Source organism: Photobacterium damselae subsp. damselae (assembly GCF_038086725.1).
GTDB lineage: Bacteria > Pseudomonadota > Gammaproteobacteria > Enterobacterales > Vibrionaceae > Photobacterium > Photobacterium damselae.
The window spans coordinates 980,418-1,038,088 of the sequence record NZ_CP146970.1; the positions used below are offsets into that span (position 1 = coordinate 980,418).

Below are 57,671 nucleotides of genomic sequence, written 5' to 3' on the forward strand. Positions count from 1 at the left end.
TGATGTTGTATGCCCTAAATCAAAATATGGATCTGTTCTATACTCCAACTGAATTAGTTAACGGTAAACCAGATGGTACTAAACCAGAAGTGGGTCAACGTTTACGCATTGGTGGTATGGTGGTGAAAGGGTCTCTTAAACGCGATCCTGAGTCATTAAAAGTCAGCTTTGAAGTGGAAGATGTTGGTCCAAAAGTAACGGTTATCTATGATGGTATCTTGCCTGATCTTTTCCGTGAAGGGCAGGGTATTGTGGCTCAAGGTGTGTTAGTTAACCCTACAACCGTGCAAGCAAGTGAAGTACTGGCTAAACACGATGAAAACTACATGCCACCTGAAGTTGCTGATGCAATGAAGAAGAATCACACACGTCTTCAATACACCGAAGAACAACTACAAGGTAAGTAATACATGATCCCTGAATTAGGGCTGTTTGCTCTTATCGCTGCACTAGGGTTATCCGCCCTAGTCAGCATTTACCCACTCTATGGTGCCTCTGTCGGTAACCAAGCAATGATGCGCATGGCTCGTCCTTTGACCTATGGCGTATTTTTGATGCTGCTCGGCTCCTTTGTTTCACTGTGCTGGTCATTTTATAGCAATGACTTTACTGTAACCTATGTTGCAAGTAACTCAACCAGTTTACTGCCATGGTATTACCGTATTACTGCAGTATGGGGCTCCCATGAAGGCTCTTTACTGTTATGGGTATTTATCCAATCAGCATGGGCGGCTGCGGTTGCTCGTTTAAGTAAAGGTATGCCGTTAGAGTCGGTATCTCGTGTACTTGCTGTTATGGGTATGATTTCTGTAGGTTTCCTACTGTTTATCATCCTAACTTCAAACCCATTTTTACGTACACTGCCTTTCTTCCCTGTTCAAGGCCGCGATCTTAACCCTCTGCTTCAAGACCCAGGTTTGATTATCCACCCACCTATGTTGTATATGGGTTATGTTGGCTTCTCTGTTGCTTTTGCTTTTGCTATTGCTTCACTGATGACAGGTCGCTTGGATACGGCATGGGCTCGCTGGTCTCGTCCTTGGACTATTGCTGCATGGTCATTCTTAACTCTTGGTATCGCACTTGGTTCTTGGTGGGCATACTACGAACTAGGTTGGGGCGGCTGGTGGTTCTGGGATCCAGTAGAAAATGCCTCTTTCATGCCTTGGTTGGCAGGTACCGCACTAATGCACTCACTGTCGGTAACAGAAAAGCGCGGCACATTTAAAGCGTGGACAGTTCTGCTTGCTATTGCTGCATTCTCTTTAAGCTTACTAGGTACTTTCCTTGTTCGTTCTGGCGTTTTGGTTTCTGTGCACGCATTTGCCTCAGATCCTTCTCGCGGCATGTTTATTCTTGGCTTCCTTGTTGTGGTTATCGGTGGTTCATTACTACTGTATGCTCTACGTGGCGCACAAATTCGTTCGCGTGGTAACTATAGTCTGTTCTCTCGTGAAAATATGCTATTTGCCAACAACATCCTATTAGTTACTGGTTTACTTGTGGTTCTTATCGGTACTTTGCTACCGCTAGTACATAAGCAGTTGGGTCTAGGTTCTGTTTCGATTGGTGAACCGTTCTTCAATACGTTGTTTACATGGTTGATGGTGCCATTTGCTTTTGTTCTGGGTATTGGGCCTCTGGTTCGCTGGAAACGTGACAATATTTCTAAGATCAAAAAGCAACTTATTATCTCTGCGATTGCATCTGTTATTTTTGCCTTTGGTTCAATTTATCTGTTTGCAAGCACAGTTGAGCCGCTAGCGGTACTGGGCATGTGGATGGCTGCTTGGATTGTGATTTTGCATGGTTTTGAATTGTATGAGCGTGCAACTCACCGTCATAGCTTAGTTGAAGGTTTAGGTAAACTAGGTCGTAGCCACTGGGCAATGGTCTTTGGTCATATTGGTCTAGCGGTTTCGATTATCGGTATTACACTGGTTTCAAATTACGATTTAGAACGTGATGTTCGTCTAGCACCAGGTCAAAGCGTGAATGTGAAGGGTTATGATTTCTACTTTGCAGGTCTTCGTGATGCAGATGGTCCTAACTATGATGGTTATGTTGCTGACTTTAAGATCAGTAAAAACAATATCATGGTAACAACGCTTCATGCAGAAAAGCGCATCTACACGGTTGCAGGTTCTATGATGACAGAAGCGGCAATTGATAGTGGCATTACTCGTGACCTCTATGTCGCGATGGGTGAAAAACTAGGTGATGGTGCTTGGGCCGTTCGTATTTACTACAAGCCATTTGTAAACTGGATGTGGTTTGGCGCATTACTAATGGCAATTGGCGGTGTCTTTGCGATCAGTGATAAGCGTTACCGTTTTCGCAAAAAAGCACAAATTACTGAATCTAAGCGCTAGGAGATGGCCGAATGAATAAGAAGTTTTTATTTATCCCACTTGTTATCTTTTTAGCTTTAGTGGCGATGTTTATGGTGCAGCTACTGCGCAATGCCGATGGTGATGATCCAACAAAATTGGAGTCAGTCCTTGTCGGTAAGCCAGTGCCTACCTTTAAGCTAGAAGATATCTTTGAGCCGGGTAAAGAGTACGAGCAGACTATCTTTAAAGGTCAGCCGTTGTTGCTCAATGTTTGGGCGACATGGTGTCCTACCTGTTATGCCGAACACCAATATCTAAATCAGCTTGCTAAGCAAGGGGTTAAAATTATTGGTCTTAACTATAAAGATGATCGAGCAAAAGCCATTGATTGGTTAACCCAATTAGGTAATCCATACGTTCATACACTTTATGATAATACCGGTATGTTAGGCATGGATTTGGGGGTATATGGTGCACCTGAAACCTTCCTAATTGATGGTAACGGCATTATCCGCTATCGCCACGTTGGTGATGTTAATGCGACTAACTGGAATGAGACCCTCAAGCCAATCTATGACAAGATGAAAGAGGAAGCTAAAGGATGATAAAACGTGGATGGAAAGTGCTGCTTAGTGCTGTTATGGCATTAACTATTGCACTTCCGGCTTTAGCCTCTATCGATGTGTATGACTTTAAAAACAATGAGCAAGAAAAGCAGTTTCAAGAGCTGACTTCAACGCTACGTTGCCCGAAATGTCAAAACAACGATATTGCAGACTCAAATGCAACGCTTGCTCAAGATATGCGTCGTAAAGTGTACGAAATGCTACAACAGGGTAAAAGCGAGAAAGAGATCATTGATTATATGATTGCTCGTTATGGTAATTTTGTAACCTATGATCCACCTGTAATGGCATCAACCATCATTTTATGGGCAGGTCCTTTACTGTTCGTAATTATTGGCTTTACTGTTCTAGTGATTCGATCTCGTAAAAATAGCAAACTGGCTACTGAGAATAGCGACACACTAGATGCGGAAGAAGAAGCGCGTTTGAAGGCGATTTTAAGTGATATGGATCAGCCATCAGATACAGATAAGAACAATAATACTAAGGTGAACAAATGATACTGTTTTGGCTATTAACCGCGGTAATTGTTCTATTCTGTGGTGCTATTTTCGTTTACCCAATGTTATCACACAAAGAAATTGATGATGTTGCTAACCGTGATGAGCTCAATAAAGCGTTTTATAAAGAGCGTGTTGATGAACTGGCTCATGAAGCGGAAGAGGGCTTGGTTGAAGATCAGCAAGAACTTGTGGCTGAGCTTCAGCAATCACTTTTAGATGATATTCCAGCTCAAGAAGAAGAGAAAAAGAGCAAAGTTAGCTTAGCCATGTTGCTACCAGGTTTTATCTTGCTGGTCGGTATTAGCTACGGTATGTACTTTGCGTTAGGTGGCATTCAAAAAGTAGAAGCATGGCATAAAACGATTGATCGTTTACCTGAGCTAACACAGCGTTTGATGTCTGAGCAAGCAGGTGAGCCATTATCTGATCAAGATATGTCGGATCTAACTTTGGGTCTTCGTACTCGTCTTCATGATCATCCAAATGATGCCCAAGGCTGGTATTTACTGGGTCGTATTGCAATGTCTAATCGTGATGCCGATACGGCAAAATCAGCGATGAAACGTGCTTATGACTTGGATCCAAATAATACTGAATATCAACTGGGTTATGCGCAAACATTAATGCTGATCGATAATGGCAATCCGGCATCAGTTGATTATGCTCGTCAGCTTCTACGCCATGTTATTAAGCAAGATCATACTAATATGACCGCAATGTCACTATTGGCGTTTGATGCTTTTGAACATAAAGAGTATGAACAAGCGATTTCTTATTGGTCTATGATGAAGGCTCTTTCTGGTTCTGATGAATCTCGTGTCGCCATGCTAGATCGCAGTATTGCTCGTGCACAAGCTATGCTTAATAAAGCGGCTGTTGCTCCAACAACAACGGTTGCTAAAGAAGAAGCACAAGCTAAGAAAAATGATGTTGCAGCAGATAAAAGTGTGCGTGTGACCATTAATCTTGGTCCAAACGTAAAAATGCCAAAGCAAGGCATGATTATGGTTTCTGTACATAATGCATCAGGTGCCCCAATGCCAATTGCTGCCCGTCGTTTACCGTTAGATACTAAGTTTCCTCTAACATTAACACTGGACGATAAGGATAATATGATGCCAACTTCGAAGCTTTCGGATTTGCCAGATATGATCATTAAAGCACGTATCGACAGTGATGGTGATGTGATGAGTAAGCAAGGTGACTACTATGGTGAAAGTGTTTTAGTCCCTCTTGGTGGCTCGACTGAAATGACTATTGATAAGCAATATTAATATTTCTTATACACACTAGATAAATTAAATAGGCTAAATACTCTGGTATTTGGCCTATTTTTTTATATACTCACGCTGTCTTCTATAATTAATTGTATGATACTTATTGATCAAATAATAAAGGATTGAGTAATTAGTGATTTAATTTATAGATTGCCATAACCACTTATTGCGATATTTGAATAGATAGTTTTTTGAAAAAGTCTTTTTCAAGTGAATGTCTGGAATTGATAGAGCAGGGTGGATATCATTATTTAGTCTGCTTTGTTTATGGATTTTATTTTGAAAAAGACGTTTATTTTCCCAGCTCTGGTTGTTGTTGGTCTTAGTGGGTGTGCAGATACACCAGACCAAACTGATACAGCTGTTTCAACCAATACAATTGATCATATAGAAACGGACACAGCAGCAGAACAAGCAATGGATGTGTATGATCCATTCCAAAGCTTTAACCGTGTTATGTGGGATATCAACTACGACTATTTAGATCCTTATTTAGTGCGTCCAGTTTCTCTTGCTTATGTCGATTATGTTCCAACGCCTATTCGTTCTGGTATTTCCCATTTTCTGGCAAACCTTGATGAACCAGCGAGTATGGTCAACAGTTTATTGATGCAAAATCCAAAAGCGGCTCTTGCTCATTTTAACCGTTTCTGGATTAACAGTATCTTTGGTTTAGCGGGTATTTTTGATATTGCTTCATTAGCAGATATTAATAATCCAGGTGATCGCTCTTTCAGTGATACCACTGGTTATTATGGCTTGGGTAATGGTCCATATTTTATGGTGCCTGGCTATGGCCCAACAACATTACGTGAAACAACGGATCTAGTAGATGATCTATATCCTATGCTGAGCTATTTAAATTTCTGGCAGGGATTAGCGAAATGGGCTTTAGAAGGGATGGAAGATCGTGCAGCTTTAGTGAAACAAGAAGCTCTGCTTAAGAACTCTCCGGATCCTTATATCTTTACTCGTGATGCTTATATTCAATATAAAGACTTCCTCGCATCGGATGGTAAAGCAACCGTTGAGAAAGAAGCGCAATTTGATGATAGCTATTTAGATGAAATTGATAGTGATTAATATCATCTATTAATTAATCAATTTATTGAAAATGAAGTATAAAAAAGGCCGCTATGTATAATTGCGGCCTTTATAATATCTAGGTTCTAACTCTTAGAACTTGTAGCTTGCCTGAACACCTGCTAGCCATACATCACCTGATGTGTTGCCATCAAATGATAGACTTGCACCAGGCATGATGCTACCAATTAGATGATCTAGCTCTGGCTCGTTTTCGTTTAGGTGCGCTTTCTTCGCATGGATGTAAGTTAGACCGGCATCAAATGTTAGGTTTTCAGACCACTTATAACCGGCACCGATACTGTACCAAGTACGATCTGTTTCTGGGATCGTTTGAGTACGGTTAGCATCATTTACTGCTGCTGTATCGTAAGCAATACCAGAACGTAGAGTGACCTTGCTGTTTAGCTGATAAGTAGTACCAATAGCAAAACGGTAGTTATCTTTCCAGTTTTCCTGTTTGATTGGCACTTGGCCGCCTAGACTTGGAATATTTGCTTCTAGTTTTTCAAAAGAGCTCCAATCAGTCCAGTTCACACTCGCATGAATCGCAAGAGCGTCAGTGATTTGGTGGAAACTAGCAATTTCTGCTGAAGCTGGAAGCTCAAGAGGTAGAGATCCTGCGTATGAACCGCCATGTTGACCCGCTTTAAGATCAAACGCAGCACCAGAAGCATGACCTGTTAGATCTAATTTAACCGCGGAGTGATAGCTTACACCGATACGGTTTGCTGGGTTAATCTGCCATGCGGCACCTGCTTGCCAACCCCATGAACTGTCATCACCTTCCATATACTTAAGGTTTTGACCAGCAAGTGGTGAGTACATTGGATTATAAGGTGCAAATGCTTTTGGAAGAGAGCTTGGCAGTGCTGCACCAAAGTGACCTTTACCCATCACGTAACGAACACCAGCACCAACACTGAATTGATCGTTGATCTTGTAAGCTAGGTTCGGATTGATCTCAACAGTGTGTACTTCTGCTTGGTTACCAAACATAGAGCCTGTGAAATTCGTACCAAGGTCTGTACGCATACCAAAATGAGTACCAACAGCTAGACCAAGAGTGAATTTATCGTTCAAAGGGCGAGAGAAGTAGAAATTAGGAACGACAGCACTATTAGCAATATTATTTGCCGAAGTTGAGTCAATGGTATAGCCATTTAATTGCAGATTACCGTTAACATCAATATTTGGAGCAACATAGATAGCACCAGTCGAAAACTGAGTGCCTTCTAGGTAAGTCAACATAGCAGGGTTACGGAACTGAGTACTTGCGTTATCCGCCATTGCCGCTTCACCAGCAAATGCACGACCAAGGCCTGTTGCTGAATATTCTGCTAACTGGAAACCTGCTGCCATTGCATTTGATGTTAAACCAAGAGCAACCGCTGCTGCTAAAGATAATGTGATTTTTTGCTTATTCATGCTTCTTATTTATATTTGTTCGCTCAAATTTATTGCTGTGAATCATACGTATAAGTTCCTGTGCTTTAAGTTTTATTTGTAAAGAAATATGAAAAAAGAATTTAAATCTGGTTTATTTTGGTTTTATGGTTTTATATCTGGTAAATATTAATCAAAACAGTCTGGTCTGATCTGTTTTCAGCGTACACCTGTACCAGAATATGCTGTTTTCGGCGACGATCTGTAAGCCAAGTGAGTGTGATCTAGATCTTGTTTTTTGAGATGGTATAAAAAAGGTGGGTATAAATATATGAAATTTTTGAGCAAATATCGAAAAGGGAGCGAGATGCTCCCTTTGTTAGTTTATCGTAAGTTGTTCGCTGAAATTAGAATGAGCGATTGTACTGAATACCGTATAACCATGCGTTAGCGCGAGTGGTTGCATCAACACCTAGACCAAGAGGATTTGATTCTGTGGCTTTAACATCTTCACCAACAAGGTAAGTTACACCCACATCAATGCTTGATTTTGGATCTAAGTGGTAGCTGAAACCACCAGAGAACCAGTTACGAGCTGAGTCTGGTACTGAAATTGAGGTGCGCTTATCTTGAGCACTTGTATCATGCATATAACCTGCACGTAGTGTCCAAGTGTCGTTTAAGTAGTACGTACCACCGATAGAGTAGTGCCAGCCGTCTTGCCACTCATAGTTATTTAGGTTTACACCACCGCTTGTCTCAAGAACATCAAACTCACTCCAACGGATCCACTGAATACTATAGTGAACAGCGAATTTATCATTTAACTTATTGAAGCCAGAGAATTCTGCCATATCTGGTAGTGGCATTTTAAGCTTATGGTTTGTGATATCGGCAGCTGCATAAGACATATCGCCTTTAGCATCTAGGGTTGGGCTATAACGGTAAGAAAGGCCAAAACGGTTGTCTTCATTAAGCTCGTATACTGTACCTAGATTAAAGCCTAGAGCTACACCATCAGCATCGATATTTAATAGGTCTTTACGTGGAATAGTCACATTTAGACCTGGAACTTTAGTTTCAGGAAGGTAGCGCTCTAGTTTACCGCTACCATAAATAACATCTAAACCACCACCAAGACTCCAATGTTCATTAACACGGAAAGCGGCACTCAATGCTAGGTTGACACTTTTAACATCAGTTAAACCGCCAAAAGCATTGGCTGCATATTTATCGCTAAATTCAGTTTTCGTACCGAAATTAGAGTAAAGGCCCGCACCAACAGTCCATTTCTCATTAAGAGGGTGGATATAGTAGATATTCGGTGCAAAGCTAGTGCCACCAATCGATGCATCATCAATAGGGCGGCCCATGAAGGTTGTATCTTTAACTTTTACATCAGTATCAATCGCAATCACACCAAGAGAAAGTGCTGGCGCATCGAAAAGAGCCATTGACGCTGGGTTTTTTGCCATTGTTGATGCGTTATCTGCAATCACACCGTCACCAGCGAATGCTCGGCCTAGACCAGTTGCTGATTGGGCATTTAGCTGAAAACCTGCTGCCATTGCTTGTTGTGATGCAATCGTTACTGCTGCTGCAACGAGAGTTTTTGTAAACAGACGCTTCTTATTCATTTTTTATATTCCTAATTATTTTTATGCTTATCTATTTTTTGATAAGTCGCAGCGATTTTAGGCTGGGTCTTTAAGTTAACAAATCAGACCAGTATTAAAATCTAATCAATAAGTTAGGAAATGTGAGAACAGTAGATTTTAGAATACTTACTCAGTATTTGTAGAGGGTATTTACGGTGGAATTATCACCATTTTAGAATTTTAACCTATTTGTTTTTATTAAGATAAATTGCATAAAGACAATCTTTTGACCTGTTAAGGTAAATCTATTAGTGATATTTGTACGATAAAATAAAAGCCTAACCACACCTTTGATCGAAAATAGGTATGTATTAGGCTAATTATTAAGAAGTTAATTCCAGTAAGTATTGGTTTTACTTATTTGATATTAAATACTTTGCTGTAAGTCGGCACGAATACTATCGGCAACTGGCATTAAGTTTTGTCCAGTATCACCAACAATCACTAAGCTTGCCTCATGAATTGGCATCACCACCGTTTCAACTTGGCTATTGCTATAGGTTTCAAGTTCAGCAGAAGTATCGGGCACAATAAATACGGTCACTTTACCCACTTCCGTTTGCATCACCATATGTAGAGCATGCATTTTGCCAAATCCGCAATGGTTAACATAATAGATATGGCCAGGTAACGCTTTAAAGGTGTTACCAAAAGGCGATAGTTTTGCGTTAACTTGCTGTAGTGCGACACCTTCATCGACATGTTTAATAAAAGGTGCTTCATTATCCACATGTTCAATGGCTATTTGGGCTAGATTTTCTGCTTGAGCCGGAGCAATAGGGGTTATATCGTAACGACCAATAAATATCCCTACCACTAAAGCAATAGATGCTGCTAATGCTGGATACCATCTGCGACGATCTGGCTTTACAGGTGGTTGTCCTGCTTGTCTAAACAAGATTTTTTCTGCTAGATCGTCAGGTACATCGACATCCATTGCTTGTTTTAGTTGAGCATCCAAGTTGATAAGATCATTGGCAAGCTTCCTATTGGTTACCGAAGCATTTTTGCTTGCTTGTAATTTGGGATCGTCATCATTCGGGTCGGCAAAGAGACGACGTCGAAATTCAAGATCGTCCATTGTTCTGTCCTCTTACTTGGTTGTTATCGTCAAGTTGTTCTTTCAATTGGTTACGAGCTCGAAATAAACGAGTCATAACCGTATTTTTATTGAGCCCCAGAATTTCCGCAATTTCTTCTCCACTAAAACCAGACATAACCTGTAAAACTAAAGGTTCGCGGTATTCAGGCGCTAGATTCATAATCATTGAATGTAACTGTTGTTGTTGATAATCACCATCACTGTTGTTTCGTTCATCAGCAATATGATGATCGTCAATATCAACGGTTTCAAATTGCTTACGTTCAAAGCGGCGTGCGTTTTCACGACGAAGAATGGTGATGAGCCATGACTTCGCTGCATTATCATCTTGAAGGCTATCAAGGGATCGCCATGCTCGTAAACAGGTCTCTTGTACTAGATCTTCGGCAATATGAGGATCCTTACACAACCAGTAAGCATAACGATACAGGTCTCGATGCCAGGCTCTAACCAGAGCTTCGTATCGTCTTTGTCTATTCATATCTAAAGAGACCGAGGCATTTGGTTTTTTCTTTCCAAAAAATTTTTTGATCATCATGTTGCCCACTATGATGTCGTTTTTAGCAACAAAATTTGGCTAAAGACATTAGTTATAGACAAAATCTCGAATTATTTGTGCCAAATCTCGATTAATCAGCATTAAAATTGATCTGGTTCAAATTCTGAATTCTCATAAGGGTTATATTAGTCCACGTCATCTGATGGCACTGATTGATAGCAAGACTTTATTGTTTTGTTGTTAGTTATCCGTCTGTTGAGCAAGATGACAACTTCCTTTTGAAGGCTGACTTTACTTTCTCCTATCAGGATTTTCCTGATTTGCAATTGGCTTTACGTTAATTGACTTATTTATCTTACGTAGATTGCTTTCCGCGTAAATTTCTAACCATACCATCGGGTATGGTTTTTTTTTGCCTGTAGTTTGCTATCTCCTCGTTTTTTATATCAAGTAATTCCCTAGGCAAATGTATGGTTATTACAACATTCGGTCAAAATATAAAGTGAATTTTGGTTAAAGTATATATAAGTCGACTAATTTTTGTGATGTGTCGATGGTTTTTGTACTGTTTTTAAACATTTGTTTGAATTAAATAACAAGTTTATTACAATTGTGTCATCCGACCTCTTCTTTTTATGAAGATCGTTTTGGTTATTGAAAGGGATTTTCCCGCATAAGGAGTTGCGATGACACGTCTCCAGAATCTGAAAACAGCTCAAGGTGAACGTATAGCTGTGGTATCCGGATTACGAACCCCCTTTGCCCGTCAATCGACCGCTTTTGCTCAAGTACCCGCAGTGGACTTAGGTAAGTTGGTTGTCAATGAAATGCTACAGCGACTGGACTTTGATCCTAAGCTTATTGATCAGTTGGTTTTTGGTCAGGTTGTACAGATGCCAGAAGCGCCAAACATTGCCCGTGAAATTGTGTTAGGGACAGGGATGAATGTACACACTGATGCTTATAGTGTGACTCGGGCCTGTGCAACCAGCTTTCAAGCTGTCGCTAACGTGACCGAAAGTATTCTCTCAGGTTCTATTGAAATTGGTATCGCAGGCGGTGCGGATTCATCTTCTGTTCTACCTATCAGTGTTTCTAAAAAAATGGCCGCTACACTGCTGGCATTGAGTAAAGCAAAAACAATGGGGCAGAGAGCTAAGTTATTTAGTCAGCTTAGCCTTAAAGATTTGATGCCAGTGCCTCCTGCCGTTGCAGAGTACTCGACGGGTTTGAGTATGGGACAAACTGCTGAACAAATGGCAAAAACCCACCAGATAACACGTCAAGACCAAGACGCTTTAGCCCATCGCTCACACACCTTAGCGGCTCAGGCATGGCGTGATGGGTTAATTCAAGATGAAGTAATGACCGCATTTCCTGAGCCATATCGGGCTTGGATTGATAAAGATAACAATATCCGAGAAGACTCATCCCTTGAATCATACGCTAAATTAAGACCTGCGTTTGACCGTAAATATGGTTCGGTCACTGCGGCTAATGCGACACCGTTAACCGATGGTGCGGCTGCTGTGTTACTGATGTCTGAAGGGCGAGCAAAAGCGTTAGGTTTAACTCCATTAGGTTATATTCGCTCGTATGCTTTTGCTGCGATTGGTGTTGAAAAAGATATGTTGATGGGACCGTCTTATGCAACGCCGCTAGCCCTTGATCGCGCTGGTATTTCCCTATCGGATCTTACTCTTATTGATATGCATGAAGCTTTTGCAGCCCAAACATTGGCTAATGTGAAAATGTTTGGTTCTGCGCAATTTGCTCGTGACAAGCTGGGTCGAGATCACGCCATAGGTGAGGTTGATATGGACAAATTTAACGTCTTAGGTGGCTCGATAGCGTATGGACATCCATTTGCTGCAACAGGAGCGCGGATGATCACCCAAACATTACGCGAGCTGCAACGCCGTGGAGGTGGACTGGCGTTAAATACGGCGTGCGCAGCTGGTGGTTTAGGTGCTGCTATGATTTTGGAGGCTGACTAATGAATAATTCTGCTTTCACATTGACCATTGATGATAACAAATTAGCATGGTTACAGATTGATGTTCCTAATGAAAAAATGAACACGTTGCAAGATTGCTTTGCTACTGAAATATCGCAGGTTTTAGAGCAATTAGAAGCAACCTCTGACATTAAAGGTATGGTTATCTATTCGGGAAAACCAGATAACTTTGTCGCCGGTGCCGATATTAAAATGTTGGCGGCGTGTGAGACTGCTGAACAAGCACAGCAATTAGCAGCAACTGGACAAGCGTTATTTACTCGGTTAGAAAATTTGCCATTTCATGTGGTTGCCGCAATTCATGGTCCATGTTTGGGTGGGGGGCTTGAGTTGGCCCTAGCTTGCCATAGTCGAGTTGCCACACTAGACGATAAAACACGTATTGGTTTACCTGAAGTACAATTAGGTCTATTACCCGGATCTGGTGGCACCCAAAGATTGCCTCGTTTAATTGGGGTAGCTAATGCTCTGGATATGATTTTAACCGGTAAGCAACTGCGTGCGAAAAAAGCCAAAAAAATGGGCGTGGTGGATGCGGTTGTCGATTCTGAAATATTGCTTACTGTTGCCAAAGAGATCGCATTAGAGCACAAACCTAAACGCCAATCTTCTTGGCAAAATTGGGCTATGGGGGGAAATCCGCTGGGGCGCTCAGTGGTTTTCGATCAGGCAAAGAAAAAAACCGAACAAAAAACGCGAGGAAATTATCCGGCAACCACCGCCATTCTTGAAGTGATTAAACATGGATTAGATAAAGGTCTGAGCCAAGGATATGCCCTTGAGGCGCAGCGTTTTGGTGAGCTTGTGATGAGTTCGCAATCACAAGCTCTGCGCCATATTTTCTTTGCAACGACCGCAATGAAAAAAGAGCAAGGGAGCTTAGAGCAAGCACATCCTTTGACGCATATCGGTGTGTTAGGTGGAGGCTTGATGGGGGCTGGGATCAGCCATGTCACAGCAACCAAGGCGGGTTTGCCTGTACGCATTAAAGATGTCCATAACGATGGTGTCCTTAATGCTCTTAACTACAACTATAAGCTGCTTAGTAAAAAGCGCGATCGTAAGATTATTTCGAAAGCTCAGTTGCAAAAACAGATGTCTATGTTGACAGGTGGAACCGATTTTATTGGGTTTAATCAGCTAGATATGGTGGTTGAAGCCGTATTTGAAGATCTAGCCTTAAAACATCAGATGGTAAGAGATATTGAAACTCACTCGAAACCAGATACGATTTTTGCCACCAATACCTCTTCGTTACCTATTCATCAGATAGCTTCTGCTGCGCAACGACCTGAACAAGTGGTTGGACTGCACTATTTCAGCCCAGTAGAGAAAATGCCATTGGTGGAGATCATTCCTCATCAAGGAACCGAACGTGGTGGAGCAACATCGCAGCAAACCATAGAAACGGCAATAACCTTAGCAAAAAAACAGGGGAAAACGCCGATTGTTGTTGCCGATACAGCAGGTTTTTATGTAAATCGAATTCTTGCCCCTTATATGAACGAGGCGGCGCGCTTGTTACTAGAAGGCGAGCCGATTGAGCATATAGATCGTTCTCTGCTGGATTTTGGATTCCCTGTTGGTCCAATCACGCTTCTAGATGAAGTTGGCGTCGATATAGGAGCTAAGATCAGTCCTATTTTATTGGCTGAGTTAGGGGAGCGTTTTCAAGCTCCAGATCTGTTTGATACCTTACTTAATGATGGCCGTAAAGGGCGTAAAAGTGGTAAAGGGTTCTATCTGTATAACGGCAAGAAAAAAGAGGTGGATAAGCAGGTTTATCAATTACTCAACCTTGAGCCAGAGCAGCATTTAGCCGGGCAAGATTTGGCGCTGCGCTGTACATTAATGATGTTAAATGAAGCGGTTCGTTGTTTAGATGAAGGTGTTGTTCAGTCGGCGCGAGATGGTGATATAGGGGCGATTTTTGGTATTGGTTTCCCTCCATTTTTAGGTGGACCATTCCATTATATGGACAGCCTTGGTTTAGACCGCGTATTAGAGATGTTTATCGACTATAGCTACAGGTATGGTGAGCGTTTTGCGCCTTGCGAGGGGATTGTTATGAGGGCGGAAAATAAGCAATCTTTTTACTAAGCGTGAATTATAAATAGTAAAGAAGATAAAAGTCTCAGTTGGTAGTTCAATACCGACTGGGACTTTTTGTTTTAAAAATCAGCATGCTTGATTCGAAAATGTGGTTCAAAAAATACTGGTCGTAAAAAATGGTAACTGATAGATGCAATAGAGATTGCAATAAAAGTATTCGTATGGCCGATAAGAACCAGCGATATAGTTATCAAAGAGATAAAGATAAAACCATAGATAAGGATATCGGTCTCATTGTGAACTAATTTGATTAGGCAATGGGGACAGCGAAAATGATCTTCATATTGATTCATTTTAGGTGGTCGAATAGTTGACTCACAATGTGGGCATTGATGGCACATTTATCATTACTCAGTTCTTAGCGTTCCTCGCTTGTCTCTGTTGTTAAAACAGACTCTCCTGATAACAATCGATTTATTCTATATTGGTGGAGCTTTTTACAAATTCTTTGTGATTATATACTTTTTTGATTTTAGGTGTAGATAAAAAACGCCCACAAATACCTTGTAAGTATTCATGGGCGTTTGATTTGATTATTGCGCTTTTTCTTGTAGCTGGGAAATTGAGGTAATTGGTTCACCTAAGTCTAGCTTGTCAGCTTCATGATGTTGATTACCTTGGCTAAACATCACTAAGCGATGAGCGGTTCTTGGCTTAATTCTATCAACAATAAAGCGAATCATATCAGCTCGAGATAGCTCTGAAATGGCCTTAACGACACGCTGCCTTTGGTTAAAGTCTTCATCTTTGTTGCCAATCGCAACCCAAAAACGTTGAGCTCGTGCTCTTAGGTTGGTATCTGGCTCTGATATTTGTGCAATTAACCCTTGTTTACTGGCTTGCCATTGCGCTTCATTAAGCTCTAACAAAACTAGAGCAAAGGCATTGGTAAAGTCATCAATCGCTTCTGCTAAATGAACTGGGTCTGCAACAGGAGACTGGACATACAAAATTAACCCAGGATGGCGATTAAGCGGTAAATTTGCAGTACCTACCATATAACCAAGTTGTTGTTTGGTTCGCAGCTCATGGAAAAACGTCGTCGACATTAAGTGATTGGCTAAAGTATACAGCGCAATTTTATGTGGCGACGTCTCGCGTGACTGGTAGTACATCAAAATCGCAGAATCGGCATGATCACACTCAAGCTCATAAGTAAGGGTGCCACAATCATCTAAGTGCACCAAAGGTCTTTGAGCTTCACCGTACAGTTGATCGGTTACCCTAAATGCATCCTTGAGTGTTTCAGCTAATGCTAAAGCCTGATCTTTGTGCCAGTTACCGTAGACGAAAGTATCTATATGCAGCTCTGCAAACATATCATCAACAAAACCCGGTAACTCATCGATGGTAATTGACTCTAATGCCTCAATTAATACTGGATAAGGTGGGTTGTTCGGTTGCAATAATCCCGTAAGCTGGTTAAAAAGCTGAGAAATGGGTTTATCTTCGGCGGCATTGCGCCAGTTTCTAAGTAAGAGAGCTTTGATATTATCAAAACGTTCTGGTTTAAACTGACGGTTTTTAAATCGCTCTAAAATTAGGTTGAGCAGGAGCGGTTGCTTTTCACTAAAGCCAGATAGTTGCAGTGTGACTCCACCTTGATGTGCATAGAGATTGTAAGACATACCTGCAATTTCAGCGGGATATGCCGACTCATTGATTGCTTCTAGCAGCATTTCAACACACAAGCGCGTTTTCACAATATTTCGAGGCGAGCTCACCGCATGTGGACTGTCGATAGCCACATAGACAACCCCTTTAGGTACTCGAAAATCGTGCTCTTGTTTAAACCACAAACGAAAGCCAGGTAGCTCTTGAATCAGTTGAGGAGGCAGTTCTGAACCTTCTTGTAGTGGTAACGGATCAAAACGCTCACACAGATACGGGTTAGGTTCTGGTAGCATCAGCTGCTCATTAAGCTCTTTAGTCTGCCAAAGTTCTTGTTGTTGCTGAGTGAATGGCGTTACAGAATATGGTGTGTCATACCATTGAGCCTGTTGATCATAATGCTGATCTTGAGCCACTAAAATCAAACGCATATTATCAGGCGATAAGTAATCTAAAACTTGGCGAATAAGATCTTCATCAAAACCTGCCATCATATAATCACCGTAGATAATATCTTCTGGTGCATAATGGAGTAGATTCATCACCAAATAGCTAACGGTATCAAGGGGACGACTTTTTTCTTGATAGCGAAACGCAAATTCTAGAACTGATTTTTTCTCTTCATAACGCCAGTTATTCAGTCCGCGTTGTTTAATTAGCTCGATATATTGGAAGATGGTTTGGACGATTTCATCTTGATGCTCAATGCCTTGAGGCGTCAAATTCACCGAGACTGTAAATTCACGGAAGTTGGTTCCATTTACACCGCCACCTGCGGCCAGAGAATTGATCCACTCTTTTTCTTTTAAGTATGACATCAAGCTGCCTTCGCCTTCATTACCGAGTAAATGAGCAAGGTAAGAGAGCGGTTTTATGGCGTAATAATGATCCAATGAAGGCATAGCAAAAGAGAGAGACAGACGACGAACCTCTTTGATTGGCTCTATTTGAATATAGTGCTGGTTCTGTGCTTCTGTTACCCAAGGCGCGGTAATTGGGGCTTTCTCTTTACCTGAGTTAGGTATTTGGCTGAAAAAGTCCTGAGTATAAGCTTCTAGTTGGCCTAAAGACTGAGGACCTAATAAGACTAACCCCATAATATTGGCAGAGTAATGCTGGTGGTAGAAGGTGAGAAGATCATCACGTACTAAGTGATTTGGTCTGTCTTCTAAGGTTGTGAGATCGCCCACTGAGAATTTAGAAAATGGGTGCTCAGGGTTAATGGTTTCCTTGTGCACCTGATAAATACGGCGAATATCGTCTTTGATTTTTAACTTATATTCCGAATCAACCGCATTCCGTTCCTTATCTACTGCATCAGCATTAAATAATGGCGCAGTAAAAAACTGACCAAAGCGATCTAATCCCTGCTCAAAACCATGAGGGCTGACTTCAAAAAAGAATGTGGTGTTTTCTGTTCCCGTCCAGGCATTGTTGCTTCCACCATGTTGATTGATAAAGGTTTGAAATTCACCCACCTTTGGGTACTTTTCGGTGCCTAAAAACAGCATGTGTTCGAGAAAGTGTGCCATACCTTGACGATCCATCGGATCATCAAAATGACCAATCTGTACTGAAAGCGCAGCAGCAGAACGTGGAGCCTCAGCGTCATGCACAAGTAAGACTTTTAACTCATTGTCTAACGTGAGGTAGCGATATTGTTTATGATCGTTAGGACTAATATGCACAAGAAACGCCTATTTTTGAGGGAATTAAAATTAATTATGACCTTGCAAGCGCCAACTGGCAAACGGATGATAGGAATTTAGAGCATGAACAACAATTTCGAAAAATAATCTGACAATATCTGCATCTTGGCACTTTAAGGTTTATCTGAAATCTCAACACCGTAATTACCTTAATTGTGGCTAAAACTTTGCTAGATACTGGTTATGACTTTCAATATGACATAAAAAATGGGTGAATAATAACTTCACAGAATAGTCATTATTGAGCGATACATTGTTAGTGATAGTTTGGGCTAAATGGCGATCTCAGAGTGAAAGGCGGGTCACGATTTCACATGTTTTCAAATAATAGTGGTATTCACTCCGACTCAGAGTTGCTAGCATTACCTCTCTTGCTGTTTAGCAAAGCATTAGGCTCTAAAACGGAAAAACAAATATGCGTATTTATATTATGCGTCATGGTGAAGCTGAAAATTTTGCTCCTAGTGATGCCGAGCGACCTCTAACACAGCGTGGTCGCAGTCAATCAGCTCAAGTCGCGACTCAACTGCATGAGCGTTTAAACCAGCAGCCAATTGATTGGGTATGGGTTAGCCCGTATCTACGAGCACAGCAAACTTGGCAAACTCTGGCTGATGTTCTATCTGAGCCTAAACAAATTTCGACCGTTGCCGATATTACTCCATATGGTGAAGCAGAAGAGGTGGCGGCCTATTTAAAAGCAGCCATTGATGTAGAACGACCAGAATCTGTGCTGTTGGTTTCGCATTTACCTTTGGTGGGGTACTTAACCGCAGAATTGGATCCGTCTATTCAACCTCCTATGTTTCGAACCTCAGCGATTGCCGCTCTAGAATACAATCCAGAGACTGGGCGAGCAGAGTTCTTGTGGCAAGATGTGCCGCAATAATTCATAACATAGAGAAAATAGTGTAATGAAGATTAAGATGATAGGGGCAGGGGTGGTGCTATTTGCTCTTGCAGGGTGTGCAGCACAAATGGAGCCGGCTCGAATTCTTGCTAATGGTCAAATCCGTTGGTCTGATGGCATTAAAGAAGGCATGCATGTTTCGCCTACAGGCAGCAAGTTGACCTTTGCTAACTATTCCAACGAAGTTGGTGCCCAACCTGTCACGATCTTTTCTCGAATCGATAGCGCACGTAATGGTGATTGTGAATATTACTTTGATGAAGCGAAAGTTAAACGTCGCCTAGAGGTGTGTAAATCAGGAGAGGTGACCCTATTGAATCAAGGTCGAGTAGTTCGTGTTGGTTTTCTGGCATCTCCGATTATTTAACGGTTATTACCCTATTGATTGATACTATTTTTTAATGTGGCATTGAAATACGAAACGCCCAGTAGGATATATACCTGCTGGGCGTTTTGTTTGGTTATTTTTCTGGTATTTCAATTAAAACCAACAGCGCGCCATCACCGCCAAATTCAAGAGGCGCTTGGTGAAATGCCATTACATCTGGGTGTTGAGCTAGCCATAATGGCGCTTTTTGCTTGAGAATGTGTCGACCAATACCATGCATCACACAGGCACATGACACACTTTCTTTAATGCAGGCTGCAATCATCGCGGCTAATTCGCGTTTGGCTTCTTGTTGTGTCATTCCATGCATATCTAAATACATATCTGGCACATAGACACCACGGCGCAACTTTTTCACTTCATATTTTGAAACATCAGAACGCGCATAGTGCATCGGACCATTTTCATTTAAGTGCGGCTCAAATTCATCAGAGAAATAAAACTCATGATTTTGGGTTTCTTTACCCATCACTTTGCTTTTATCTGCTTTTGTGGTCTGTTTGCGCGGCGCAATTATGGTATCATGGGTAAACTTTTTTATGCCTTTTACCTCGGCTTGGAAGAGAGAGAAATCATCTTCCATGTTCGGGTCTTTATTACTCATAGTGAAATTCCAACAGCTGTATATCAGTATTGTAGCGTTTTTCGGAGGCCATTTTGGATAAGATTTTTGTCGACGAAGCCGTCAACGAACTTCACACACTACAAGATATGTTACGTTGGACGGTAAGCCGTTTTAACGCAGCAAATCTATTTTACGGTCATGGTACAGACAACGCTTGGGATGAAGCTGTTCAGCTTGTATTGCCAACTTTGTATCTTCCACTTGATGTGCCATCAGAAGTGCGTTTTTCGCGCCTAACTTCTAGTGAGCGTCATCGTGTGGTTGAGCGCGTTATTCGTCGTATTAATGAGCGTACACCAGTATCTTATATTACAAATAAAGCATACTTTTGTGGTATGGAGTTCTTTGTTGACGAGCGCGTACTTGTGCCTCGTTCTCCAATCGGTGAACTGATCGAAAACCGCTTTGAACCATTTTTAAAGCAAGAACCAACACGTATCATGGACCTATGTACAGGCAGTGGTTGTATTGGTATTGCGTGTGCTCATATGTTCCCAGAAGCGGAAGTGGATATTGTTGATATCTCAACTGACGCACTGGCTGTGGCTGAACAAAATATTCAAGATCACGGTTTAGAACAACAAGTGACCCCGCTTCGTTCAGATTTGTTGCGTGATGTTCCTAAAGATCTTTATGACCTAATCGTAACTAATCCACCGTATGTGGATCAAGAAGATATGGATAACTTACCAGACGAATTCCGTCACGAGCCAGAGCTAGGTTTAGCTGCGGGCAGCGATGGTCTGAAATTGGTTCGTCGTATCCTATCTAATGCACCTAACTATCTAAAAGAAGATGGTGTATTAATTTGTGAAGTGGGTAACTCAATGGTCCACATGGAAGAGCAATATCCGCATATTCCATTTACTTGGATCGAGTTCGAAAACGGCGGTCACGGTGTATTTATGCTAACTCGTGATCAGCTAGTTGAATTTGCTGACGATTTTGCACTATATCGTGACTAAGACTGCTGTTTAAGTCTGCACAAATAAAATAATAAACCGGCTCTTATTATCAAGAAGCCGGTTTTTTTTATATCGCTAGATGACCGACATTAAGTCCTATCTTTTAGATAGTGGCTAGCGATTTAAAATTAGCGCTCTGCTTGGCCGTGAGCCTGTTTGTCTTGCAGTGATGCCATCACGTTTTCCTTATGCTGAAGATAATCTTCAAGACCTGCGCGACGTAAATCGCAAGACGGACAATCACCACAACCATCGCCAATAATGCCGTTGTAGCAAGTTAGTGTTTTTTCACGAACATAATCTAGCTTGCCGTATTGATCGGCTAGAGCCCAAGTTTCTGCTTTATTTAGCCACATTAGCGGTGTTTCAATACGCAGTGGGCGGTCCATACCCAAAACAAGTGATTGATTGAGTGATTTTACAAACTCATCGCGACAATCTGGGTAGCCAGAAAAATCGGTTTCACAGACACCCGTAATCACAGCCTCAGCACCGATTTGATACGCGTAGATACCAGCCAAAGTTAAAAACAGAATATTACGACCTGGTACAAATGAATTTGGTAGACCATTTTCTTGTAGCTCATGAGAAACCGCAATATTGTCACGAGTTAGTGAGCTAATAGCCAATTCATTTAATAAACCCACATCCATCACTTTATGCGCAGCAACACCTAACTCTTGGGTGATTGCTTGTGCCACTTCAATTTCTAACTTATGGCGCTGACCATAATCAAAAGTAATACAGTGTACTTCATCATAGTGAGCAAGAGCTTGAATCAGACAGGTTGTGGAGTCTTGACCACCACTAAAAACAACAACGGCTTTACGCATAATAATAAGATCCTTTCAATCCGAGCTTTTTACTGTTGGTTGCCAATTTAACAAGTACAGCATTATCAACAGTGGTTACCGAGAAACAGTCGGTTCCAGCACAATATATTAAGTGCTTATGGTACTTCAGCTGGTGAGAAGAGAAAAGAATTACCCGATTAAGACATACGACTTTTCATCAGAGAAAACGATGTTAGCAGGAGGTACAGATAAAAAAATGCCGCAGGCAAGTGCGGCAAAAGCTAATTACTCTGATTAGATTAATCAGTCGACTACATACAGGTAATGAGACCGAGTATTAGCTAACAGACACAAACTGTTGGTATTAGAACAAGCCATCGAAACCAAATAGGCAAAGTACGATAGCCTGTTCTAATAGGGGGATTCTTTAGTGAGACCAGTCTCCGCTTTGTTCTAATTGCTCTAGTTGCGCAAGATAAGGTGAAAGATCGCCGATATTGTCGCGAACCCATTGTTCATCGTAGTAAGTATCGAGATAACGTTCACCGCTGTCACATAGTAAGGTCACGATAGACCCGGTTTCGCCACGCTGCTTCATTTCGCAAGCGAGCTGTAATACACCGTATAAGTTGGTTCCGGTTGAGGCTCCAGCTTTTCGTCCTAACAGTTTTTCTAACCAATGGACGGTAGCCACACTTGCCGTATCAGGAATCGTGCGCATCTCATCAACCACATCTGGGATAAAACTCGGTTCAACACGAGGTCGACCAATCCCCTCAATTCGGCTACCAACGGCTGAGGTTAAACTGCAATCACGACTTTGATAGTAAGGCGCAAAAACAGAATTTTCAGGATCTACCACACACAAACGAGTCGGTTGCATTTGATAGCGAATATAACGACCAATGGTTGCCGATGTTCCACCTGTACCTGGACTCATCACAATCCAGGTTGGAATTGGATGTTGCTCAAACTTCATTTGTTCGAAAATACTGTTAGCGATGTTGTTATTACCACGCCAGTCTGTTGCTCGCTCAGCGTAAGTAAATTGATCCATATAGTGACCATTAAGCTCTTGGGCTAAGCGGCGAGATTCTGCATAAATTTCTGATGGGCAATCGACAAAATGAGCTTTGCCACCATAAAACTCTATTTGCTCAATTTTTTTACGAGCCGTTTTACGAGGAACGACCGCAATAAACGGTAATCCAAGTAGACGAGCAAAATATGCTTCGGATACAGCTGTACTGCCTGATGATGATTCAATAATTGGTGTACCTTCCGTGATCCAACCATTACATAGTGCGTATAAAAAGAGGGAGCGGGCAAGACGATGCTTTAAACTGCCTGTTGGGTGGGTACTTTCGTCTTTAAGATAAATATCAATACCGTCTAAGCTTGGAATATCGAGCTTGATCAGATGGGTATCGGCAGAACGTTGATAGTCGGCATCAATTTTACGAATAGCGTTATTGATCCATTCTGTTTTATTGCAATTCTTTAACTTAGCATTCATCTGATATCTCTCTTATAAGGCTGATATTTATCTATTCTTTTTATAATGTTAGGGTTGGCGCTCATCATCAGTGCTTTTGTTATACTATGACGAAACTAACGGGGAAAATCTTTGCTTTCTTTCTCCTTAAATCGGTAAAATAGATAAAAATTTTCTCTCAACGTAATGAATACTTAGTCAGTGCATTATCTGAGCACGACAAGAGAGAAAACCAATAATTTTATAAGTATTAGCAGAAATAAGGACGGATATGAGCGATTTAGACAGTGTTGACAGAACTCTGCTGCGCTTACTGCAAAAAGATGCGACTTTGGCGTTGGCTGAATTAGCTGAGGCGGTGAATCTCACCACAACGCCTTGCTGGAAGCGATTAAAGCGCCTAGAAGAAACTGGAATTTTACAACAGCGAGTCGCTCTACTTGATCCGATCAAACTGGGTTTATCGTTTACTGCGTTTGTACAAATCAAAACCATTAATCACTCTAAAGATTGGTATCACAATTTTGTTGAGACGGTTTCTGATTTTGCTGAAGTGATGGAGTTTTATCGTATGGCGGGTGAGTACGACTATATGATGAAAGTACAAGTCGCTGATATGTTCGCATTTGATAAGTTTTATAAGAAACTAGTTAATAGTGTCGAAGGGTTAACTAATGTGACTTCAACCTTTGCTATGGAGCAGTTGAAGTATACGACGGCGTTACCAGTTTAATACCGTAGCGAGAATTTAAGAGGCGAGTAACGAGATTTTGTTAAAATGACTCGCTACTCGCTACTCGCTACTCGCTACTCGCTACTCAGGTTAATCCTTCATCCTCATCAATCCTTCCTGAACTGCAGAGGCAACCAACTCACCTTGTTGGTTATAGATCTCACCGCGAACCAAACCGCGACCACCTGAAGCCGATGGGCTATCTATCACATACAGTAGCCACTCATCCATACGAAATGGGCGATGGAACCACATTGAGTGATCGATAGTTGCCACTTGCATCTTAGGCGTAAATAGCGTCACCCCATGAGGTTGCAGCGCCGTTACTAAAAATCCCCAGTCGGAAGCATAAGCTAGTACATACTGATGAATGCGCTGATCATCTGGCATTTCACCGTTGGCTTTGATCCATAAATACTGTTTAGCGGGTTCTTTCTTGGGATTAAGAGGATTGACGACCACAGCAGGGCGCACTTCAATAGGACGCTCTCGACCAAAGATCTCAACCAACTTAGGGGGTAAGTATTGGGCAATAGATTGAACAAGCTGACGCTCAGATGGTAGCTCTTCTGGACTTGGTACATCATCAATTGGCATAGGTGCCTGATGCTCAAACCCTGACTCTTCTGCTTGATAAGAAGCAGTAAGGTAGAAAATAGGACGGCCGTTTTGAATCGCTTTTACTCGACGGGTGCTAAAGCTTTTGCCGTCACGCAGTTTTTCTACGTCATAAATAATGGGTTTTTCAGGATCGCCAGGAAGTAAAAAATAGCTATGGAAAGAATGCACGTGGCGATCCGCTTCAACGGTTTTTTTTGCCGCTGAGAGGGATTGACCAATAACTTGTCCGCCATAAACTTGAGGTAGGCCTAAATTTTCGCTTTGGCCACGGAACAAGCCTTGTTCTAAGCGCTCTAAATGTAACAGATTGAGAAGTTCATTCAGTTCTTGGCTCATATGAGCTCCAATTTCGTGTTATCATAGTGGTGTTTTACGAGGACTTAAACACAAAAGCAACAACTATTCTGTTCGTGTTCTAGCTTCATCGTTACACCTTTAAGTTGTGTTTAGGATTTTTACAGGGAATAAGAATGAAAAAAGCCTTTATGATGGTGTCAACTCTAGCCGCTGCGCTAGTAGTAACCGCGTGTACAAAATTAATTCCAACAGATACTAATATGGGACACATCCAAGGCAATGTTACTTACCGTGAGCGCATCGCTTTACCTGATGACGCAAAAGTAACCGTAACATTAGAAGATGTATCATTGGCTGATGCTCCTGCCGAAGTGCTGAGCCGTCAGACCTTTTTAACCGATGGCAAACAACCTCCGTTTGCGTACCAGTTAAGTTATCAATCGGATCAAATTGAGCCTAACCATCGTTATATCGTGAGTGCTCGTATTGAAGGCCAAAATGGCAAGCTATTGTTTGTAAGTGATACCGCTTACCCAGTGCTTACCAATGCGGCGAAAACAGCAACTCAAGATATTTTGGTTATCAATGCTCAATAAAATTTGTAGCCGTTAGATAAAATATTACAAGGCATTGAACTTAGGTTTGATGCCTTTTTTGATCTACTCACCATTCCATCGATAATTTTTGAGTCGAATTCGCCCCGTTACTGACACCTCAATGCCTTCCTGTTCTAAGTGACGCTTTTGACGCTCTAGGTTCTCGCCTTTAAGCGATATTTGTCCTTGTGAATTAATCACTCTATGCCACGGTATTGTTGAGCCTTCAGGTAAATTTGCTAGCAGTTTTCCTACCTGTCTTGCATAACCTGGATAGCCAGCAAAACGTGCAATATCACCATAGGTTGAAATCTTACCTTTGGGAATGTGATATACTTGACTATAGATTTGCGCAGAAAAATCATCCATATTTATAAATACTGAGTAAAAAATGTAAAATCGTTAATGTGATCAATATTAACGTGTAACAGTTACTGAGTATTGTTTTCTTTCTGTCAGAATAACGCAAGGAGGTGCAACATGTTGTATGCCGCGTTACTTATGATTGCCAGTGTCGCCTTAACCATCGTTGGGGTGACTGCGCTTGGACATGGACAAGGAGAGATCCCTGCTCTTGCGCTTGCTATTCCTGCATTGTGGATTTTGCCGCAGGGTAAAACAGCAGCTTGGTTACTTCTTAGTGGCTTGGCGCTGTTTGGCTATGCGTTACCCGATCAGCCGTTGGCGCTGTCAATCAGCTTATTTATGATTCTCCCCATTCTCGCGGTCTCTTTCTCATCAAAAAGTCCGTGGCAGCTTGGTGCTATGCTAATTGCGGTTGTGATTGCGATGCTGTTTGGCTTAATGGCGTTGCAAACCGAAAGTAAGTTATCGGGTTCGATGGGGGCAACTTGCATGCAGTTAATGGGTGTTTTGATGATCTGGTATGCGGCAAGAAGCTGGCGACCTGTCACGGGAAACACCTGGTGGGCGCTGGTATTGGTGATTCCTCTATTAATGGGAGGAATGGCTCCTGCTGCTTTAGTGGCGCTGTGTGTAACAGGTCTTATTGCTGCAATGCAAGAGATGGAAACGCACAAAGTGGGTGAGTGGATTCCGAAGATGGCGTGGGTGTTACCTGCGATTGGCTTTGCGACCTTGGTTTTAGCACCACAGTTTGAAGTGCCAAGTCCAATTTTGGTTTCGTGGTTGCTTATCTTAGGTGGCGGCTTGCTGGGTGAGTTCTTACTTGAAGAAAATGAAGAGGAAGAAGTATAAACCCACATCAGATAAACTCTATTTGATTGAATTATAAACACTTAAACTTTTAAGGTAGGGGAGTGCTTGCAATGTCCTCTACCTTAGTACATAATCCATCTCGTTCTCGCAAGAGACACAAATAATCTATGGAGGCTCCATTGGTCCTCCCGCAACACTAGTTTGTGAACCTGGTCAGGTCCGGAAGGAAGCAGCCACAGCAAATGACGTGTGTGCCGGGATGTGGCTGGTGGGGCCTCCGCCCGTTACGGCTTTCACCTGAAATTTGGCAGAAATGTATATTGTCTCGTTCAATGTTGTTGGGTTGGGCTCCCCATTTATTAAGCATTTGACCACCTTGTTATTGCGTTTACCAGATACGATATTGATTGATAAAAGTGGGCATGTATTGCACCACTTTTACGAGTTTAGACATACTTTGGAATTTGATCATGTAGGATACAGTCATGATAGTCAGTGTTGAACACTACTTTATCTTTGTAACCTGTAGCTGAATCAAATAGGATTGCATATGATCGTTCATGTTCAGGGAAATCAGCATTTATACCAAGGGGTAATAAGTATCTTGTATTAATATCACCCAAGTCTGTAGAATCCTCAAAATTCAGAAATTCCATAGTCTTACCGCCAACTAAATTAGCAGAACCACTTAGCACTTCTGAACGCTTACGTCCGATACCGCAGTAAACTTTTGCATGAAAATTTTTGTTTTTGATATTACTTATTAACGAAGAACTTAATTTGTAATCTTCTAGCTCTGAATATGGTTGTTCGTTTAATTTATTATATGCGTTAATAAATAGTTTCTTTTGTCCTCCGCGCACAAAAATTTTGGATTTTTCTGTATCAAGTCGTTGAATTAAATTTGTCCATAAACTGACTAATACTTCTGGTTTTAAATAAGGATGCCCTACAAACGGGGTAATAATGTAAACCCTTTCATAGATTAACGCCCATCGAGGTAATAATTTAAATAACCATGATAGGAATAAATCTTTGACATAAACACCAGTTTTAATAACTTGATCTATTGGAGTAGTGCCAGTGATATTTACGATAGAAAAATCGGTGACTTCAAAATCATAGGATTCTGAGTATTTGCGATTCATGTAACCAACATGCTTTTGACCGCAGGTACATTCAAATTCAATCCGAACTAAAATATCCGCAGGAATACCGCCTATACCACCATGCCCCCTAGAGAGAGTAAAGCCCATATAGTTGTCAAAGCCATTGAAAAAAGAATCGAAATCGTTTTTAAAAGCACTTAATAACTGAGTTTCAGCATTTTTGCCACAATTATCACATAGATATAATGGTTGAGCTTCATAATCAAACGTTGTTTTATGTACCTGAGTAGTACCATCAGAAATAGAATTATCACAAATAGTACGTTTGGCGTCATAAATATCACTAGCTGTACCATATCCGTAATCGATATTTGTTGCTCCATTATTGAAACTAGCTAGCTCGGGATTAATAACCTTAATTTTGAATTGTGTATTACAATTATCGCATTCACCTTGAATAAAACCATCTTCGTCACAAGCTGGAACTTGATATAATCCACAGTCTAGCGATTGTGTATAAGCCTCACTACAAGCAATAACAGCTTGGCATTTAATGTTTGGACATTTAATCCAAAACTGACTTACGTTCTCACGATCCTCACCAATCAGTAGATGTCTACTTTGTCGATAAAACTCTGTTGTAAAAACAATTATTCCATTATCAAAATCAAATTCCATCGGGATCCCTCTTAGTAAATGTTAAGTAAAGTTAGTCTTGACGTGAACCTAATAGTAGAAGTGTACTTTGAGATTGGCGTCAAACTGTTTACTCCACTCAGTATGCAAAGTATCAAGTATCCGAATACCTTTTTGAATAATGGCGTAATCTTGGTTATCGATGCCACCAGCAATTTCGGCCAGTAGAGAAATTCGAGCTTGAGTAATTTTATAGCTCTCTTGAAGTTCTGTGGTGCTCAAATTGTGTATGTTGGGCTCAAGGAGGTCATAGGATCCGCTTTTGGGTAGGACGCTAACAAGGTTATCCTTAAAGCTCAGGTTTAACTCTGTCTGCGGAAGCCAACCTAGACAATTTAGAATGGGTTTTTTGATAACGATAATTTGAGCAGAACCGCTTTGAGAGATTTTTAGTGTCTGATCAAAACCAGGTAAGGGAGTTAAACTGATATTAAGGCCACAGATACCAGTTTGCTTGATGTAGATAATTGATTTTTTTCAAAGCCTACAAGCTCAAAGAAATCTTTTGGTATAGCAAAACCGTAACTGTTGCTATAGGTTTTTAATTTTACAGAAGTCATTTTTAATCCCAACGTCAGACAAAAATGTATGATGTCAGGATTAAAGGGATTATGTAACTATTAGTATTGTAGTTATCTAAAATATTTAGTAATAATCATGACCACATATAAGTGGCTAACTTATTATGAGGTAATCAAAGTAAAAAAGTATTTTAAGACTCCTTTACTTTGTGAAAAGTACTATAAATCCGTAATTTCTAAGCTAAAGCGAGTCGAACTGATTTTGGTTGCTTTAACATTATTATTTAAGTTTGGAAACTGAGGTAACAGCTCCGTTTTAAGAGTCGCTGTATTAAAGCGGCAACCCAAATAAATCCCAGTCAATTTCTCTTTGTTTACCCGTAGTAAAGGGTGGTATGTCTTAACATTTGTTACGAACCTGTTCCAATTTGATATAGCCGCCCAAGGTTGATAATCCAATTTATCTAAATCGATTTTGATTATTATGTTGTCTTTTGTTTCCCGATAGTCAATGACAGACTGATCCCCTAAGAGTTTCTTTATTTCAGTTTCGAATATGAAGGTTTTTTCTCCTGTGTATTCTTTCTCAAAGTAAAGTTCTTCATATTCCGTGTGGATTATATACTTTGTAGATAGTTCATCAGTACTCAAATAATACGAAATTGATTTGTAATGTTGAATGTAGTTTTGTTGTTCTTTTGTTTGATATTCAGCAAAATCTTTTTTGGGAATAACGATAGAATCTACAGTTTGTAAAGATGCAACATATCGAACTTCGCGTTCATGGCTCCATTGCTGTGCTTTATCAAAATATATACCTGTTGTGATGTAGCTATCGCCTCTCTCAGCAAAGTGATGTGGGCGATCTTCATAATAATTCACTCTACCAAACATATAATTGTCATCATGGTTCTCAAAAAGATCGGTTTTGTTAAATGTTCCGTCTTTAAGTTCATCAATTTCAAATTCTAAATAGCCGCCAGTATGCTCGTTTGCATAATGGGTAAACATTCTTATATCTAGTTCTGACTCTGACAATGAGATTACACCACGGTTTAATGGATTATCTTTGTCTTCATAATTCTTACTAAATATTTTTGAGTTGATGTTGAATGACTTTTCCATTTGAGCATCGTAGCTTTCTATTAACTCTTTTGTTGGTTTAGCCTTGAAAGGATCATTAAGCTGTGAAGTTGGTGTTAGCTTTAGTGATGGATTTACCAGAAAGCGATTAATATCAGGTGTGTACTTATAAACTTTCATTGTTATTCTCGTTAAACTCATAAAAAAGCCACCAGCAAAATTAGTTGATGCTGGTGGCCTAGCTGTACATTGAGGGCTATTGGGATGCTTTATGAAGTAGCCATTTAGATAATGACTTGAAACCGTCAGCATTAGCCATTTTGCTTAGTTCTTGCTTATGTTGGGCATTGACTCTAATCGTGATCTTATCATCTAGCTTTATCTTCTGGCTTTTAACTGCATTTTTATTGTTGCAGTTGCCGTGTTTTTTGTTTGGCTCTGTTGGTAGGGGCTCATTAACTGGTGTGTCTTTGTTATTTTTTACGAATGTAGTTTTGGTCATAGGATCATTCGCCTTGCTGGTTTTGGTTAAACAAAGAGAATATTTCATCAAGTTTGGTAAGTTGTTCAGAGTTCAATGAAGCTAGGTCACTTTGCAGTGAATATAAGTTTATATTGTCTCGAATATTCTTAACCATTCGAGCTTTATTCACATATTCCTGGCATTTCAGTTCGTCAGTGAACAAGATCCCTGATTTATTAAATTCACCAATCAAGTAAACAGAATCACTTGCAAACCCAAGGTTAAGTTCTAATTTTTCATTGTATTTTTTATGTTTTTGATATTTTGTAGAGTTTTTGCTTGGCTTAACTTCTTTATCACTAAATTTGCTAAACGTGATGTATTTACTACCAACAGACGTTAGCATAATTTCCATATAACCAAGTTTAGCAACATTGTCACTAGCATATCGCAGTAATTCACCGAAAGGGACGCAGTAAAGTTTTTGACCAATTAGGGTAGTTGATTAAGTGACATATAATACACCTTACTTTGATTTGTGTATACAAAACAAATTAAAAAGCCGTAAGATTTTATATGTCTTACGGCTCTTTTTATTAATCATGTTTAAGTAAAGAAATTATTTGGCCTAGATGCTCCATACTAACGTGATTAAGCTCTGAGTATTGGTTTGTATTGATCATGTCTTTGATATTCTCAACCATGATTTCTCTTTCTAAGAAAGATAAATAGTCGCCCTCAGATAAAAAGATCATTAAACGGTCATTAGTTTCAGTAGCACAGAAGTTAATTTGTCCTATTCATTACTACGATATACAGCAGAAACATTGGAACGAGTTTGTTTATCGTGGAGGCATGGTTAAGATTTACAATGTTGGTCACGCTCTAGGCAATCAAGTCATTGAGTTTTATGGGTGTGTGTATTGATTGCAGTGAAAAAATTCACATAATAAGGAGCTCAATAGGGATTCATTCCGCGTGACGTTTTGGTATGCGAGGCATTGGTATTGCGTTGCTCACCCTTTAGTCGAGCATTAGCTGAATAGGGAAAATCTGTGAATATTTTTGAAGTTTTTATTAATGTTCTTGAGCAAGTTTGGTATCTGCTACCTTTATTGCTCATTGTTAGTGTTTTCAAAAGTAGGTGGCTAAAAGGTATATTCGGTGAATATCTCGTAAACCGTCTTTTGTCTAAATTACCAGAGTCTGATTACACACTAATAAAAGACGTAACCTTACCAACTAGCGATGGTACAACTCAAGTTGATCATATTGTGGTTTCTAAATATGGCATCTTTGTTGTTGAAACTAAGAACATGAAAGGTTGGATATTTGGTTCGGCTCGCCAGAAGCTGTGGACACAAAAGATTTATCGTCATTCCTCTAAATTTCAAAATCCGCTACATCAGAATTACAAGCACATCAAAGCGCTGGAAACCTTGCTAGGTTGCAGTGCAGATTACTTACATTCAGTTATTGTTTTCATCGGCGATAGTACCTTTAAAACCGAAATGCCTCCAAACGTTACCTATGCTCGAGGAAGTATTCGATACATTCAGCAATTTAATAATGTAGTGTTCTCTGATAAGGATTATGCTCGGTTAACTGACTCTATAAATCAGATAAAGTTAAAGCGCGGAGTTATTACGGATTTAAAGCATCGCAATCATGTCAAAGAAATTGTCGCATCTAAAGTTAGCTCAAATCAGTGTCCCCGTTGCGGCTCTGAAATGGTGTTGCGTGAAACTAAGCGTGGTGAAAATATAGGTAAACAGTTTTGGGGGTGTTCAACCTTTCCTAAGTGTAGGGCGGTGAAACAACTCAACTAATAAACTGTTATTGAGGGATATCTAAAATACAAAGTGCCTATATTTAGAATAGTAAATTCTATAAATCACAATGATGTACGATAAATGACACGTTTTGGGTTATGTTCACTAGGGGGGGGTAATTTGTTGTTTCCAGCTAGTGATATATGACATCTTCAGGTTTTGTTCTTTTGTGACCTTCGTAAATTCAATACCATTAATAAATATCTTAATATATCTACAACTTGAATCTGTGTATAATATTCTGGGCATTGCTTGAGGCTTATTTGATTACTTTAAAGGTGCGTTAGGTTTGTTTTGGTATGTTTCTTTTGATGATCATAAGTGAGCTAGTTTATTCGCATTAAACAACAATTTTTCAGATAAGAACATAAACCTAAAGCCTACTGAATAATCCAAGAGAACGTGTGCTTTTGAAAAGGTGATTTTTAAATTTATGAACTAGTTCAAATAGATAATGTGATGTTGATGTATGTTGCATGCTAACATGTGCTTTCGAAGTACAAATCGCTTTTAGTTGGTTTAGGTTATATGGCAGACAATCCACTCGCAGAAGCTCAGCGAGAATCCGCAGGGGCAAGTACCTTTGGTAAGTATAATTTCCAATTTCATTGGGCATTGTGTGAGATCATAAAGAAGCACAGGGATAAGAAAGAATATGCATTACTAATTGAGCATCATGAAGATGTTGTAATTGCTGATAGTTTAGATGCAGATAAAGCTCAATTTGAATTTTACCAAGTAAAAAACCAGATAGTTAAGTATACGCCAACTTCTCTTACTAGTAGAAAAAAAGGAGCGAATAATACTTTTAAGAACTCTGTTCTCGGTAAGTTACTTAGCTCTTGCATCAATACAAATTATGAAGACCGAATTACAACTATTGGATTGGTCTCCTCAAGCGGGTTTAACCTAAACCTTGATAAAGGGCTGAAACTAGACGTGATCAAGGTTGGCGATATTGCTGAAAGTGATTTGGCAAGTTTGACTCAGCATATTGATAATGAACTAGGAATTAAAGTGCTACCTGAGCACTTACAGTTTATTGTCCCTGATATACAGTTAAAGAATCAGGAAGATTATGTTTTGTCCCACTTCGCACGTCTCGTAAATGTGCTGTTCCCCGGAGCATTTTGCAACCCTGTAAACATTTATCGCTCTGTCGTTGATGAGATGGGACGAATTGGCCGCGTAGAGTATGACTATAAAGATTGGGCAAGACTTATCGAGAAAAAGTCTCTCACTTCCTCTGAAGTACATAACGTGCTCACTCAGCATACAACTCACCCATGTGTCGATGATTTAAAAAGTGCCTTTGATGACTTAGCAAGAGATTTAGGTTGGAAGGCAAAACAAAAGCGCACTTTCAAAAGTAAACTGGCTTTACTAGCACTACGAAGAGCAGGATTTATGAGCGCACTAGATATTGAGATTACGCACATGTTTAAACAATCTCATATCAAGGTCGATGAAAATAACTATGATGACGATATTACTTATCTTGAAGCTCTAAGAAAACAAGCTATCGAAGATGGCTTACTTGTGAAGGCTAATGACCAAGATGAACTGTTGCTAGAAGTCATCTACTGCTTATTAAAGGCTTAATGATGCAAAATAATTACAAGTTATTAATTAGAAATCTTAGGAAACACAAAAATGAAAGGCTTGCAATTTCAACGTCTAGTTCTGCTGTCCGATTCGAAAAGACTGGCAAATCAATTCACGTTTCCGAAGAGACTCAATCTCGTTACCGGAAGCGATAATAGTATTGGCAAATCAACGCTAGTAAAGAATCTATTCTGGGCCATTGGTTGCGAGCCTCTCTTTGATGAAGAATGGAAATCAAATGACGTTAAAGCCATCTTGTATTTTAAAGTAAATCAACAGGAGTACATTGTTAGCCGCTACACAGATGGCATTTATTTTGGCCGTAAAGGTACTGTATTAGCGAAGTACTCTAAAGTAACAGGTCAATTTGCGGAAGATTTTGCTGAAGAAGTTGGTTTTGATCTTATGCTCGCAAATAGGAATAATGGTCTTGATTGCCCACCTCCTGCTTTTTACTTCCTACCATTCTACATCGACCAAAAGAAAAGTTGGGATGAACCATGGAATGGGTTTGAAGGGCTTGGCCAATATAGTAATTTCAAAAAAACCTTAATCAAGTACTTTTGTGGTTACTTATCAAGTGAGCACTTTGAGCTCGAAGAAGATGTATTTGCGCAAAAAGCTATAGAACAAGAAGCTAATCAACAAGTAAGTCGTATTACAGATGCCATGAGTGTCCTTGACGAGGTGGTTCCGGAGCAGACTATTGCTTTTACTCAAGCGGAATTAGAATCTATTCAACAGGAGATTGAAAAAGAATTAACAGCGTTTTCAGCCCACCAATCAAAGTTGTTTGAACAGCAATCATCACTAGCAAATGAAATCCATGATTTAGAACAACAACATCTTATCGCTAGCACTTCTGCAAGAGAGCTCGATGAAGATTACATTTTCGCAGTAGAAAACGTACCATCAGATTCTTTAGAGTGTCCTTTATGTGGTGTTGAACACGATAACTCCCTGTTAAGTCGTGCGGGGCTTTTAGCTGATAAGGAAGGCTTAGAGCAACAAGTAAGTAGCATTAAGATTGCACTTGAAGATAAATATCGACAACGTACAGAGTTAACCGAAGAGTTGAATTTTGTAACCTCTGAAATCGAGCGAATCAATGAAAAGTACTTAAAAGAGGATACTCCTGAAGAGGAATCTAATGAACAACAGGCGTTTGAGCAGGCGCTTTATGTCATTTCTCAAAAGAAAGTCAACAGTAACGTTGTTCAGAAAAAAGAAAGCTATCTGCTTCAATCTCAACATGCTAAAGAAAAGCAAAAAGATATAAAAAAAGAGCAACGTAAGCTTGTTAAGAAGAAAGATAAGGACGAGCTGAACGAGCTATTTATGGGCAACTTAGTCGAAAGCATCAACGCATTATCAGCTACTGGGATTAACCTAAATGGTGTCAATGCACCGATGGATTATAAAAAGATCCTAGGTGGCGGTGCAGCAGAAGGTACTCGAGGTACACTAGCCTATCAGCTAGCTATTCTTCGCCAGATTAATCATGCTAATCATTGCCAACTAGCTCCATTTGTTATTGATACTCCTAACCAACAAGAACAGGCAAAGCATCGATATGAGCAAGTCATGGATGTTGTCACTGAGAATATCCCTAATGGCTATCAAGTTATTTTATGCGCTATGGACAACGATGCCTTATCCTCCTACAAACAGGGGGCTCATATCATTGAGTTAGGAGGCAACCGTTTATTGCAACGTGAGCCTTATGTTCAACTTCGCGCTGAGTATGAGAAAGTCATTTTAAGCAATAGCTAGAAGAAAAAGCTACCTTTGGGTAGCTTTTTTTATAGAGCCTTTAACTAAATCTTTTTTAGACAAAAATGAGCTACATAGAGGAAGATTCTAAATTGAAAACGGCAATATCTGTAAACCACTATGGAGGTAGATGAATAATCCGTTATCGGGTATTTTTACGACATCTTCTAGGTACACTCAGATTAATGCCAATTCATACTATTTAGACCAATGCATAGTAAAAATGCTACACGTTACAAACCACACCTCTCTTTGCGATAGATTTCAAAAACCTCAAATCTATTTTTGCTAACTTATAGTCCTTGCACCTACCCTAAACCATACATTGCACCTTGCTGCTTGATGGCATTTCATCACTTGTTACAGAGCAAGAAGACCCAACTTATTTTTTGCCTAAATTACTATGTGATTGAAAAATAATAGGTGTCGGGTAAATGTCAGGTGTTTGTCGTCACTGTCATCATACGGTTTCTGCTAGTTTATCGGTAAACAGCACAGGGAGTTTGAAATGATTATCAGAAAGTTAAGATTGCAACGAGGTTGGTCTCAAGAGCAGTTGTCGCAATTAAGTGGCGTAAGCGTTAGGACAATTCAGCGTATTGAGAAAGGACAAAATGCAGGGTTAGAAAGCCTGAAATCATTAGCTGCTGTTTTTGAAGTTAACGTTGAACATCTTCAAAAGGAACCAGAAATGAACAGTGATAGCCTATTAACGCTAGAAGAAAAACAAGTTTTAGCTCAAGTACAAGAGATCAAATCATTCTACCAAAACCTATTATCCTATGTGTGTGTGATAGCAATGCTATTTGCCATCAACCTATGGACCGATCCTAGTTATATTTGGGCATGGTGGCCTGCGATGGGGTGGGGAATTGGTATCGTGATCCATGGTATCAATGCTTTCAAAGTCTTTAATTTATTTAGCCCAGAATGGGAACGCAAGCAGGTCGAAAAGCGTCTAGGACGAAAGCTATAGCACAGTTACCCAACAGGTGGTGATATTAGGTCACCACCTTTTATAGTATTAACCCCCTGATTTTACATCTCACCTTCACGAACACTTCACATCTCATCCTTTATTCTTCGCCATAAATCACTAAACAGATATAAAAAGAATAAGGATTTCCATGAAAAAGCACCTTCTAGCCGCTCTGCTATGCACATCATCATCTGCAATGGCTGCACCTTATGTTGGACTGGATTTAGGTCTATCAACTTTCAGTCACGATTACCAAACTCACTTTAGCGCCGATAATAAGACCGTATCACCAGATGATTCAGGCATGGTTCTAAATGGTTATGTTGGCTACCGTTGGGACGCATTTGGTCTTGAACTAGGCTACCGCCATTTTGATGAGCTAGATGGTTCATCAAGTCAATTTATGGGTAATGTTGATGGTTTTCGTCACGAGCGCGAATGGGATGCGGATTTAAAAGTCAGCCAAATCACTTTAAAACCTGTTTATTTTTATGCATTGACCGATCGAGTAGAACTAAAGACTGGCCTTGGTCTAACTTATACGCAATATGATTACCGTTCTGGTTCAAGTGACGAATACGAACTGATCACCAATGATGATATCGAGCATAACGTAAATCGTGCTGGTGGCGAAAATAAGAAAAATAATGAGTTTGGTGTTATTGCAAGCGTTGGTGTGGATTACCGTATTTGGCAGCAGTTACATATTGGTGCGGGAGTTGATTACTACGCCGATAGCCAAGCCAATGCAGCAACCTTTATGCTAACCAGTCGTTATCAGTTCTAGTTTTTAGCCATAACTTAAATCGGTTGAATTACCAGTAACACCCAAACAATAAATTGTTAGATGAAAAGCCCCATTTGCTTGGGGCTTTTGACGTAATGTTATTTACCTTGTTCGTTACGTAGGTACATGATGGCAACCATGCTAAAGCCAATAAATTGCCATAGATACTGCCCATCACTTGCACCCGTAATAGTTTGGGTAAAAGCCATACAACCCGTCACAAAAAGAGATGAAAAAGCGGCATAGAGTAGCCATGGTCGCTTTTTTCCAACCATAAACTCACCTGCCAGCACCGAGCGAATTACTAATAAAAATGGTAAGCATTGTAAGATAATAAGAATCGGAAACATAAAATCGAATGTTGGGCTTAACAAAGTATGACCGACTTGGCTTTTATCCCAAGTTCCAACTATATAGCCCTTCCAACCAGCCCAAGTATCGCCTGTATATGCGGTCTCTGGCGTAATCATGCCAAGCAATACGCCCATTACTTTATCGATAAAGCCATTTTTGAACCAAAAAACGAATAAAAAAATCTGGATTGGAATGATCTGAAAAGCAAACTTCTTCAACATGTGTGTATCCCAAAAAATGAATAATTTGGTTTACAAGTATGTGGAAGGCACTTTTCTAACGTTTGATGCAAGACAAGGGAGTCAGACTCTAAACAAAAATCAAACATCCCGTTAGCGTGTCAGCATTAGAAATACCGACTTAACAATAGGCGGGAACAGCAATCCTTTATTTCAGTTTGTTTGAGACTATTTGGGTGTTTGGAATAGGTTTGTTTTTTGTGAAGATTCAATAAGATCAAATAGTTGTCCCTTAGATTCTTTTTTCATCTCAGTATAACGTTGGTAATTATATTGCGAGCCTTTTGGGTTATCTGCCAGTTTGTCAGCCACGCTGAGTAAGTAAAAACTGATTGGGCTTGGTGTGCTTTCTGCTGCGTAAAATAAATATGGGAAAGCTTGATTCGGATGTTGATTGATCAATAAAGCAAGCCCCAAAGTGAGGTTGGCAATATCACAACGTGGGTTCAGTTCGAACGCCTGCTTAGCTAAGTGAAGTGCTTGTTTTCGATCTGCTTGTTTATGTTCATGTAAGTAAGTTAAAGATTCAGAGTAAGACAATAAAGCACTGACCAAATAGTTGTCTCGTCCTTGTTGTTGAATCGTATTTAGCTGCTGAGCAATATCTGAAAAAGCGGGACCACCTTTACCTTGATAGAAAAGAGAAATCCCTTCAGAGATTACTTTCCAATCATCATAGTTACTAATGGAAGTTACACGATGGCTTGTCACTTCATAATTGGAACTCATAGGTGCAATGATGGCTTTGATTTCTAAAATTACATCGCCAATAGCATCGAAGAAAGTATCTTGGTTAAACGTCTTTTCTATTTTTTGGTTCTGGCTTGGTTGATGATTATTTTGTACTAAAACACTAAGCACATAATTATCATCTGTTTTCTTAATCCAACTTTTGAGCTCAATTCCGTGGTTAGCAATTGACTGTTTACTTTGATTAGACAATTGAGAATAGTGATAACCAGATAGGCTTTTAGCTGAATTTAGTCCATAGAAGAGATAGTTATACACGCTTTCCGCCATTTCAAAGTCACTGGTGGAGTTGAGCGTAATATCATGAATATAAACTGGAATCATGTCACTCTGATGCGTCGCTATCACTGCTGTATCATCAGAAGTGCCATCATTTTGTATTGCCCAAGCGCCAATCAGTCCAACTGTCAAGACTGCCGCCATAGCGACAATCAAACTCTTGTTTTTGGACTTTGCAGCAAAAGTTGTAGGAAATACGGCCTCTTCAATGATAGGTGAGTACTCTTTAGTTACTTCAATATCAAACAGGTACCCTTGTTTGGGAATGGTTTGAATGATGCGATATGGACGCGATTTATCTTGAAGTTGGCTGCGCAGTAAGCTGATAACTTGTCTTACTAAGTTGTCGGAAACTTGCGTTCTTTGCCAGACGTTGGTTGCGATTTGCTGGGCACTCAGTACCTTTCCTCGGTTCTCGATAAAATAACTGAGCAGTCGCGCTTGCAATGGCTCTAAATGAATCGCCTCACCATCAATCATCAACTGATTTTTCTCAGGGTAGAAAGAAATAGGGGTGTCATGTTGTAAGACAAAGCAATGCGAATGAGTCATAACGATTCAATGAGTTAGAAGTAACCAGACAAGACTATTGGTTTTATAAGTCGGAAGCAAGTTAAGCAGCAGTAAATAAAATGCAGTAGCGGAGATATTGTATTTACTCATTTCATCAATATCTTTCTTCTTTATCGCAACAGTATAAACACTCAGAAGATCAATTTCTTATCATCTTTATTTTGCTCTAAACCCACAACTTTCCTGCCTATAGCTAATCCCCTTACATGAAAAAACTCTTTACTCAAACTGTACCGTACAGTACGATTTGTGGCGTATTGATATAGGTGTTTTAAACTATGAAAAAGAAAGTCATTGTTTTTATTTGTATTATTTTAGCAACGGTTGCAGGTTATCGTTATATAGAGTCTCAAAACGAAGAATCGACTGATAACGCGTATGTGCATGCCGATGTTACCGCTATTTCGCCTGAAGTTGGCGGTCAGGTAATGGCCATTCATGTGAAAGATAACCAATGGGTAAAGCAAGGCACACCATTGTTTTCAATTGATAATGCCGACTATGAAGCTAATTATCAGATATCTCAGGCAGCTGTCGAGGTAGCTCAAGCGGCACTAAAAAATAATCAAACACGTATTGATATGCAGAAGGTGAAAATTGAGCAAGCAAAACAAAATATTGTCAGTGCCGATGCCAATGCAAAACATCAAAATGCAGAGCTGAAACGTTTTGCTCGCTTGCTAAAGCCTAAAATGATCAGCGAGAACCATTATGAAGCGCAGCGTTCTACAACCATTGATGCGAACGCAAAATTAAAATCCGCTCAATTGTTACTGACCTCTGAACAGAAATTATTAGAAACGTTACATACTGAAAAACAACAGTTAATTGCGCAGGTACAACAAGCTCAAGCCAAACTAAAACTGAATGCTATCTCATTACAACGCACTGTAATTAAAGCGCCGTTTGATGGTTATATTGCCAGCCGTCAGGTACAGGTAGGTAAATACGTACAACCGGGGATGGGGGTTATTGTGATGGTGCCAAGTAAAGTTTGGGTTGAGGCGAATTTTAAAGAAACTCAGCTTAAAGCGATCTCGGTGGGTCAAACCGTTGATGTGGTATTGGATGGATATCCCGATACGGTATTAACAGGAAAAGTAGACTCTATTACTCCCGCGACAGGCGCTCAATTTAGCTTGTTACCGGCACAAAATGCGACGGGGAATTTTGTGAAAGTGGTACAGCGAGTTCCCGTTCGCATTGATATTACGATCCCTAAAGCATTAGAGCACAAAGTCTACCCAGGCTTATCAGCTGAAGTGACTGTAGTGACTCAGTCGTAGGAGCTAAGCTTATGTTTCGTTATGTTGGCTTGATCATCTGCATTGTTTTTACGTTTGTTCCGTTTGGCTTAAATTCTGAGATGTTTTCTGGTGCAGCCAGCGAAATGGCTGTCTCTATTGGAGCGTCGGCTGATGAGTTGAGCGTCATAAAAATTATATTTATGGCAGCTCAAATAGCGGGATTAGTTTTAACTCCACGCTTAGTTCGAATGAAAGGTGTGACAGTTTCATTAACCGCCGCGGTGTGTTGCGCATTATTGGTCAATATTGGACTTTATGTTTCACATACCATTATTATGAGTTCGATGTTATGGGCCATCAATGGTTTTGTTCTCAGTGTCATTTTAGTTTCGGTTAATTTATTGATTCTCGATACTTGTCCTCGAAAACAATTGCCGATTTTTATTGCAGGCGCTTTGGTTTTTACGACCTTATTACCGATGGGAATGTACTCTTGGCTGATGGCGGAAATACTTGAACATTTCTCATGGCAGATGTTTATTGTGTTTCAGATCTGGAGTTATGCTATTGCGCTAATTTGGCTTGTGGTTTACCCACCGAGTAATCGTATTTTTGTTGCCAAGCCTAAGTCTAATCACTTTATCTATTTGCTGAGCCTTAGTTTTTTTAGCCTAGTCACTTATTTGCTGATGAGAGGCAGTTATTATAATTGGCTCGATAACCCAATATATTTAGACTTGGTTGTTTTATCGGCAGTATTAGCGCTAACGATTGTTTTATTCATCATGCAGCGAAAACAAAAGACGGTAACGCAGCAAGTACTGAGTAAACTCAATACCAATGTTTACATGTATAACGCATTTTTAGCTGGATTTGCGGTGATGTCGAGCAATGTATTATGTGATAGCTTCTTAGAAAAGGCCTTACATTATAATGCATTAGTAACAGGCGAAACAAAACTGCCTGCCGTTATTACTATGTTATTAGGAATGGCCGTCAGTGTCTGGGTTAGTAATCATAAACCCGCTTTAAGTGATAAAATTGTACCGATTGGCGTTTTACTTATTTTAATCTCCAGTATCAAGATAAGCTTTATGCCGAGTTATGTTAGTCCTGAGCAATTGACCATTCCGCTATTATTACGTGGGTTTGGGATTGGCTTATTGAATGTCTCAGTTTCTATTGCAGTGTTAATGTATTTTACCCGCGAAGAGCAATTAGAAGGGATCAGTTGTTTTTATCTATTTAGAACGGTGGGGGGGCTGATAGGGGGCGCTTTTTTCAGCCATTTTATTCACATCGAAAGTGCGCAAGCGATCAATCAGGTAAATAGTAATGTAACCGCGTTTAGTAATACGGTAACGCATTATCAGGCAACATTAAATAATGCCTTCTTAACAAATGGTCATTTACCGTCTCAAGCAATGGGGTCAAATTACATGAGTGGTGTGGTTCAGCAACAGGTTATGACCCTAACATTAAACAATTCATTAATTATGTTCGTGATTGCTATTTGTATCTTGGCCCCAATCTTAATTGTGGGTAAGAAAATGGCGGCCAAGCAAAAAGAAGCAGCAGAACATTAAACTTTTTTATACAAAGAGATAAACGCGGCGACTGCTTGAGTAATAGCGATTTTTAATTCGTTGTCATCAGGCAGTTCGTGCCCCAACATGGCTGTGGTTTGATAATCTAATTTTATCAGTGCCAGCAACTGAGCACAGGCAAGTTGTGGATTGGTGATCGATAATTGTTGTTGTACTGCATCAGATTGTAAGTATTCAATCAGATAACCATGAATTCTTTGTGGACCACGCTGCCAAAAGCTTTCGGTGACCGATTGGTTTTTGTGAAAATCGGCAGCCACAATTCGAAATAGACTAAGCAGCGGGTCTGCACATAATCCTTTAATATATTTTAAGCCAAATCCTTCTAATGCCTCAGCAACGTTTAAATGTTGGCTGTCGGATAATTTGAATGCTTCTTCAAGACTTACACTAGTGTGATAAGCCATTACTTCGGTTAATAACCCTTCTTTATTGCCAAAATAGCGGTATAAAGTTTGTTTAGAGCCACCACACATGGCAACGATTTGATCAAGCGAGGTATCTTTATATCCATGTTCAATAAAGAGCTCTGTTGCGACCTCTATTATTCTTTTCTTTTTTTCTACGGTTGATGCACGCATATCGTTCTACCTAAATCGATTAATCATCACACTGTTCAGTACAGTATCATTATCACAGTAAAAAAGGGAGATAGAGAGTTTGAATTATCTCTTTTTTACGTTAAGGTGAAGCCCGTTTTTACTCGATATTGACTGTGATTGTGATGAGCCAAACAGATATTCAGCAAAAAATTGCGAGTTTTACTTCTATCGAACAAGCTCTGGAATATTTTGAGATTGAATTTGATAGTCGCTTTATTGATGAATATCGAATTCCACTGATGAAACGCTTCAATGGTTATCTACTTATTCAAAAGCCCGATGACTGGTTTTCAGCAAGACGCGCTCTAAAAAATGCCTATTGTAAGATTCAACGAGGCCGACTCGATCCCCATACTCGCTCTGCTTGTCGAGGATGTACATCGTGTCAGCGCCGTTAGTCTGTTGCGTTGTTTAAGAGCTACTCAGCCAGCGGTGCATCCAGTTTGTCGTAACCTTTAATTTTATAGTTGGCAATGGATATCAACCAGCAAGCGATAAAGGTAATGATAACCGCAATACCTACCATACCAAAATGATCCGTCATATTGTTGATGCTATCCCAGATAGGGCCTTGCAGTTGAAGTGAAGAGGCAAGGGCGCTCAGTGCTTCTAGACCACCAATCATTAAGGCTACAATCACCGAAACACCAGTAATCGTCATATTGTAATAGAGTTTTCGTGAGGGTTTTGAAAATGCCCAGCCGTAAGCACCAACCATTACCAAATTATCTAAGGTATCAATCAACGACATTCCAGCGGTAAAGAGTATTGGGAAAATCATAATGAGCCAGATATCCATACCTTGCGAAGCATTAGTTGCAGACAGGGCAAGTAAGGTAATTTCTGTTGCGGTATCAAAACCTAAACCAAAAAGAAAACCGACAAAATACATGTGCCAGCTTTTATTAATAAATTTAAACGAAAAATGAAACAGTTTATTTAATGGACCTGATAATTGAATATCTAATTCTGTTTTATCAATCTGTTGGTTCTTTTTATAAAGATTAAATTTCTTATAAACTGAAATAAAAATGGTAAGGTTGATATAAGCCATTATTAATAAAAACAGAATCGAAACACTGGTGCCTATGGTGCCACCAATATTACTGATATAGGGAATTTTATCTTTAAAAGTACCCACGGTAACCGCAATTGCGGCTGCGGCTAACATAACAATGGTGGAATGGCCTAGAGAGAAAAAGGTACCAATGGCAATCGGCTCTTTTCCTTGCTCCATCATTTTACGGGTTGTGGTGTCAATGGCGGCAATATGGTCGGCATCAACCGCATGGCGTAATCCAAGCGACCATGCAAGCAAAGACATTCCTAACATGCCAGGGTGCTGATAAAAGGCGAAAATTGCTGTAATCCAAACCACAATATTGACCACAATCAGACTTGAGATGAGCCAAATAGCGTGTTTTTGAGTGGTATGACTAATTTTCATCAGAAGATCCTAGTAAGGAAAGAGCAAGATTCGCCTAAATCGTAATAAATATACCCAAATAATTTCAGTATGTGAGGTTCTGCAATAATCACTGGGGTATACGACAATGCGGCAGTAATAACCAGTTTATTATATGGAATATAGAATTGTTCGTAATGAGCTTTTATTTAAAACATAAGTTACCGTTTTATTTACTCAATTTCGATTCGGCCTCAATATATTCTGTCACCATTACTAATTTACGAGCCAATTCTCGGTTAAGCCATAAATAGCTATAGAAACTGATATCGGTTCTCGGTTCTTTACTGCCTGCAATGGTTGGAAAGAGTGCCAATATTTCTAAATCCTTTTGCTGTAAAACATAAGGCAGTACAGCTTCACTACTAATGTGTTCTGCTAAGGTCTCAATACAGCCTGAAAGTTGCTCTTTAGCTTCAAATAAACCGTCTAATTCTTGGATCTTACGATGACCATATTGGTGACTCCAGGGGGTCTGCGTAATGTTTTCCAGCAAACTAAACATGCGTTCATAACATTGGATCAGTTTTTTGGTGCAATTACCTTGATTGGGTGTTTCATGTTTAATGCTACCTTCTAGGCCTGAGAGTTGCTTTAAGATGGCGTTTAAAGGTGCAAGGTTGATTGGTTCGTGTTCTTCTTGCTGGTGGGCCAGTTGGTTGTGTTGGCTATAAACAAGATGAAATTGTTCAAGGTAGTCACCGCTAAGTATTTTAAAATGATAACTGGCTCTGGCTGGAAATAAGAATTTACTGGCTAAGATGGCAAGTAATCCACCCCATAACACATTGACAGTACGCCACAGTGCAATAGTGAGATCGCCAGGACCATTACCTGCGACAAGCACTAAAGTTACAGAGGCTAAAATAGCGCCATAAGAGTACTTTCCTAAGGTAAAAAAGAGCGTAACCGCGAGCATAGAAAGTAATAGCGTGTAGTGCAGGATTTTGTCGGTTTCTGGTAGTAAATAGAGCGATAAACCTAAAAGAGCGCCTAAAAATGTGCCCGAAATTCGTTGGCTCGCTTTATGTGAAATTGCCCCTGAATAGTTTGCAGCCATTACCACTATGATGGTGATAGGAGCCCATGCGATGTAAGGGATATGAAAAAACATTGCGATGGTGTATGCAATAACGCACGAAATAAGAATGCGTAACATATTAAACAGTCGAATATTTTTTATTATGGTTTTATTGAGATTCTTCATTTTATTCACTTTATAAGAATATCTATAAGATTTTGATTTTATTTTAAATTTTTATCTCATCCATCTTAACTAAAAAGGCATATATACCCAAGAGGCTTAATATATTGGGTCGACTTAGGTATATGTTTATAGGTTAGCTGACATTGTGCTAATGACGAGTGGAAACAGAAAGAGAGTACAAAAGTGAGCGATTTTCAAAAAAAAATTGAAAAAGATTTAAATGAATGCCGCTTTTCTTTAAACAATGAGCCATGTATTGTGAGCCCCATCGCATGAATATATACCCAAGTGTTTTTATCTAAATAAGTTTGAGGGCGTCTCTTCCAAGTAACCACGCATCTTGAAGTCGCTTAGGAGCTTGAAGTCACTTAGGTATAGATAGATATAAATAATAAATATTGGAGACAGCCATGAGTATTGTTTCAGCTGCAGAAGCTCGTTATTCAACTAAAGCATTTGATGCATCACGCAAACTAACAGACAAACAAGTTGCTGACCTTAAAGAGTTGGTACGAGTAAGCGCATCAAGTGTTAACTCTCAGCCTTGGCACTTCATTTTAGCGAGTACCGATGAAGGTAAAGCTAAAATTGCAAAATCAATGCAAGGCCCGTACGTATTTAACGAGCGCAAAGCATTAGATGCATCACATGTATTGGTTTTTTGTGCTAAAACAGACATTGATGAGCAATACTTACTAGAGCTATTAGAATCTGAAGATAAAGCAGGCCGTTTTGCTAATGAAGAAGCAAAGCAAGGTATGCACACAGGTCGCTCTTTCTTTGTAAATATGCACCTAGAACAGCTTCATGATGTACAAGCTTGGATGGAAAAACAGGTTTATCTAAACGTTGGTACTCTATTACTTGGTGCTGCTGCGATGGATATTGATGCTGTGCCAATTGAAGGTTTTGATGCCGACGTACTTGATGCTGAGTTTGGCTTAAAAGAGAAAGGCTTCAAGAGCTTAGTTGTTGTGCCTCTTGGTTTCCATAGCGAAGAAGATTTTAACGCGAAACTACCAAAATCTCGTTGGGAAGAAACGCGCGTTTTCACTGAGTGCTAATCACACTTATCGCTTATTTATAGGATGTAGATAGGCTTAATACCCAAGTTTTTCTGATCGCTTGGGTATTGTAAATTAATCAGTAACTTGTTCATTGCCTAATGCTGTCAGTACTCGTTGTCGTTGCTGGCAGCATTTTTCTTTAATGAATTCTTGAAACTTGCGGATGGTTGGATTTAATAATCTGCGGTCGGCGCAAACCATATAAAGTGGTGCTGAAAACCCACGCCATTGAGGGAATATAGGCACTAAGCGTCCAGCGATAATATCTTCACTCAAATCCATCAACGATGTATGTATGATCCCTTTTCCTTTTAACGCTAAGCGGTGAATCATATCGCTATCATTGCCTGTCATATTTCCCGATACATGCACAATCTCACTACGATTCTCACAGCTAAATTGCCACTTGTTATACAGCGTATCGGCAACCATAAAGCACAAACAGTTATGTGCTAATAGATCCATAGGTTCTGTAATGGTTGGATTCGCAGCAATGTATTCTGGCGTGGCGCAAGTGATCCCTTCGTTTAACTGACAAAGTGAAATTGCCACCAAATTTGAGTCAGCGGGTTGGCCATACCGAATGGCTATATCAACAGGTTGACTATAAATATCAGCCACTTTATCCGATAGCTCTAATTTGATGGTGATATCGGGGTAGATTTCTTGAAATTCAGCGATCCAAGTGAGCAGTAGGTTGCGACCAAAATCCGATGGGGCCGTGATATGTAACTTTCCTGAAAAGGCATTTCTGTCATTGGCAATCTGATCTAAACCATCTTGTAAAATATTGACAGCCATCGATGCTTTATCACAGAAAATTTCCCCTTCGTTGGTTAGACGCAAGTGACGTGTTGAGCGAATAAAAAGAGGAAAGCCAACCTGCTCTTCAAGCCTTTTTATTGCGGCACTAACCGCTGCGGGTGTAATCCCCATGCTATTAGCGACTTTAGAAAAGCTACCCATACGGCTGGCTTCAATAAATACTTGTAGATCGTTTAAGGCTTTCATTACCTGTCCATCTTTGTTTGGTTAATGCTTTGGAGAGGGTACTGCATAAAAAGCGGCTGAGGCTACTGTTATTCTGTCATCGGAGAGTAAAAGTTGTGACAATGTTAAAGAAATTGAGTGCATAATACGCAATCGTACCTTGCATAAATACTGAACTTGAGGGTATAACTAGTTGGAAGGATAAAAAAGAAGGAAAGTTATATGGACGAAAAATCTGGCTCGGTATTGCCAATGACATTTTCAGTAGCAGACAAAGAATTTGACGCCAATTTTGATCAAGTGTGTATGAACCTTGATCGTATGGTATGGCTAACCATCGGAGGCGGGCTACTGCTCCTACTTTCCAGCTTCTTCTAATTAGCCCAAGTCATTAAAGATAAACATTGGATGTGATCCGTTAAATGACTTGGGTCGAAAAAACAGGCAGCGAGGCATAAAGTCTCGCTGTTGTTTTGATGAATATTTTATTAACGCTGCATAATTTGAATCGAACTGATTTTATTCATAAAGCCATCTGCATTGTATTTCCCCGCAGTTCGGGTGTAATAGCCACCAGAAAAGTTCTTATCTTCATAAAATCGAACCGTCCAGCCCACTGGAATTTCAAACGATTCTAATGTGTTATCAAATTGAACATTACTAAGATCAGCAATATTGTCGGTAATGGTTACTGTTCTACCTGCTTGATTACGCATATTGTAAATGATCAATTCACCACTATTGCCGCTTGTTTGGCCGCCATTCCATAACTGAGATTGATGACAACGAGCCTTACTCTCTTCACAAAAAATACTGTTACTGCCTTGATCTCGTTGACAAGCCAAACTGACATTGTGTCGAGCTTGCGCTTCGGTAATCCCAGCTTCGGCAAAGATCTTAGTAAATGGGTTTAATACACAAACCGATACAGGGCGGTTAACGGAACCGTTATTGGAACCTGAGACAATGATATTTTGATTAAAGTTAATTGCAGCAAAAGAGGATGATGAAAATAGAAATGCCGCTGCACTTAACCAAGAGAATATACGCTTCATAATAACCTATTTGAATTGTGTTTTATTGGCAGTAAGTTAAAGCTGAAACGTCATTTCGACAACATAATTAATGTCGATAAATGTATGGAATTGTCAGAGTAGGCGAGTTGATAAAGAGAATCATGGGGATAGGGAACGTCCTTGTTACGAACCCAGAGTGACAAGCTAAGCGTCTTGTTTCGGTTTGCTTTGTGACATAGCAAAAGCAAGTCGAGATTTCAATTCAGCTTGTTTCTGCTCTGTAGTTTTACGGGCAAATACGACTGATTTAAGTTTTTGTAAGATCATAGTGACCTCCAATGAAATGTGAGCGACGTATTAAAATTAATGATATGCACTGTGTTTTATTGCGGTGGGAAAAGTATATGCATTTATGAGAGGGTATCTGGACAGACCAGTTGGCTTTTATGGACTGCAGAAGAGAGTTTTGAGGATGAGTACGCAAATATTATTTGCAAATTTTTGGCTGTTTACGTCACAAATAGAGTAATAACTCATCTACATAGTTCTAGTTAGCACAAAATAGCAGAAAAACTTCATTAGTAAAAAATATAGAACAGTCTGTATCAGTATTTTGATTAAACAAAAAATAGCTAAGTGTTTCAATAAATTAAAAAATAGGATTCGAAAAATAGAGATTTAGCAAAATTGCCAATAGGTATATCCTTAACTAAGATATCACTAAAAATGTGAAATAGATCTCTCTTCATAATATTTACAGACTTTGTTTTTTCTCTTTCATACGTTTTCCCCCTATCTTTTTGATTGAGCATTTACGACAGAGCATAACCGTTTAGGTCATTATAATGAATGAAACAAAATCCCACTTTGCTCGCAATTTGATTGTGACAGGACTTATCGCTGCAGGATTGGCTACTGCGGGTTATTTTTATGTGAAGCATCAAGAAGAATATCCAAGTACTGATGATGCCTATGTTCATGCCAATATTGTTTATGTGGCACCACAGGTGAGCGGTAAAGTCATTTCAAGCAATGTGACCGATTATCAAACGGTAAGTAAAGGCGATTTGTTAGTTCAAATTGATCCAGCGCCTTATCAAGCCCAATTGGATGAAGCAAAAGCTGCTTATGAGTTGGCAACCCAAAATAACGCCGCAACTGACGATGCAATTTTAGCGGCGAGTGCGAATGTGAAAACCGCGATGGCTCAGCTAAGTGATGCACAAAGTACTTATCGTCGAATTAAAGATTTGGTGAATAAGAAACTGTATCCACAACAAGAATTGGATGATGCCAAAGCGAAGCTATCAACAGCGGAAAACAATGTTGAAGCGGCTCGTGCCAATATGTCCCAGCTGATTAAATCACAAGGTGCAAAAGGTAAAGACGCCCCTGAAGTGAAAAAAGCGGCTGCAGCACTAAGCCAGGCGAGTTTATCTCTGTCTTACACCAATATTTTTGCTGACCACGACGGTAAGTTAGGTAAAGTCAGTGTTCACCCTGGCAGTGTGGTTGCTCCAGGTCAAGCGCTTATGCCATTAGTTGAAGCCAATACTTATTGGGTGCAAGCTAACTTTAAAGAAGATCAGGTTGGTCGTATGCATATTGGTATGCCTGCAACAATTGAACTGGACCTTTACCCAAATATTGATTTCCACGGTACGATAGCGGCGATTTCACCTGCAAGTGGTTCCTCTTTCTCTCTATTACCTCCTGAGAACGCAACTGGTAACTGGGTAAAAGTACCACAACGTTTCCCTGTTCTTATCGAACTGAATAATGAGCAAGAAAATAAAGCGCATCCTTTACGTGTTGGTGCAAGTGCCACAGTAACGGTTGATACTTTAGCGAAAACAGATGATGCTCAGGTAGCACAGCAAGGTAAGTAATCATGGCTGAGGTGGAAATACCAACAGGCTCATCGGCAGCAGATCAAATGTCTGAAAAAAGTCGCTCATTGGTGACCTTTGCAGTCATGCTATCGGCAATTATGGTGTTATTGGATATGACCATCGCCAACGTTGCCTTGCCGCATATGATGGGATCGCTTGGGGTAACCTCTGAGCAAATTACTTGGGTGCTAACCTCTTACTCAATGGCGGAAGCGATCTTTATTCCACTAGCGAGCTATCTAACGCTTAAGATAGGGGTAAGGAAATTACTTCTGGTCTCTATCAGTGGCTTTATTGTGACTTCTGCATTGTGTGGCCAAGCTGACTCTTTAGCGGAAATGGTTACTTTTCGTGTGATGCAAGGAGCATTTGGCGCATCGGTGATTCCGTTATCTCAATCGATTATGGTTCAGATCTACCCGCCTACACAACGGGGTAAAGCCATGGCTCTGTTCAGTGTTGGGGTCTTGCTAGGTCCAATTTTAGGGCCAACACTGGGCGGTATTATCACAGAGAACATGGATTGGCGTTGGATCTTCTATGTTAACCTACCCGTGGGTCTATTCTGTTTAGCGCTGTTGTTCTTCTTCGTTAAAATTGACGGTCGAGGCGAGAGTCGGGTCGATTGGCCTATTGTTATTGCGATGGCTATTGGTATCGGCTTGCTGCAAATGGTATTAGACCGTGGTAACGAAGAGGGTTGGTTCGAGTCTAACTTGATCTTATTCTCAGCGATCATCAGTGCGATTGCGGTGATCTTTTTTGTTGTTCGCTCCTTTAAGACCAAAGGTGATATAGCACCGGTTTGGTTACTAAAAGACCGTAACTTAGCGATGTCATGTTTAGTTATGGCCGGGTTTGCTATGGGTATGTTTGGTATTACCCAGCTGCAGCCAATGATGCTCGAACAACTGCTAAATTATCCTGTGGATACTACAGGCTTAGTGATGGCTCCGCGCGGACTAACATCAGCGATTGTTCTGCTGATGATGGCGCGATATATGGACCGTCTTGATGCTCGGATGTTGATTGTGGTGGGATTATTATTGAATGCGTTAGGTACGTATTTAATGACGCAATACTCTATGAATATCGATCTGCATTGGATTTTATTGCCAAGTATTATTCAAGGTGCGGGTATGGGCTTAGTATTCTCACCACTTAGCCAGCTTGCTTATGCAACATTAGCGAAAGAGTACACTGTGGGTGGGGCTGTGGTGTATAACTTATGCCGTACAGTTGGTGGTTCGTTTGGTATATCGATTGTAAATACGTATTTTAGTCGTACCGAGCAGCGAGAATGGCATGCATTAGGTGGTGACTTAACGCTATCCAACCCAATTTTACAACAAGCTGCACAAGCACAGGGGCACAGTATTACAGATCCAAGTTTTATGGCCAATATACAGGCATTATTACATCAGCAATCAACGCTGCTTGCTTTTGTTTATACCTTTGGTTTTATTTTGGCTTCTTACTTATTGTTGATTCCATTTATCTTTTTCTTTAAGAAAAAACCAAAACCTGTCGATCATTAAATAATAAAGCCAGTTCCTAATATTAGGAGCTGGCTTTTTTTGAAACCATCATTTGGGGAACAATTGATTTAGGGTCTCTCAGGGGGAGGAGATAATCTATTATTGCTTAATAAGAGTCTTGATATAGCCCAAAACAAACTCTTGGCAATCTACTGCTGTCTGAGGATCAAAGTCTTGTTTGTGTTGATCCGTATTAGACAAAATTCGGATACCAATAAACGGTATATTATAAGCTTGTGCAACTAGAGCTGCTGAAGAGGTTTCCATTTCTTCCACCGAGGTGCCGTAAGTGTTATGGAACCAGTTAATTCTGTCTACTTCTCGGTTCCATTCATCGGCTGTACCAATAATACCTGTTACTACTTTTCCTTTGTTATAACTTTCTGCTTGTTGTTGTGCGACTGTCAGTAAATGGCTATCGGCTGCAAATTCGTTGTGCTCTACAGGCTTACCATTTTCACGAAGGCGCATCGTTACGGCAAAGTTCTGCCAGTTCTCAGGATGGATTCCTTGTCCTTTTTCTTTAAAGCTTACTTGGTAAGCACCCATATTGAAGCTGGTTTTTCCCAATACAATATCACCACGGTAGAGCCTTGGGTCATGACCGCCAGATGTACCCTGATTAATAATTAATTTTGGTTTGAAATGTTCAATGGCGAGCGTTGTTGCCGCTGCTGCATTGGCAATTCCTACCTCGGTACGGGAAACAACGACGGGATAACCTGCAATGGTTCCTTGCCAAAATGTCCAAGAGCCCATGGTTGTTTCTTTCTTATTATCTAGCGCATTGATTAATGTGGTCGTTTCAATATCCATTGCGCCTTGAACCAAGATTGGCTGTGATTGAGCGAGGATTTGACAAGAAAAAAGAATAGCGATTAATGCTAAACCGCGTTTTAGTAACAACATAAAATTATCCATAATTCTGGGAAAGGTCAAAAACGCGGGTAATTTAACTAAAGCAAACGTTTGCGTCAATGTAATTTTTAATTCGCTATCTGTCTTAGTAATAACAAACAGATAAATAACGCTTTTTATTTTTATAACCATTTTCTGCTATTAAGTCAGAGTAAGTTACTGTTTATCTAAATTAATACAGTGTTTTTTCATAAATTGTATCTAATGTTTCATTTTTGTTCGATGCAATCGTTTCCTATTCAAAGTAGTTTGAAATCATAGGTCAGAAAATAACTCGACCATATATTTAAAAAAATATACACAACATCTTAAAAAATTTATTAAAAAACAGCTTACAGGAAACACACTATGTCTGACTTGAATGTATTCAAGCAGCCGAAGCAGTTCTATTTGATCTTTTCAATAGAATTTTGGGAGCGCTTTGGCTTTTACGGTATGCAAGCAATCTTAACCGTTTATTTGGTTCAGATTTTGGGCATGTCCGAATCAAAATCTTTTGTTCTTTTTGGTGCTTTTTCGGCATTAGTTTACGGCTCAGTTGCAATTGGCGGTTGGGTTGGTGATAAAGTTATTGGCACGAAAAGAACCATTACTCTTGGTGCCGTTGTTCTAACTGTAGGCTATGCATTGCTGGGTCTTTCAGCGATGGCTAATTTCGGTGGTGAAAGCTTAATTTATATCGCTATGGGCTTTATCACTATGGGTAATGGCTTATTTAAAGCAAACCCATCGAGTTTATTAGCGAAAGTCTATGATGATGGGGATGCTCGTCTTGATGGTGCATTTACTATGTACTATATGGCGATTAACCTAGGCTCATTCTTCTCTATGCTATTAACGCCTTGGATTGCTGAGAAAATGGGTTACGACATTGCATTTGGTGTAAGTGCTGTTGGTTTAATTATCACAGTCGTTAACTTCATGTTATGTAGCCGTATGGTGAAGGATGTTGGTTCAGAACCTGATCTAGCGCCAGTTAATAAAAAGCACTATTTAGGCGTCGTTATTGGTGCGATTGCGTTAAGTTTCGTTAGTGCTATTTTGCTGCAACACCTTTTCTATGCTCATGCAATTTTGGTTGTTGTTGGTTGTTCTATTGTTTTCTTATACCTAAAAGAAGCCTTTTCTATCTCAGGTTTAGAGCGAGCAAAGATGCTGGTGGCGTTTGTATTAATGCTGCAAGGTGTGGTGTTCTTTGTTCTGTATTTCCAGATGCCAACGTCACTTAACTTTTTTGCTATCCATAATATTGAGCACAATATTTTTGGTATCTCCGTTCAGCCAGAGCAGTTTCAGGCTCTAAACCCATTTTGGATCATGATCGCAAGTCCTATTCTTGCCATGATGTATAACAATATGGGTGAGCGTTTTGCTATGCCTTATAAGTTTGCGATGGGTATGGTGCTGTGTAGTTTGTCATTCTTGGTACTGACTTTCGGCGCAAAATTTGCCAATGCACAAGGGATTATGAGCTCAAACTGGTTGATCATCTGTTACGGTTTCCAGTCTATTGGTGAGCTGTTAGTGTCTGGTCTTGGTTTGGCGATGGTAGCGCAATTAGTTCCTCAACGTATGATGGGCTTTGCTATGGGTATGTGGTTCCTAACTTCGGCAACAGCTGCGGTTGTGGCTGGCTGGGTAGCAACATTAACAACAGCACCTGCGGGTATTACTGACTCTCATCAAACACTGACTATTTATAGTGATGTGTTTGCTAAAATTGGTTATTCAACCGCTGCAATTGCTGTATTAACACTGTTAATTGCCCCTAAGCTAACTCGCATTATTCGTGGTGAAACTCAAGCGGCAACTGAGCAAGTAACTGCCTAAAAAATATCTACCTGTGAGATCTTAACGATCTAGATCTCAGGCAAGAAAAAAGCGCTATGTAGTGATTACGTAGCGCTTTTTTTCTGTTCTATTGTCGTTCGATTACTGTAAAACGTAGTTCATCTTCATGCCGTGCTCTGAATGGGCTGGAATATTACAAGCGAACTCAATAAATTTCTCCCCCATAAAGTGCCAAGTAATATCTTTAGTTTGTCCAGGCTCAACGGTAATGGTTGTACTATCATCATGCTTCATATCCGGCATCGATTTCATCATTTCGCGATGTTTTGCTTGCTCTTCTATGCTGCCAATTGAAAACTCATGAGCTATTTTCCCTGTATTAGTTACAGAAAAATGAACAATATCACCTTGTTTGATGTTCAGTGGTTGAGCAAATTGAATTTTCATATCATCGCTAAGAGAAACCTTCACAGTTTGGCTTGCTTGGTTTTGTGGCGCAGGCATACCCACTTTAGACACCATTGCGCCATGATCCATCATCGAATGGTCCATCTTACTGTGATCCATCTCTTGATTGTCTTGTTTGGTATAGGTCGTCATTGCACCATGATCCATTTTGTTATGGTCCATTTTGACATCATGGCTCATTTGGCTGTGATCCATTTTACTGTGGTCGGTTGTGCTGGTTTCGTTAGCTTGCACCTGTGACACAAATAAAGTCGTTAACGCGATAACAAGTAGTGATTTTTTCATTTTTCTATCCTTTTGAAAAAGCGCTGCCAAAGCTTGCAGTAGCTAGGAAATAGGGCTAAGGCAGCGAATACGCATAAATAAGATTGCTGTTAAATATTGTTATGAAATTTAGCCATTAAATATGACTACTTCAGTTTGTAGCTTGTCTGTTTCCACAGTTTAAATAGAGCAGGGAGCACCACGAGTGTCAGTAATAATGCCGATGACATACCGCCAATCATTGGTGCGGCTATTCGCTGCATAACTTCCGATCCCGTTCCGTGACCAAACATAATTGGAATTAAACCAATAATGACCGTTGCTACTGTCATCATGACTGGGCGTACTCGTAAGCCAGCACCTTCACTGATGGCTTTGGTGAGATCAGCCATGGTTAACGCTCTTTGCTCCTGTTTTGCTTGTTCTATCTGGCTATTCCACGCTTGGTTAAGATAAACCAACATGATGACTCCAATTTCAACGGCAACCCCGGCCAGTGCGATAAAGCCAACCCCAACTGCGATAGAGAAGTTATAGCCCAAGATCTCCATTAACCAGAGGCCACCAACCATAGCTAGAGGCAGCGTGCCCATAATCAGTAGCACTTCCCCCGCACGACGGAAGCTCATATAAAGCAACATCATAATGATGGCGATCGTGGCCGGAACAACTGTAGTTAGACGGGCTTTTGCTCGTTCCATATACTCATATTGACCTGACCAAGAAAGCGAGTAGCCAGCAGGCAGAACAAGTTCTTGTGCTACTTTTTGTTGCGCTTCATGAACATACGAGCCTAAATCACGGCCATCGATATCCACAAAGACCCATCCGTTTGGTCGTGCATTTTCGGTTTTGATCATTGGAGGGCCATCTTCAAAGCGCAATGTAGCGACATCGGCCAAAGCAATACGAGCACCGCTTGGCGTCACCAGAGGTAAGCTCTTGAGTTTTTCTAAAGAGTCTCGATAGCTTTGAGGATAACGGACATTAATTGGGTAACGCTCCAAGCCTTCAATGGTTTCACTGACATTCATACCACCAATAGCAGTAGTAATAACCTGTTGAATATCTTGAATGTTAAGCCCATAACGAGCCGCTTTTTGACGGTCGATATCCATGGTGATATAGCGTCCACCAGCCACTCGTTCGGCATAAACTGAGGCGGTGCCTGGTACTGGTTTTAAAATGGTCTCCAATTGCTGACCGATCTTTTCAATCTGTTTGAGATCTGGGCCTGCAATTTTCACACCGATAGGCGTTTTAATCCCCGTTGCCAACATATCTATACGAGTTTTGATCGGCATAACCCAAGCGTTGGTTAAACCTGGAAATTGCACCAATTGATCCAGTTCATGACGAAGTGAGGCTGTTGTCACACCGGGACGCCACTCATCTCTTGGTTTCAACTGAATAATGGTTTCAATCATGGTTAGGGGAGCGGGATCGGTGGCTGTTTCCGCTCGACCAATCTTGCCCCAAACTGTTTTCACCTCAGGGATAGTTTTGATTAACTTATCGGTCTGTTGCAAAATTTCACGGGCTTTACCAATGGAAATACCAGGGTAGGTGGTTGGCATATACATTAGGTCGCCTTCATCCAATGGTGGAATAAACTCGCTGCCCATATTGTGAATTGGGTAGTAAGCAGAAGCCATTAGAATACCCGCCGCCACCAATAAAGATTTAGGGTGACGTAGGCTGATATTGAGTAGTGGACGATATGCCGATACAACCGCTTTATTGATGGGGTTCTTATGTTCTGGTAACACTTTACCGCGAATGAAATAACCCATTAATACCGGAACCAAAGTAATGGCAAGACCGGCCGCTGATGCCATGGCATAGGTTTTTGTAAAGGCAAGGGGAGAGAACATTTTCCCTTCTTGACCTTCGAGAGCAAATACTGGAACGAAACTTAACGTAATAATTAATAGTGAGAAAAATAGCGGTGCACCTACTTCTTCAGCGGCTTTTCCGATAACTTGCCAACGGTTTTCATCCGTAAGTGGTGTTTTCTCGATGTGCTTATGGACATTC

General features: G+C 40.3%; 54 protein-coding genes and 1 other RNA gene (2 of these 55 cut by a window edge). 28 read left to right on the forward strand and 27 right to left on the reverse strand.

The annotated features are described in order from the left end of the window. The 6 genes from ccmE to WAX86_RS04475 all read left to right on the forward strand — a co-directional run. A protein-coding gene (gene ccmE, locus WAX86_RS04450; RefSeq protein ID WP_044176226.1) for a cytochrome c maturation protein CcmE crosses the window boundary here: on the forward strand, positions 1-407 show its 3' portion. Its footprint begins 73 nt before the window's first position; only the last 407 of its 480 coding nucleotides appear in the window; the start codon falls outside the window, past its left edge; the stop codon is at positions 405-407. A gap of 3 nt (positions 408-410) precedes the next feature. Next, positions 411-2,372 carry a heme lyase CcmF/NrfE family subunit gene (locus WAX86_RS04455; RefSeq protein ID WP_068967924.1) on the forward strand — a complete coding sequence of 654 codons (1,962 nt, stop codon included), beginning with the start codon at positions 411-413 and terminating at the stop codon, positions 2,370-2,372. 11 nt (positions 2,373-2,383) lie between these two features. Beyond that, positions 2,384-2,938, forward strand: a complete 555-nt coding sequence (locus WAX86_RS04460; RefSeq protein ID WP_005300370.1) for a DsbE family thiol:disulfide interchange protein — start codon at positions 2,384-2,386, stop codon at positions 2,936-2,938. Then, positions 2,935-3,459 carry a cytochrome c-type biogenesis protein gene (locus WAX86_RS04465; RefSeq protein ID WP_036764218.1) on the forward strand — a complete coding sequence of 175 codons (525 nt, stop codon included), beginning with the start codon at positions 2,935-2,937 and terminating at the stop codon, positions 3,457-3,459. The genes WAX86_RS04460 and WAX86_RS04465 overlap by 4 nt, the downstream gene beginning before the upstream one ends. Then, positions 3,456-4,736 (forward strand): c-type cytochrome biogenesis protein CcmI, encoded by a 1,281-nt coding sequence (ccmI, locus tag WAX86_RS04470; RefSeq protein WP_065170170.1) that lies wholly within the window; start codon positions 3,456-3,458, stop codon positions 4,734-4,736. Before WAX86_RS04465 ends, ccmI begins: the two co-directional genes overlap by 4 nt. A 282-nt stretch (positions 4,737-5,018) precedes the next feature. After that, positions 5,019-5,822 carry an MlaA family lipoprotein gene (locus tag WAX86_RS04475; RefSeq protein WP_005300358.1) on the forward strand — a complete coding sequence of 268 codons (804 nt, stop codon included), beginning with the start codon at positions 5,019-5,021 and terminating at the stop codon, positions 5,820-5,822. A 93-nt stretch (positions 5,823-5,915) separates the two neighbouring features. On the opposite strand, the gene WAX86_RS04480 is transcribed toward WAX86_RS04475, so the two are convergent. From WAX86_RS04480 to WAX86_RS04495, 4 genes are all read right to left on the reverse strand, one after another. Further along, positions 5,916-7,250: an outer membrane protein transport protein gene (locus WAX86_RS04480; RefSeq protein WP_341489162.1), complete on the reverse strand. Its 1,335-nt coding sequence runs from the start codon at positions 7,248-7,250 to the stop codon at positions 5,916-5,918. Positions 7,251-7,615: 365 nt separating this feature from the next. Then, a complete protein-coding gene (locus tag WAX86_RS04485) occupies positions 7,616-8,845 on the reverse strand; it encodes an outer membrane protein transport protein (RefSeq protein ID WP_341489163.1) in 1,230 nt (409 codons plus the stop codon). 388 nt (positions 8,846-9,233) lie between these two features. Beyond that, a complete protein-coding gene (locus WAX86_RS04490) occupies positions 9,234-9,947 on the reverse strand; it encodes a DUF3379 family protein (RefSeq protein ID WP_065170173.1) in 714 nt (237 codons plus the stop codon). Continuing rightward, positions 9,934-10,503, reverse strand: a complete 570-nt coding sequence (locus WAX86_RS04495) for a sigma-70 family RNA polymerase sigma factor (RefSeq protein ID WP_044177410.1) — start codon at positions 10,501-10,503, stop codon at positions 9,934-9,936. The genes WAX86_RS04490 and WAX86_RS04495 overlap by 14 nt, the downstream gene beginning before the upstream one ends. Positions 10,504-11,153: 650 nt before the next feature. Here WAX86_RS04495 and fadI point away from each other — a divergent pair. Beyond that, the gene (fadI, locus tag WAX86_RS04500) at positions 11,154-12,464 is read left to right on the forward strand and encodes an acetyl-CoA C-acyltransferase FadI (RefSeq protein WP_341489164.1); all 1,311 of its coding nucleotides are present in this window, start codon (positions 11,154-11,156) and stop codon (positions 12,462-12,464) included. Further along, positions 12,464-14,584 (forward strand): fatty acid oxidation complex subunit alpha FadJ, encoded by a 2,121-nt coding sequence (gene fadJ, locus WAX86_RS04505; protein ID WP_341489165.1) that lies wholly within the window; start codon positions 12,464-12,466, stop codon positions 14,582-14,584. The genes fadI and fadJ overlap by 1 nt, the downstream gene beginning before the upstream one ends. A gap of 545 nt (positions 14,585-15,129) precedes the next feature. Here the strand turns inward: fadJ and WAX86_RS04510 are convergent. Then, positions 15,130-17,895 carry an insulinase family protein gene (locus tag WAX86_RS04510; protein WP_341489166.1) on the reverse strand — a complete coding sequence of 922 codons (2,766 nt, stop codon included), beginning with the start codon at positions 17,893-17,895 and terminating at the stop codon, positions 15,130-15,132. A gap of 436 nt (positions 17,896-18,331) precedes the next feature. Between WAX86_RS04510 and sixA the strand changes: the two genes are divergently transcribed. Together sixA and WAX86_RS04520 are read left to right on the forward strand one after the other, a co-directional pair. Next, the gene (sixA, locus tag WAX86_RS04515; protein ID WP_044176204.1) at positions 18,332-18,805 is read left to right on the forward strand and encodes a phosphohistidine phosphatase SixA; all 474 of its coding nucleotides are present in this window, start codon (positions 18,332-18,334) and stop codon (positions 18,803-18,805) included. 25 nt (positions 18,806-18,830) lie between these two features. Then, complete coding sequence (locus WAX86_RS04520) at positions 18,831-19,193, forward strand: hypothetical protein (protein WP_237031052.1); 363 nt, start codon at positions 18,831-18,833, stop codon at positions 19,191-19,193. A 94-nt stretch (positions 19,194-19,287) separates the two neighbouring features. Here WAX86_RS04520 and smrB read toward each other — a convergent pair whose 3' ends face one another. Further along, positions 19,288-19,818 (reverse strand): endonuclease SmrB, encoded by a 531-nt coding sequence (gene smrB, locus WAX86_RS04525; protein WP_005300331.1) that lies wholly within the window; start codon positions 19,816-19,818, stop codon positions 19,288-19,290. 53 nt (positions 19,819-19,871) lie between these two features. On the opposite strand from smrB, the gene prmB reads away from it, so the two are divergent. Beyond that, a complete protein-coding gene (prmB, locus tag WAX86_RS04530) occupies positions 19,872-20,804 on the forward strand; it encodes a 50S ribosomal protein L3 N(5)-glutamine methyltransferase (protein WP_005300328.1) in 933 nt (310 codons plus the stop codon). Between the two features lie 128 nt (positions 20,805-20,932). Here prmB and queC read toward each other — a convergent pair whose 3' ends face one another. Both queC and WAX86_RS04540 read right to left on the reverse strand, forming a co-directional pair. Beyond that, positions 20,933-21,637 (reverse strand): 7-cyano-7-deazaguanine synthase QueC, encoded by a 705-nt coding sequence (queC, locus tag WAX86_RS04535; protein WP_237031051.1) that lies wholly within the window; start codon positions 21,635-21,637, stop codon positions 20,933-20,935. Positions 21,638-22,025: 388 nt separating this feature from the next. Then, positions 22,026-23,114, reverse strand: a complete 1,089-nt coding sequence (locus tag WAX86_RS04540; protein WP_341489167.1) for a PLP-dependent cysteine synthase family protein — start codon at positions 23,112-23,114, stop codon at positions 22,026-22,028. Positions 23,115-23,364: 250 nt separating this feature from the next. Between WAX86_RS04540 and WAX86_RS04545 the strand changes: the two genes are divergently transcribed. Continuing rightward, positions 23,365-23,826: an Lrp/AsnC family transcriptional regulator gene (locus WAX86_RS04545; RefSeq protein ID WP_036764211.1), complete on the forward strand. Its 462-nt coding sequence runs from the start codon at positions 23,365-23,367 to the stop codon at positions 23,824-23,826. Positions 23,827-23,916: 90 nt separating this feature from the next. On the opposite strand, the gene tesB is transcribed toward WAX86_RS04545, so the two are convergent. Continuing rightward, on the reverse strand, positions 23,917-24,783 hold the full coding sequence (gene tesB / locus WAX86_RS04550; RefSeq protein WP_005300318.1) for an acyl-CoA thioesterase II: 867 nt from the start codon (positions 24,781-24,783) through the stop codon (positions 23,917-23,919). A 134-nt stretch (positions 24,784-24,917) separates the two neighbouring features. On the opposite strand from tesB, the gene WAX86_RS04555 reads away from it, so the two are divergent. Continuing rightward, complete coding sequence (locus WAX86_RS04555) at positions 24,918-25,340, forward strand: YbaY family lipoprotein (protein ID WP_005300316.1); 423 nt, start codon at positions 24,918-24,920, stop codon at positions 25,338-25,340. 63 nt (positions 25,341-25,403) lie between these two features. On the opposite strand, the gene WAX86_RS04560 is transcribed toward WAX86_RS04555, so the two are convergent. After that, a complete protein-coding gene (locus tag WAX86_RS04560) occupies positions 25,404-25,709 on the reverse strand; it encodes an MGMT family protein (RefSeq protein ID WP_036764209.1) in 306 nt (101 codons plus the stop codon). Positions 25,710-25,820: 111 nt separating this feature from the next. Between WAX86_RS04560 and WAX86_RS04565 the strand changes: the two genes are divergently transcribed. Beyond that, positions 25,821-26,558, forward strand: a complete 738-nt coding sequence (locus WAX86_RS04565; protein WP_341489168.1) for a hypothetical protein — start codon at positions 25,821-25,823, stop codon at positions 26,556-26,558. A 138-nt stretch (positions 26,559-26,696) separates the two neighbouring features. After that, positions 26,697-26,793, forward strand: an RNA gene (ffs, locus tag WAX86_RS04570) — signal recognition particle sRNA small type. Positions 26,794-26,965: 172 nt separating this feature from the next. Here ffs and WAX86_RS04575 read toward each other — a convergent pair. From WAX86_RS04575 to WAX86_RS04600, 6 genes are all read right to left on the reverse strand, one after another. After that, positions 26,966-28,306, reverse strand: a complete 1,341-nt coding sequence (locus WAX86_RS04575; protein ID WP_341489169.1) for a phospholipase D family protein — start codon at positions 28,304-28,306, stop codon at positions 26,966-26,968. 48 nt (positions 28,307-28,354) lie between these two features. Further along, positions 28,355-28,546 (reverse strand): hypothetical protein, encoded by a 192-nt coding sequence (locus WAX86_RS04580; protein ID WP_341489170.1) that lies wholly within the window; start codon positions 28,544-28,546, stop codon positions 28,355-28,357. Between the two features lie 197 nt (positions 28,547-28,743). Then, the gene (locus WAX86_RS04585) at positions 28,744-28,884 is read right to left on the reverse strand and encodes a hypothetical protein (RefSeq protein ID WP_341489171.1); all 141 of its coding nucleotides are present in this window, start codon (positions 28,882-28,884) and stop codon (positions 28,744-28,746) included. A gap of 180 nt (positions 28,885-29,064) precedes the next feature. Continuing rightward, positions 29,065-30,108 carry a DUF2971 domain-containing protein gene (locus WAX86_RS04590; protein ID WP_341489172.1) on the reverse strand — a complete coding sequence of 348 codons (1,044 nt, stop codon included), beginning with the start codon at positions 30,106-30,108 and terminating at the stop codon, positions 29,065-29,067. 76 nt (positions 30,109-30,184) lie between these two features. Beyond that, positions 30,185-30,430, reverse strand: coding sequence for a hypothetical protein (locus tag WAX86_RS04595; protein WP_341489173.1), 246 nt, complete (start codon positions 30,428-30,430; stop codon positions 30,185-30,187). A 4-nt stretch (positions 30,431-30,434) separates the two neighbouring features. After that, on the reverse strand, positions 30,435-30,797 hold the full coding sequence (locus WAX86_RS04600) for a hypothetical protein (RefSeq protein ID WP_341489174.1): 363 nt from the start codon (positions 30,795-30,797) through the stop codon (positions 30,435-30,437). 649 nt (positions 30,798-31,446) lie between these two features. Between WAX86_RS04600 and WAX86_RS04605 the strand changes: the two genes are divergently transcribed. The 5 genes from WAX86_RS04605 to WAX86_RS04625 all read left to right on the forward strand — a co-directional run bounded on the left by WAX86_RS04605 (position 31,447) and on the right by WAX86_RS04625 (position 37,367). Then, positions 31,447-32,220 carry an NERD domain-containing protein gene (locus WAX86_RS04605; protein WP_341489175.1) on the forward strand — a complete coding sequence of 258 codons (774 nt, stop codon included), beginning with the start codon at positions 31,447-31,449 and terminating at the stop codon, positions 32,218-32,220. Positions 32,221-32,751: 531 nt separating this feature from the next. Further along, positions 32,752-33,825, forward strand: a complete 1,074-nt coding sequence (locus tag WAX86_RS04610; protein WP_341489176.1) for a DUF4297 domain-containing protein — start codon at positions 32,752-32,754, stop codon at positions 33,823-33,825. A 51-nt stretch (positions 33,826-33,876) separates the two neighbouring features. Beyond that, positions 33,877-35,601, forward strand: a complete 1,725-nt coding sequence (locus tag WAX86_RS04615) for a hypothetical protein (RefSeq protein ID WP_068967935.1) — start codon at positions 33,877-33,879, stop codon at positions 35,599-35,601. Positions 35,602-36,109: 508 nt separating this feature from the next. Next, positions 36,110-36,577 (forward strand): 2TM domain-containing protein, encoded by a 468-nt coding sequence (locus tag WAX86_RS04620; RefSeq protein ID WP_065170188.1) that lies wholly within the window; start codon positions 36,110-36,112, stop codon positions 36,575-36,577. A gap of 151 nt (positions 36,578-36,728) precedes the next feature. Beyond that, positions 36,729-37,367, forward strand: a complete 639-nt coding sequence (locus WAX86_RS04625) for an AcfA family outer membrane beta-barrel protein (RefSeq protein ID WP_151182244.1) — start codon at positions 36,729-36,731, stop codon at positions 37,365-37,367. 98 nt (positions 37,368-37,465) lie between these two features. Here the strand turns inward: WAX86_RS04625 and WAX86_RS04630 are convergent, their stop codons facing one another. Both WAX86_RS04630 and WAX86_RS04635 read right to left on the reverse strand, forming a co-directional pair. Then, the gene (locus tag WAX86_RS04630) at positions 37,466-37,942 is read right to left on the reverse strand and encodes a hypothetical protein (protein WP_341489177.1); all 477 of its coding nucleotides are present in this window, start codon (positions 37,940-37,942) and stop codon (positions 37,466-37,468) included. A 186-nt stretch (positions 37,943-38,128) separates the two neighbouring features. Further along, a complete protein-coding gene (locus WAX86_RS04635) occupies positions 38,129-39,541 on the reverse strand; it encodes a winged helix-turn-helix domain-containing protein (RefSeq protein WP_341489178.1) in 1,413 nt (470 codons plus the stop codon). A gap of 299 nt (positions 39,542-39,840) precedes the next feature. On the opposite strand from WAX86_RS04635, the gene WAX86_RS04640 reads away from it, so the two are divergent. Next, positions 39,841-40,848, forward strand: a complete 1,008-nt coding sequence (locus WAX86_RS04640; protein ID WP_341489179.1) for an HlyD family secretion protein — start codon at positions 39,841-39,843, stop codon at positions 40,846-40,848. Positions 40,849-40,859: 11 nt separating this feature from the next. Then, complete coding sequence (locus WAX86_RS04645) at positions 40,860-42,395, forward strand: MFS transporter (RefSeq protein ID WP_341489180.1); 1,536 nt, start codon at positions 40,860-40,862, stop codon at positions 42,393-42,395. On the opposite strand, the gene WAX86_RS04650 is transcribed toward WAX86_RS04645, so the two are convergent. After that, entirely contained in the window at positions 42,392-42,997 is a 606-nt protein-coding gene (locus WAX86_RS04650) for a TetR/AcrR family transcriptional regulator (protein ID WP_068967940.1), read from the reverse strand. The two genes, WAX86_RS04645 and WAX86_RS04650, sit on opposite strands and share 4 nt — an antisense overlap. A 143-nt stretch (positions 42,998-43,140) precedes the next feature. Here WAX86_RS04650 and WAX86_RS04655 point away from each other — a divergent pair, with 143 nt between their 5' ends. Then, positions 43,141-43,416 (forward strand): nitrogenase-stabilizing/protective protein NifW, encoded by a 276-nt coding sequence (locus WAX86_RS04655; protein ID WP_068945988.1) that lies wholly within the window; start codon positions 43,141-43,143, stop codon positions 43,414-43,416. Positions 43,417-43,436: 20 nt separating this feature from the next. Here WAX86_RS04655 and WAX86_RS04660 read toward each other — a convergent pair whose 3' ends face one another. Further along, positions 43,437-44,465 carry a HoxN/HupN/NixA family nickel/cobalt transporter gene (locus WAX86_RS04660; protein ID WP_341489181.1) on the reverse strand — a complete coding sequence of 343 codons (1,029 nt, stop codon included), beginning with the start codon at positions 44,463-44,465 and terminating at the stop codon, positions 43,437-43,439. Between the two features lie 187 nt (positions 44,466-44,652). Beyond that, positions 44,653-45,690, reverse strand: coding sequence for an FUSC family protein (locus WAX86_RS04665; RefSeq protein ID WP_237029389.1), 1,038 nt, complete (start codon positions 45,688-45,690; stop codon positions 44,653-44,655). Positions 45,691-46,100: 410 nt separating this feature from the next. Here WAX86_RS04665 and WAX86_RS04670 point away from each other — a divergent pair, with 410 nt between their 5' ends. Further along, complete coding sequence (locus tag WAX86_RS04670) at positions 46,101-46,754, forward strand: oxygen-insensitive NAD(P)H-dependent nitroreductase NfsB (RefSeq protein WP_005300298.1); 654 nt, start codon at positions 46,101-46,103, stop codon at positions 46,752-46,754. Between the two features lie 75 nt (positions 46,755-46,829). Here the strand turns inward: WAX86_RS04670 and WAX86_RS04675 are convergent, their stop codons facing one another. Further along, entirely contained in the window at positions 46,830-47,768 is a 939-nt protein-coding gene (locus WAX86_RS04675; protein ID WP_044176193.1) for a LysR family transcriptional regulator, read from the reverse strand. A 201-nt stretch (positions 47,769-47,969) separates the two neighbouring features. On the opposite strand from WAX86_RS04675, the gene WAX86_RS04680 reads away from it, so the two are divergent. Next, positions 47,970-48,125, forward strand: a complete 156-nt coding sequence (locus WAX86_RS04680) for a hypothetical protein (RefSeq protein WP_153274597.1) — start codon at positions 47,970-47,972, stop codon at positions 48,123-48,125. 110 nt (positions 48,126-48,235) lie between these two features. On the opposite strand, the gene WAX86_RS04685 is transcribed toward WAX86_RS04680, so the two are convergent. Next, on the reverse strand, positions 48,236-48,802 hold the full coding sequence (locus tag WAX86_RS04685; protein ID WP_341489182.1) for a beta/gamma crystallin-related protein: 567 nt from the start codon (positions 48,800-48,802) through the stop codon (positions 48,236-48,238). Positions 48,803-48,967: 165 nt separating this feature from the next. Then, positions 48,968-49,090 (reverse strand): hypothetical protein, encoded by a 123-nt coding sequence (locus WAX86_RS04690; RefSeq protein ID WP_255199328.1) that lies wholly within the window; start codon positions 49,088-49,090, stop codon positions 48,968-48,970. Between the two features lie 518 nt (positions 49,091-49,608). Here WAX86_RS04690 and WAX86_RS04695 point away from each other — a divergent pair. Beyond that, positions 49,609-50,652 (forward strand): HlyD family secretion protein, encoded by a 1,044-nt coding sequence (locus WAX86_RS04695; RefSeq protein WP_065170199.1) that lies wholly within the window; start codon positions 49,609-49,611, stop codon positions 50,650-50,652. A 2-nt stretch (positions 50,653-50,654) separates the two neighbouring features. Then, positions 50,655-52,193 carry a DHA2 family efflux MFS transporter permease subunit gene (locus WAX86_RS04700; protein ID WP_065170200.1) on the forward strand — a complete coding sequence of 513 codons (1,539 nt, stop codon included), beginning with the start codon at positions 50,655-50,657 and terminating at the stop codon, positions 52,191-52,193. A 99-nt stretch (positions 52,194-52,292) separates the two neighbouring features. On the opposite strand, the gene WAX86_RS04705 is transcribed toward WAX86_RS04700, so the two are convergent. Beyond that, positions 52,293-53,102: a 5'-methylthioadenosine/S-adenosylhomocysteine nucleosidase gene (locus WAX86_RS04705; protein ID WP_148109753.1), complete on the reverse strand. Its 810-nt coding sequence runs from the start codon at positions 53,100-53,102 to the stop codon at positions 52,293-52,295. A gap of 357 nt (positions 53,103-53,459) precedes the next feature. On the opposite strand from WAX86_RS04705, the gene dtpA reads away from it, so the two are divergent. After that, the gene (gene dtpA, locus WAX86_RS04710) at positions 53,460-54,941 is read left to right on the forward strand and encodes a dipeptide/tripeptide permease DtpA (protein WP_065170201.1); all 1,482 of its coding nucleotides are present in this window, start codon (positions 53,460-53,462) and stop codon (positions 54,939-54,941) included. A 102-nt stretch (positions 54,942-55,043) separates the two neighbouring features. Here the strand turns inward: dtpA and WAX86_RS04715 are convergent, their stop codons facing one another. Both WAX86_RS04715 and WAX86_RS04720 read right to left on the reverse strand, forming a co-directional pair. Then, positions 55,044-55,655: a copper-binding protein gene (locus tag WAX86_RS04715; protein WP_341489183.1), complete on the reverse strand. Its 612-nt coding sequence runs from the start codon at positions 55,653-55,655 to the stop codon at positions 55,044-55,046. A gap of 125 nt (positions 55,656-55,780) precedes the next feature. Further along, positions 55,781-57,671, reverse strand: partial view of an efflux RND transporter permease subunit gene (locus WAX86_RS04720; RefSeq protein ID WP_106261657.1) — the 3' portion only. It continues 1,235 nt past the right edge of the window; 1,891 of the gene's 3,126 nt are visible here — the last part of the coding sequence; its start codon lies beyond the right edge, outside the window — the gene reads right to left on this strand; its stop codon occupies positions 55,781-55,783.

Excerpts from the sequence above, each read along its gene's own strand:
- WAX86_RS04555 (WP_005300316.1), top strand. The coding sequence starts at position 24,918 with ATGAAAAAAGCCTTTATGATGGTGTCAACTCTAGCCGCTGCGCTAGTA.
- WAX86_RS04565 (WP_341489168.1), top strand. The coding sequence starts at position 25,821 with ATGTTGTATGCCGCGTTACTTATGATTGCCAGTGTCGCCTTAACCATC.
- WAX86_RS04675 (WP_044176193.1), bottom strand. The coding sequence starts at position 47,768 with ATGAAAGCCTTAAACGATCTACAAGTATTTATTGAAGCCAGCCGTATG.
- WAX86_RS04465 (WP_036764218.1), top strand. The coding sequence starts at position 2,935 with ATGATAAAACGTGGATGGAAAGTGCTGCTTAGTGCTGTTATGGCATTA.
- WAX86_RS04665 (WP_237029389.1), bottom strand. The coding sequence starts at position 45,690 with ATGAAGAATCTCAATAAAACCATAATAAAAAATATTCGACTGTTTAAT.
- dtpA (WP_065170201.1), top strand. The coding sequence starts at position 53,460 with ATGTCTGACTTGAATGTATTCAAGCAGCCGAAGCAGTTCTATTTGATC.
- WAX86_RS04520 (WP_237031052.1), top strand. The coding sequence starts at position 18,831 with ATGAAGATTAAGATGATAGGGGCAGGGGTGGTGCTATTTGCTCTTGCA.
- WAX86_RS04695 (WP_065170199.1), top strand. The coding sequence starts at position 49,609 with ATGAATGAAACAAAATCCCACTTTGCTCGCAATTTGATTGTGACAGGA.
- WAX86_RS04480 (WP_341489162.1), bottom strand. The coding sequence starts at position 7,250 with ATGAATAAGCAAAAAATCACATTATCTTTAGCAGCAGCGGTTGCTCTT.
- WAX86_RS04490 (WP_065170173.1), bottom strand. The coding sequence starts at position 9,947 with ATGGACGATCTTGAATTTCGACGTCGTCTCTTTGCCGACCCGAATGAT.
- WAX86_RS04610 (WP_341489176.1), top strand. The coding sequence starts at position 32,752 with ATGGCAGACAATCCACTCGCAGAAGCTCAGCGAGAATCCGCAGGGGCA.
- WAX86_RS04585 (WP_341489171.1), bottom strand. The coding sequence starts at position 28,884 with ATGACTTCTGTAAAATTAAAAACCTATAGCAACAGTTACGGTTTTGCT.
- WAX86_RS04705 (WP_148109753.1), bottom strand. The coding sequence starts at position 53,102 with ATGTTGTTACTAAAACGCGGTTTAGCATTAATCGCTATTCTTTTTTCT.
- WAX86_RS04575 (WP_341489169.1), bottom strand. The coding sequence starts at position 28,306 with ATGGAATTTGATTTTGATAATGGAATAATTGTTTTTACAACAGAGTTT.
- WAX86_RS04635 (WP_341489178.1), bottom strand. The coding sequence starts at position 39,541 with ATGACTCATTCGCATTGCTTTGTCTTACAACATGACACCCCTATTTCT.
- WAX86_RS04660 (WP_341489181.1), bottom strand. The coding sequence starts at position 44,465 with ATGAAAATTAGTCATACCACTCAAAAACACGCTATTTGGCTCATCTCA.
- WAX86_RS04560 (WP_036764209.1), bottom strand. The coding sequence starts at position 25,709 with ATGGATGATTTTTCTGCGCAAATCTATAGTCAAGTATATCACATTCCC.
- WAX86_RS04545 (WP_036764211.1), top strand. The coding sequence starts at position 23,365 with ATGAGCGATTTAGACAGTGTTGACAGAACTCTGCTGCGCTTACTGCAA.
- WAX86_RS04615 (WP_068967935.1), top strand. The coding sequence starts at position 33,877 with ATGAAAGGCTTGCAATTTCAACGTCTAGTTCTGCTGTCCGATTCGAAA.
- WAX86_RS04640 (WP_341489179.1), top strand. The coding sequence starts at position 39,841 with ATGAAAAAGAAAGTCATTGTTTTTATTTGTATTATTTTAGCAACGGTT.
- queC (WP_237031051.1), bottom strand. The coding sequence starts at position 21,637 with ATGCGTAAAGCCGTTGTTGTTTTTAGTGGTGGTCAAGACTCCACAACC.
- tesB (WP_005300318.1), bottom strand. The coding sequence starts at position 24,783 with ATGAGCCAAGAACTGAATGAACTTCTCAATCTGTTACATTTAGAGCGC.
- WAX86_RS04715 (WP_341489183.1), bottom strand. The coding sequence starts at position 55,655 with ATGAAAAAATCACTACTTGTTATCGCGTTAACGACTTTATTTGTGTCA.
- fadI (WP_341489164.1), top strand. The coding sequence starts at position 11,154 with ATGACACGTCTCCAGAATCTGAAAACAGCTCAAGGTGAACGTATAGCT.
- WAX86_RS04455 (WP_068967924.1), top strand. The coding sequence starts at position 411 with ATGATCCCTGAATTAGGGCTGTTTGCTCTTATCGCTGCACTAGGGTTA.
- WAX86_RS04625 (WP_151182244.1), top strand. The coding sequence starts at position 36,729 with ATGAAAAAGCACCTTCTAGCCGCTCTGCTATGCACATCATCATCTGCA.
- WAX86_RS04690 (WP_255199328.1), bottom strand. The coding sequence starts at position 49,090 with ATGATCTTACAAAAACTTAAATCAGTCGTATTTGCCCGTAAAACTACA.
- WAX86_RS04540 (WP_341489167.1), bottom strand. The coding sequence starts at position 23,114 with ATGAATGCTAAGTTAAAGAATTGCAATAAAACAGAATGGATCAATAAC.
- sixA (WP_044176204.1), top strand. The coding sequence starts at position 18,332 with ATGCGTATTTATATTATGCGTCATGGTGAAGCTGAAAATTTTGCTCCT.
- WAX86_RS04620 (WP_065170188.1), top strand. The coding sequence starts at position 36,110 with ATGATTATCAGAAAGTTAAGATTGCAACGAGGTTGGTCTCAAGAGCAG.
- WAX86_RS04460 (WP_005300370.1), top strand. The coding sequence starts at position 2,384 with ATGAATAAGAAGTTTTTATTTATCCCACTTGTTATCTTTTTAGCTTTA.
- WAX86_RS04485 (WP_341489163.1), bottom strand. The coding sequence starts at position 8,845 with ATGAATAAGAAGCGTCTGTTTACAAAAACTCTCGTTGCAGCAGCAGTA.
- WAX86_RS04495 (WP_044177410.1), bottom strand. The coding sequence starts at position 10,503 with ATGATCAAAAAATTTTTTGGAAAGAAAAAACCAAATGCCTCGGTCTCT.
- WAX86_RS04655 (WP_068945988.1), top strand. The coding sequence starts at position 43,141 with ATGAGCCAAACAGATATTCAGCAAAAAATTGCGAGTTTTACTTCTATC.
- WAX86_RS04600 (WP_341489174.1), bottom strand. The coding sequence starts at position 30,797 with ATGCTAACGTCTGTTGGTAGTAAATACATCACGTTTAGCAAATTTAGT.
- ccmI (WP_065170170.1), top strand. The coding sequence starts at position 3,456 with ATGATACTGTTTTGGCTATTAACCGCGGTAATTGTTCTATTCTGTGGT.
- WAX86_RS04680 (WP_153274597.1), top strand. The coding sequence starts at position 47,970 with ATGGACGAAAAATCTGGCTCGGTATTGCCAATGACATTTTCAGTAGCA.
- smrB (WP_005300331.1), bottom strand. The coding sequence starts at position 19,818 with ATGAGTAATAAAGACCCGAACATGGAAGATGATTTCTCTCTCTTCCAA.
- WAX86_RS04645 (WP_341489180.1), top strand. The coding sequence starts at position 40,860 with ATGTTTCGTTATGTTGGCTTGATCATCTGCATTGTTTTTACGTTTGTT.
- WAX86_RS04700 (WP_065170200.1), top strand. The coding sequence starts at position 50,655 with ATGGCTGAGGTGGAAATACCAACAGGCTCATCGGCAGCAGATCAAATG.
- WAX86_RS04685 (WP_341489182.1), bottom strand. The coding sequence starts at position 48,802 with ATGAAGCGTATATTCTCTTGGTTAAGTGCAGCGGCATTTCTATTTTCA.
- WAX86_RS04630 (WP_341489177.1), bottom strand. The coding sequence starts at position 37,942 with ATGTTGAAGAAGTTTGCTTTTCAGATCATTCCAATCCAGATTTTTTTA.
- WAX86_RS04595 (WP_341489173.1), bottom strand. The coding sequence starts at position 30,430 with ATGACCAAAACTACATTCGTAAAAAATAACAAAGACACACCAGTTAAT.
- fadJ (WP_341489165.1), top strand. The coding sequence starts at position 12,464 with ATGAATAATTCTGCTTTCACATTGACCATTGATGATAACAAATTAGCA.
- WAX86_RS04670 (WP_005300298.1), top strand. The coding sequence starts at position 46,101 with ATGAGTATTGTTTCAGCTGCAGAAGCTCGTTATTCAACTAAAGCATTT.
- WAX86_RS04590 (WP_341489172.1), bottom strand. The coding sequence starts at position 30,108 with ATGAAAGTTTATAAGTACACACCTGATATTAATCGCTTTCTGGTAAAT.
- WAX86_RS04650 (WP_068967940.1), bottom strand. The coding sequence starts at position 42,997 with ATGCGTGCATCAACCGTAGAAAAAAAGAAAAGAATAATAGAGGTCGCA.